We start from the raw sequence: 57,671 nt of genomic DNA on the forward strand, positions 1-57,671 counted from the left end.
AGATGCTACTGTAAAAATGCGTGAATACTTCGGAGAAATTCCTCCATCTTCACCATCTATGGCATTACTAAAAGGAAAAGAAGTTGTGCACTTCATTCACCGTCATGAAATTGAAGGCGCAACAATGGACGAAATTATTACAAACTTAGAACAAGCTTTCGAAAAGAATTGCTAAAGTAGGGGGAGAGTGAATCTCCCTCTTTTCTTTATATAGAGGTGAAAAAATGATAGTAACAACAGCAGGAAGAACAGATAAAGAAATGAAAGATTATGCAAATAAGGTAGCAGCAGAATTAAATCTTTCTTTCGTTAAACGTAATGACATACCAGTACATAAACTGCATGAGCAGTATGAACAAGATGTACTTGTTGTAGGGAAAAATCGATTAGCCATTTATCCAAAAGGTACGGAAGAGTCGTTTTTCTTTCATCCAAACTCAGCGATGTTTCGTGTGAAAAGGTTAATGCGCGGAGAGCACGATCCGTTTGTACAAGCTGCTAAATTAGAGAGCGGAATGACAGTATTAGATTGTACGCTCGGTATGGCATCAGATAGTATTGTAGCTAGTTATATCGTTGGTGAGAACGGAAAAGTAACAGGGCTTGAAGGAAACGAATATATGGCTTATATCATGAAAAAAGGCTTGCAAACATGGTCTTCATTCGTTTCTGAAATTGATGAAGCAATGCAACAAATCGATGTGAAGCAAACGGAGCATTACGCATTTTTAACACAATGTGAAGATAATAGTTATGATGTCGTTTACCTTGATCCGATGTTTGAAGAAACTGTCATAGAATCAGATGGAATTAAAGGATTAAAACACTTCGCTTTGTATCATGATATTACTGACGAAACAATTGCGGAAGCGAAGCGTGTGGCGAGAAAGCGTGTCGTTCTGAAAGATCATTTCCGTAGTTCTAGATTTGAAAAACATAATTTTCACGTATACAAAAGAAAAAGTGCTAAGTTTCACTTTGGTGTAATTGACCCTTGCTAATTGTTTGAAAAGATGTATAATAAGCAATAATTAATTAAATATACTGTCTGTGATGAAGAGAGTAATCTTTTTCAGAAGGAAAGCGAGCTAGGGATGGTGTGAGCCTAGTGCAGAAGAAAAAGATGAAGCGCACTTCGGAGACGCTTCTTGAACGAATAGTAGAGTAAGCCGAGGCCCCCTGTCCTCGTTATAAACGGGAAAGTGGTTCGAAATGAACAACAAGGGTGGTACCACGGGTTAAAACTCGTCTCTTTTTTAGAGACGAGTTTTTTGTGTTTTAAAAAATAAGGAGGTTATAGTATGAATTATAAAACGCAGTTTGCGAAAAGTTTATCGAATATTTTTACGAATGAATTAACACAAAATCAAATTTTAGATTTAATCGAAACACCAAAACAAGATGAATTCGGAGATGCAGCGTTCCCATGCTTTTCACTAGCGAAGCAATATAAAAAATCACCAGCTATTATAGCGAAGGAATTGGCGGAGAAATTAAATGATCCGTTCTTTACGAAAGTAGAGGCTGTTGGTCCTTATGTAAATGTATTTTTAAATCGTGAAACAGTAAGTGATGAAGTATTAAAAACAATTTTAGCGGAGAAAGAAGAGTACGGTCAAAATCACTTTGGATGTGAAAAAACGGTAGTTATCGATTATTCCTCTCCTAATATCGCGAAACCTTTTTCAATGGGGCATTTACGTTCTACAATGATTGGTAATTCGCTGAAACATATCGCCGAAAAATGTGGCTATGAAGTTGTCGGAATCAATTATATTGGCGATTGGGGCACGCAGTTTGGGAAGTTAATTACTGCATATAAAAAATGGGGAAATGAAGAAGTTGTTAAAGAGGATCCAATTCGTGAGTTATTTAAGTTATATGTTCAGTTTCATGAAGAAGCAAAAGAGAACAAAGAACTAGAAGAAGAAGGACGCTCATGGTTTAAAAAACTAGAAGAAGGAAATGAAGAAGCAGTCGAACTTTGGAATTGGTTCCGTCATGAGTCTTTAAAAGAATTTTCTCGTATTTATGAACTTCTCGGTGTGGAATTTACAAACTTTCAAGGAGAAGCTTTCTATAACGATAAAATGGAAGACTTTATTGGGATTTTAGAAGAGCACGACTTACTGGAAGAATCAGAAGGAGCATTAGTCGTTAATTTAGAAGAAGAAGGTATGCCGCCTTGCTTAATTAGAAAATCAGATGGTGCAACTATTTACGCAACACGTGATTTAACAGCGGCATTGTATCGTCAAAACACATACGAATTTGATAAAGCTTTATATGTAGTAGGACCCGAACAAAGTTTACATTTTAATCAATTTTTCACTGTATTAAAAAAGCTTGGCTATAACTGGGTGGATGGTATGGAACATGTACCGTTCGGGTTCATATTAAAAGATGGTAAGAAAATGTCGACACGTAAGGGCAGAATTATTTTATTAGAAGAAGTGTTAGAAGAAGCTGTTGCACTTGCGGAACAAAATATTGAAGAGAAAAATCCTAATTTAAAACAAAAAGAAGACGTGGCAAAACAAGTCGGTGTTGGAGCGGTTATCTTCCACGATTTAAAAAATGAGCGTATGCATAATATCGAATTCTCATTAGAAAATATGTTGAAATTTGAAGGAGAAACAGGACCATATGTGCAGTACACACATGCGCGTGCCTGCTCTATTTTAAGAAAAGAAAGTGTAGAATTTGAAACGTGTACTTTTGAATTAAAAGACGATTACAGCTGGAGTGTAGTAAAATTACTCAATAAATTCCCGCAAGCAATTGAAGCGGCCTTCAACAAAAATGAGCCATCTATTATTTCAAAATACGTATTAGATGTAGCGCAAGCGTTCAATAAATATTATGGAAATGTTCGTATATTAGAAGAGAGCGAAGAGAAAGACAGTAGACTCGCATTAGTGTATGCTGTGACGGTTGTATTAAAAGAGGGATTACGTTTACTTGGGGTAGGGGCACCTGAGGAGATGTAAAATAAAAATTTTGTAACAAAGAGGCAAATCAGGCGGTCATTAACCTGATTTGTCTTTTTGTATTTTTTTGAATAAATTCTTATTTATAAAGTGTTATACGCTACGAAGTGTAAGAATTCTATAATTTTGTTACTAAATCAATTAAAATATTTGTAGAGAGGATGGTCAGTATTGATTCGAAGTTTCATTTTAAACATTCCTTGTCATAGACTACCGGAAAGGAGTTTTCTTACACTACAAAAATACATGCCTTTATGTGCGCGATGCACAGGTATGTTAATTGGTTTCTGTATGTTTCCAATTTACTTTTTAATAACACCTTCGTTTAGTCTCTCATTAATGCTATCCTTTTTTGCTCAAATGCCATTATTAATTGATGGATTCACCCAAAAGTGGAAATGGCGAAGCAGCACAAATTTGCTAAGAGTAACTACCGGCTTATTAAGCGGTAATGGTATGGGACTATTTATTGCATCTAGTATTATATGGATTACATCTTAAACCACATATCAACGGAGGTAGCTACTTACATGTTTTGGATTTACATAATTCTAATTTTTATATCAGGTGGAAGTGGAATTGGTTTTATCATTCATGAAAAATATATAGAAGCAACAATAGCTTTTGTTATTTGCCTATTATTTATGGTGCTACTATATTTTTATTTAAAAAGAAGCAAAAAAAAGAGAAATTTAGATTGTGACGTAATAGATTGTACCGATTGCTCAGATTGTGATTGTACTATCTAAACTTCTATGTATTTCTTTTTTATGAAAAGGATTATATATCGTTTCAGGTATGTAATCCTTTTTATTTTTTTAAAAAATTAGTTTGTCAAATAGGTGGAGAAGAAAGAACATGTACGATTTAACGCAATAATTAGAACTAAAAATCTCTAAAAATATTAGAAACATAGGAATACGTTTATTGAATGGAGAATTTTAGTTTTGTATATAAAAGGAGGTGTTGTACTTGGAAGAGTATGATTGGAATAGTAAGCTAGAGTATTTAAGAAATACGAGAGATTTATATTATAACGATGATTATTTAAGTTTTTTAGTAAATACAGTTTGGAAGATTTCTGAGCCAGTACATATTGTTGATTACGGTTGTGGGTATGGCTACTTAGGTTTAATTTTGTTGCCGTTACTTCCAAATGGATCAAAGTATACAGGTATTGATAGCGGGGAAGCATTAATAGCTGAAGCGAGAGAGTTGTTTCGTTCGCTTCCATATGAATCAGAATTTATTGAAGGCGATGCTACAGAAATTGAATTGGAAAATAAATATGATATAGCTGTCAGTCATGCTTTCTTATTACATATGAATTCGCCCAAAACGATGTTGCAAAAAATGATAAATTCAATTAAGGAGGGAGGAAAGATAATATGTTTTGAGCCGAATTGGATTTCTAATATGTCCTCATACACGCTAGACGGATTAATTCAATCGGAAATTATCCAGCTTGGTGTTTTGCAGAAGTTATTTGAAGAAGATGCACACAGAAGTGGTAAAGATGGCAATATTGGCATGAAAATACCAATGTATTTAAGTGAATTAGGTGTTAAAAATATTGAATGTAGAGTAAGTGATAAAGTGAATTTTTTAGATCCTAATTTAAATCAAAATGATAAGCAAGGATTATATAATTCTCTAAAAGAAGAGGGGATTGCTAGTAATCCAGGTGAAAAACAACACTTTATAGACCGTTTAATGAGTCGGGGCTTAACATTTGCTGAAGCGCTCGCTCAATATGAAGCAGAACTACGATTTTTTGAAGTGTTTCATATACATTCTGCTTTGGTATATGCCCCTAATATGAAAATTACATACGGTGAAATAAGGAGATAAATCTAATGTTAGAAAAGTAGGGATATAATGAGAATTGCTACCCTCAACATTTGGAATCATCAAACTTTGTGGTCAGAGAGATTAGAGGCTATTTGTGAGGAAGTTCAAAATGTTGCTCCTCATATTCTTGCTCTACAGGAAGTTAGAAGTTGTGTTACTTATGGACTAAAGAAAAATGTTGCGCAGTATATAGCAGATCAAACTGGATATCCGGTTTGTGTATTTAAAGAGTATCCAGATTCTCCAGATGAAGGCCTAGCTTTTTTAAGTAAAATTCCTATCTTAGCTGAAGAAGCTATTTGGGAAACAGGTATAGAGGAATCGAATTATTGTGCCATTCGAATTATGTTAAAATATAAAGAGTATAAGCTCGGGATAACGAATGTTCATTTAAATTGGAAATCTAGTAAGGTAAGAAAAGAGCAAATGAATACCGTGAATAATTGGATTAAAAACAGAGGTAGTGGCTACGAATTATTATGTGGTGATTTTAATGATGATCCACATTCAGGGGTGCATCAATACTTAATAAGTAATCAATGGATAGATGTGGCTCAGTTTAAAGAAAATCAATATAACATTCGTGCTCAGCCAACTTTAGATTATGGAAAGAATACAAACTTAATAGGGGATGAAAAGCAAGGAGGACGATATGATTGGGTTATGATACAAGAAAATGACGCGTTTGAATTTCAAAATATAGAAAATATATCAATATTTGCAGATTCAGTACTAACTTCATCATGCATATTCCCAAGTGATCATTACGGTGTTTTTGTGGATTTAAAATTTGATAAGTGAAACAACCTCGCTAATAGTATGAAATAGAAGATGGGATAATTGTCATTTTTGTCGGTAAATCGATATATCTTGTCGAATCGTTGATATAATTTCATCCACTGAACGAAGCCTCAAAAAAGAGGATAAAATCGATGTTCTAATAACACATGATATTTCATCAAATTAAACAAAATTCCCATAAAAATCAATGTTTTTAAGATATTTAGTTATAAACTTGAATAATATTAAATAATATCGTTCATTATATGAGGTTTTAGTTGAATGCATACTATATGATGTGTAAAATCTAAGCAAGTAGGTTAGAATACTGCTTGCAAATGGCAGTATAAATAATAATTTGAGGTGAATGCATGCTAGATTTTAAGCAATTAGAGATTTGTTTGAAAGAAAAGAGATTCCTAGATGGATTACATGAGATAAATAATGAAATTGCGCATATAAAAGAAACGAATAAGTTATCATACGTGAAGAAATGGCTTTCTAACGTCTCGTCAGCTAAGGAGTTTGATACATTAATTCGTCTTGCTGATGAAGGTTTGATGCATCAATATAGCTCCTTTTTAATTCGTTATACTTATAAAAAATTCCCAAATATGAGAACGCTCTCTTTATATTGTGATGAATTAATTGATGAGCGTAAAATCCTTGATGCTGAACAATTATTAAAAGATTCTTTGGAAAAGGTAAATGAAGAGGAAACTGATGCGGATGTTTTAACGAAAGCATACTTTACGTTAGTTAGATGTTTGCTAGATATGAAGCGAAATGAAGAGGCCTATGCCTATATGCAAAAGGCGGAAAAGCATAGTACGCGTGCAGTTTTTGATAAATGGGGTTACTTATATATACAGACTGGTGAGTGGGAGAAGGCAGAGGAACAACTTTTATCCGGTCAGCAGCATAAAGATTGTGAAGAGTTAGCTACGTACTTATTGGCGCAATTATATGCATATAAAGGTGAACAGCAGCGAGCGTTACAACTCATTAATGATGCGATTGCAAAGTTCCCTCAAGTACCATATTTCTATTTTGAAAAAGTAAAATATTTATTAGATTTAGAGCGCTATGAAGAAATGTTAGCGGTAATAGATAAAATCAATCATATGCTTCCGCATCATGCATATACAACTTATTTTATACATTTACGTGCAGAAGCATTTTATAAAATGAATAATATTCACGATTTGCAAGCACTATTGAAAAGTGAAAAGAGTTTGAAAAATTCTCTATATCATCATATAGAAAAAAATCCTGATGGAAAAAAGGTTCGTTTACCGATAGTTCCGGTTGTACAAAAGGATAACTATTGCGTTCCGACAAGTTTGGAAATGATGTTAGGGGTATGGGGAGAAAAACGTACGCAAGATGAAATTGCTCAACATATTTTTGATGTAACAGGTTCTAAGTTTTCAGATACAGTTACATATATAGAAGAGCAAGGTTACGAATATCGTTATTTTCAAGGGAATGAGGAAAATTATAAGAGATTACTCAATCAAGGTATTCCCGTTTTATTAAGTATAGATATTGAGCACGCTTCACATGTACAAGTGCTTTCTGGTTATGACGATGTACTGCAAGCTTTTTATATTCAAGATCCGAATTTCTTGGAACCGATTCTTGTGGAATATGATAAGTTGCAAGAAAAATATCGTTATACAGATTGTTTAGCTATTACGTTTATACCAAAAGATAGAATGGAACAACTTTCATTTTTAAATGAGGAAGAACACACTTATTATAAAACAATCTTTTCTCTTACAGATCATTTAGGTGAGCAAGATAAAGAGGGAATTGAAAAGTTAGTACTATTTTTAAAAGAAACAAGTGAAAATCCAAACACTTGGTTATATACGATTAAACATTTAGATGCTGAAGTAGATAAAGATTTTATTCAGTTTTGTATAGAAAAATTAATGAAAAAGTTTCCGAGCTCTGACTTTGTGAAATTGCATAGTGCACAGTGTTTTATTCGTCTGCAGGATATGGAAAAAGCAGGACAGATGCTTCAAAGTGTGGAGAAGAAAAGCAATCAAGCGTTGTATCATTTTATAAATGGACGTTATTCTTTTGAGCAAGATAATTATGCAGAATCGATTGCTAGTTTTCGTTCATCATTACAATTGGATGCAGATCAACCAGTTGCGTGGAGTTTCTTAGCATTATCATACATGTATATGGATCAATCCGAAAAGGGGCTAGAGTATTCTCTAACAGCTATAGAACGTAGTCCAGAAAGGTTTACACTTGTAAATCACGGTTTAATTTTAATAGATTTAGAACGATATGAAGAAGCATATGGATTCTTTAATGATTTATTAAAAGAATATAAATATGAAGCGCACATATGGTATGAACGTGCAAGATGTGCTCAGTATTTAGGGAAAGTGTATTTGGCGGTAAAAGGACTTAAAGTGGCGATTCAATTAGATAAAACAGCAGCCTATTTATATACGAAGCTTTCGGAAATCTATGAATCGGATTTGGATGATGAGAAAAATACGAAGGAAATTCTATTACAAGGAATTCAAAATTGTGAAGATCAGGCGTCTTTATATGTTCGTTTAGGAGATTTTCATTTTCAAAATGATGAACTTGAAGAAGCGGAAACTATATATAAGCGTTCTTTAGAAGAAAATAATGAAGATGTATATTCTCATTTCGGTTTAATTCAAGTTTATATGGCAAAGGAACAATATAAGGATGCAAAAAACTATATTGTCAGTATTAATAAGCAATTTGAAGACAATCAAGATTTCCTTATGAATGCTGGTATGGTGTTATGGGATGCTGAAATGGCATTAGGCGAGGATGAAAAAGAGTTAAAACTTGCACTTTCTAAATTAGAGAACGGTATACGAAGCGTATACGCTAATATAGCGAGCGTGTTGGAGGAGTATGTAAATCGAATAAAAGACACAGCTTTTGTGCAACGAGGCATAGCATTTTTAAGAACGTTAGAAAAAGAAAAAGAGGATGTAATTGAATACGGTTGTTACGCAGGTGTTTTATATGAATCTATTGGACAGTATGATCAGGCGATAAAACGGTATAATGATGCACTTAAGAAAAAACAAGATTCATTGCCGTATTTCCGTATCGGTGAAACATTCATGGCGTTAGGGCAATTTCAAGAAGCAAAGCATGCGTATGAAACATGTTTAGAAATGGATAAGAACTTCTTAGGTGTACATTTGCAGCTTGCTGAAATATACGAAAAAGAAGAGAATCGTTCCAAAGAACAAAAGCATATGGTCCAGGCGATGAAAGAAGAACCAATGCATATAAATATGGAATATTTAGCGCAGCTTTCAGTAGAAATGAATCTTCAGGAAGAATTGCTAGTTGAACTAGAGAAATTGGAGGAAGAAGTTCCTGAAACATGGCGTTTAGATGCGATTGCATACGTGTTTGGCGCGATGAATGACATAGATAAAGAAAAAGAATATATCGAATGCGCAATGAAAATAGATGAAGCGCATGTGGAAGTACTATATCATTATGCGAAATTGCTAGTTAAAAAGCAGAGTGCAGAGGCAATCGAAGTTGCGCTGAAAGTAATGCATAAAGATTTGGAAAGTGAACGTATTTTTGGTGTGTACGTAAAAGCAATGGAGCAACATAAAAAATTATCCCAAATACGAGACGTACTTCATACGTTAAAGGTGAAAAAAGCAGAAAGAAGTACAGCGTTTATGTATGCAGCTACTGCGGTTGCCGAAAGATTAGTAGAAAGACAGCAAAATGAGCAACCGAAAAAATCTATATTTACAAGAGCATTTTATCGCATGAAAAATCGTGCGAAGGAAATTTCAATGGTTACAGTTGTTATCGAGTTATTTGAAATCTCTTTAAAGTTAAATCCGAAAAATAGTATGGCAGCGCAGCGTTTCGCAATATTTTATGAGAATGCGGCGATGAATAAAGAAGCTATAGAGGTTTTACAAACATCGTTAGAAAATAAGTGGGATTATGATGTAGCGAAGCAACTTGTAAATCTTTTCATTGAGTGTGAAGAAGAAGATATGTTACGAGATGCTTTTGAATTAACGAAACAAATGGTTCGCGAGCTACCGGATGATTATGATACACTTCTTTTACAAGCGAATGTATTATGTAAGCTAGGCGAAGAAAGAAAAGCCGAAAAAATTCACTTGCAATTAATTGAGAAAACACCATTTGTAAGTAGAGGATTCCTTGCTTTAGCAGAAATATATCAAAGTCAAGAGAGAATTGAGGACTCGATTCAGTTATTAGAAGACGCTTCTGTACATCATCCAAATGAAACAGCAATTCTTCTTGCTTTAGCATCTTCGTATCATAGAGCTGGGCAAACGACAAAGGCAGAAAAAATAACAAGTGAAATATTAGCAATTGATGCTACTGACTTGCTAGCAAGATACGATCATGCTTGTTATTTAACATTATTAAACAGAAATGAAGAGGCAAGAGATGAACTTGAAATTGTGCTTCGTGAAGATGAAACAGGATTTTTCGCTGAACTTGCAGAGGAAGATGAAGATTTAGCAGGACTGCGAGAATTTGAAAAGTGATTGTATAAGAATAGAGAAAAAGGGTATAAATAAAAATATATTTCGAATTAGTTGACAATTAATTGTTTAATGGCATAGAATAACTTTTAATAAAGTATACAAATCTGAAGACGAGAAAGAGTAAAATAGTGAGCTGTTCTCCAGAGAGCCGGTGTATTGCTGAAAGCCGGTGTGCAGACGTTATTTGAAAATCATCTCCGAGGAGCCGTGGCTGAATAAAGTAAGCTCGGACGGATGTCTACCGTTACAAAGAACGCGTATATTAGTACGTTGCTAAGTGCTATTAGTGAAAAGCTAATAGAATTAGGGTGGTAACGCGGGTAAACCCGTCCCTACTTCATAGGGGCGGGTTTTTTGTGTGCTTTTAAAACATTCAAAGGAGTGATTGTACATGAAGAAAGTAGATGTAAAAGAGTCAGCTGTAGGGAGAGAAACACGTATTCGTAAGCAGTGGAACGAACAGGGCATTTTTGAACAATCAATTCAGAATAGAGAAGGCGCACAATCGTTTGTGTTTTATGAAGGACCACCAACGGCGAACGGTTTACCACACGTCGGCCATGCACTTGGTCGGGCAATTAAAGATTTAGTAGCGAGATATAAAACGATGGCTGGATATAAAGTGTTAAGAAAAGCTGGCTGGGATACACATGGATTACCTGTAGAATTAGGCGTTGAAAAACAACTTGGTATTTCAGGTAAGCATGAGATTGAAGAGTACGGCATTGAGCCATTTATTCAAAAGTGTAAAGAGAGTGTATTCACATATGAGAAGCAGTGGCGTGAATTTACGGAGAGCATTGGATATTGGGTAGATATGGATGATCCATACGTTACTCTAGAGAATCCATATATCGAAAGTGTATGGAATATTTTAGGGAAGATTCATGAAAAAGGCTTGTTATATAAAGGGCATAGAGTTTCACCGTACTGTCCAAGCTGTCAAACATCGCTTAGTTCACATGAAGTTGCACAAGGATATAAAACAGTGAAAGATTTAAGCGCAACGGTTAAGTTTAAAGTAAAAGATAGTGAAAATGAATATTTCCTTGGATGGACGACAACGCCGTGGACACTTCCAGCGAATGTTGCACTTGCCGTACATCCAAATATGGAATACGTTAAAGCGAAACAAGAAGGGTATGTATACATTGTTGCGAAAGAGCGTGTACAAGAAGTACTAAAAGAAAACTATGAAGTATTATCCGTTCATAAAGGCGAAGAATTAGTAAACACATCTTATACAGCACCGTTTCCGATGAAGGAAGTTACAAATGGGTACCACGTAATTGCAGCAGATTTTGTAACTGCAGATAGTGGTACAGGACTCGTTCATATCGCTCCAGCATATGGGGAGGACGATTATAAAGTCGTTCAAAGTGAAGGATTGTCGTTCTTACATGTTGTAGATGAGAAAGGTGAGTATACGGATGCAGTACCATTTCTTAAAGGTAAGTTTGTAAAAGAATGTGACGTTGATATCGTTCGTTATTTAGCTAAAGAAGGTTTGCTATATCATAAAGAAAAATATGAACATAGCTATCCGCATTGCTGGCGCTGTGATTCACCATTACTTTATTATGCAGGAGAAAGCTGGTTAATCCGAACAACTGAGATTAAAGAAACATTTTTACGAAATAATGATTCTGTTAAGTGGTATCCAGACCATATGAAGCATGGACGGTTTGGTAAGTTTTTAGAAAACATGGTGGACTGGAATATTAGCCGGAATAGATATTGGGGAACACCGTTAAACGTATGGGAATGTGAAAGCTGCGATCATCAATTCTCACCGAAAAGCATCGCCGAATTAAGAAAGCATAGTACGAAAGAAACACCTGAAGATTTAGAATTGCATAAGCCGTATGTAGATGAAGTGCAAGTTTGCTGCGAAAAATGCGGAAGTACAATGAATCGTACACCAGAAGTAATCGATGTTTGGTTTGATAGTGGTTCCATGCCGTTTGCACAATATCATTATCCATTTGAAAATAAAGAGTTATTTGAAGAACAGTTTCCAGCAGATGTAATTGCAGAGGGAATTGATCAAACACGCGGCTGGTTTTATAGTTTATTAGCAGTATCCGCACTATATACAGGAAAAGTACCTTATAAACGAGTGTTATCACTAGGGCATGTTCTAGACGAGGAAGGACAGAAAATGTCTAAAAGTAAAGGAAATGCACTAGATCCAGTTGATTTAGTAAATCAGTTTGGTGCAGATGCTTTAAGATGGGCTCTACTTGTTGACAGTGCTCCGTGGAATGCAAAGCGTTTTTCTGAAAGAACAGTACTGGAAGCAAAATCTAAATTTGTAGATACGTTAGTCAATGTATATAGCTTCTACGTTTTATATGCAAATTTAGATGAGTATAATCCGAAAGAAAAGTATGAAGTTAAACGTACGAAATTAGATGAATGGGTATTATCAAGATTGCATAGCACAACGAAAAAAGTGAGAACAGCACTTGATGATTATCAATTTACGAATGCAGCTCGTGAAATCGCGGCGCTTGTAGATGAAGTCAGTAACTGGTACGTAAGACGATCACGTAATCGTTTCTGGGAATCTGGTATGAATCCTGAAAAAGCAGCTGCGTATGAAACGCTTCATGAAGTGCTTGTAACAATTAGTAAATTAATCGCACCATTTACACCGTTTGTAGCTGAGGATATTCATCTGAATTTAGAAGGAAGAAGCGTTCATTTAGCAGATTATCCGGTTGTAAACGAATCACTTATCCAGCCTGAGTTAGAAGCAGAAATGGATGCTGTTTTACAAGTTGTTGAACTTGGAAGAAGTAATCGTAATCAACATTCATTAAAAGTAAAACAGCCGTTAGCAGAACTTGTATTACTAGCGCATAATGAAAATGATATGGATTGGGAATCTTATCGTGATATCATCATGGATGAGCTAAATGTAAAAGCGTTCCATGTTGAACTCGATGAAACGAAATACACGTCCTATCAATTAAAGCTGAATTTTAAAACGGCTGGGCCGAAGTTTGGTAAAAGTGTGAATGCAGTAAATGGCTGGCTAAAACAATTATCAAAAGAAGAAATACAACACTTTGTATCTACAGAAAGAGCAGTTTACGAAGTAGCACCAGGAGAAGAAGTAGTTGTAACAGCTGAAGATGTATTAGTAGAGAAAGTTGCGAAATCAGGATTTTCAAATACGACTAACGGTCAATATACGGTAATGTTAGATACGAATGTAACGGAAGAATTGTTACAAGAAGGAGTAGCACGTGAATTTATTCGTGCAGTCCAAGAATATCGTAAGCAGTTGAATTTACCAGTTAATTTACGAGTGGATGTAATTCTTGATACAGAAGAAGAACTACAGCAAACGTTAACGAATCATAAAGATTTATTGGAAGAAAACTTACTCGTCAAGCAATTTACATTTGGTCACTTAACGAATGAGGACGATGAACTTTCTTTAGGTGAGACAAAGATCCGAATTAAATTAAACGCGGCTAATTAAAGAAAAAAGGAAGTTGGAATCATTCCAACTTCCTTTTTTGTATGAAGATAAATTAATCAGTTATTTTCCGCATAATCCATTCGATAGGTCCTCTAGAAAAGTTCCTTCGCCATAATACGCTAAATAAAATACTGAAAATGAAAAATGCAGTAGCAAATAATAAAACGAAAAGTAGTGTTTGATGTTCCATACGATTTAATACAATCAATGCGCCAATACCGATAAATACATGACTTACATAATGCGTTAATGTTAATTGTCCTGTTTGTATAATGGAAGTAACAAACCAATTATTTTCATATTTTTCAGCAATGTAGAGGCAAATTATTAATATAGCAATAGCAGATCCTGTAGCGGATGCGAAGTATAATATATTGGGTAAAATGGGTCCTGTGTTAAACAAAAATGTAGCTGCCTCTTTGCCGATGTATGGAATAAAGAAGTGTGTAAGTCCTTTTGATAAAAGTTCTGTCAGTATTGTGATTGTAATACTGAGTAAGAGTAATCTTTCTCTAATATTTTTATTATGAAGATCTAATCTGCCAATTATCATACCGATTAAGAAGAAAGAAAACCATGGGAAAATAGGGTGATAGCCATTAAAAAATAAGTTGCGAAGAAAACCTGTTAAGGTCCAAAAGTCTATATAGTTTATAAATGGGATTGTGCCTCCCCATCCTTCGAAGGCGTTGAAAGTAAGTTGGAGATATTGTGCAGCAAGTAAAATAATGATAGAAAGCCATATTAGTATAGTTCTTCGTACAGTAATTAGTAATGCAGCGATGAAAAGGTAAACGCCGTAGTAGTGTAAAATATCACCCGTCCATTCCATTACATACAATAATAATCCTAAAATAAATAAGAATAGTGATCGTTTCCAAATCAATATGCGGCTGGTATTGATTTTTATTTTCTCTTGGCTAGCAACAGATGATTTAGTCATTAAAGTTATGCCAATCCCAGCAAGTATAACAAACAAGGCAGAAGCTCTACCTTCAAAAAGTGTCATAAAGGTTTTTAACAGAGGAGGTCCATTTCCTTCCGCCCCTGTTATCACCATGAAATTAACTAGTAACATTCCAAACATTGCCCACGCTCTAGCAAAATCTAAGCCGATAATGCGCTTTTTTGTATTCACTTCAATCCCTGCTTTCAAAAATGCTATTTACAGCTTCAATCCATATTTGTTTATAATCCATATCTAAATGTAACATCATAAAATTCCCAATATTATCAAGAACTAATGCTAACATATGAGCTTTTGAAACTAGATTTTTATTTTGAATGAGTTGAAGTTCATTTGCTTTTGTTAGGAGTGATTCAAATCCGTTTAAATATTCTGTTTGTACAGTTAGTAATCGATCTTTGTACATATCGTTTCTTGAAGATAGTAATACATATTCTTGTAATACACGATTAAAATAAGGATCTTTCTGTTGTTCGTCTATCATTTTAAAGCCAATTTCAACACAGTTCTCAATGAAATTCTCTTTCGTAAATTCTTCTGTATGAAAGAATGAGGAGAACTGCATCGCTGCACATAATTCATTAAAAATACTTTCAATTAATGCATCTTTAGATTTAAAGTAATAATAAATAGATGGCTTGGCAATACCAACTTCTTCAGCAATCATTGTATAGGTCGTTTTGGCAATGCCGTGACCGGCAAATAGTCGATAACTTGCTTCGACTATGGAAGAGAGTGTTTCTTCACTTTTGCTCATGATAAGTCCTCCTAATAAAAAAGGTTACATAAATCGTATCATTCATTAATATTATTTTCAACCTATCGTTAGGTAAAAAATAACTTATTTTTTTACACATTACTTTAAAAAGCATAAGGTAAAGAAATTTACAAAAGAAATATATTTCTACAGTATTTTTCTCGTTTTACACATAAATATTGAGAAAATTTCACTTACCCAAAATGTAAAGGTAATAGAATTGTTTGTATAGAATTACTCGTAGATTCACTTTATTTCGTTACTTGTGGACAGGAATAGCCTTATAGGAATGGGGTAAAGTTTTCAATTTATTAGGGGGAGTGGTTTTATGTTAAACAAAAAAATGGTGGCAATGGCAATGACTGTGCCATTAGTAATGGGGACAATTTCTACTGTTTCAGCACTGGAAAAACAACAGCAAGTAAAGCTAGAAGCTTATTCACCACAGAAAAAAGCAATTGAATATTTAAAAGGACATGCTACGGAATATGGATTGAAGGCAGACCTTTCAGACTTGCAATATATTTCTACAACAGAAACATCAGTAGCTTCATATGTTAGATTCCAACAAGTGGTCAATGGTGCGCCTGTATTTTCAAAACAAATTACAGTTACTCTTAACGGAGAGGGAAAAGGCTTACTTGCGGTTTCTGATTATCAGCCTGTTACAGGTGTGAAGGAAGTTACGAAAAAAATTAGTGAAAAAGATGCAGAACAAAAATCGATGGCGTATGTTGGAGGAGAAAGTGAGCAAAACTTATGGGCTCCTACAGAAAAAGAATTCGGATATATTGTTGAAGAGGGAGTCGCTATTCCTGTATATAAAGTGGTAGTCCATTCTAATAATCCATTCGGTGCATGGGAAACATTCATTGATGCGGAAAATGGAAAGTTAATTAAAAAAGTTGATATAAACCGAAAAGCAGAAGGAACAGGAAAAGTATTTTTACCTAACCCTGTCGTATCTAGTGGAAGTTTAGCAGGGTTAAAAGATAATAATGATGCAGATTCAACAGCATTAACGAATCAATTGAAAACTGTTACGTTAAAAGGTTTAGATGGTACAGGATTTTTAATTGGTGAGTATGTTACGATTTCTTCAAAAGCGAAGACGAAATCTACAAGCTTACAATTTAACTATACACGTGCAAATGATAGTTTTGAAGATGTTATGTCATATTATCATATTGATACATTACAGCGTTACATTCAAGGATTAGGCTTTCAAAATATTAATAAACGTTCGATTAAAGTGAATGTAAATGGTACAACTGACGATAATTCATTCTATTCTCCATCAACGAAAGCTTTAACTTTCGGTACTGGCGGAGTAGATGATGCAGAAGATGCTGGCATTATTGCGCATGAATATGGTCATTCTATTCAAGATAATCAAGTGCCAGGCTTCGGAAGTTCACCAGAAGGTGGAGCGATGGGAGAAGGATTTGGAGACTTCTTAGGTGCTACTTATGAAGATGCAGTATCGACAACAGGATACGGGAAAGCATGTATTGGAGAATGGGATGCGGCTGCTTATTCTAGTTCAGATCCGACGTGCTTACGCCGATTAGATACGAATAAAGTATACCCGAAAGATATAACGAATGAAGTGCATAATGATGGGGAAATTTGGGCTCAAGGTCAATACGAAATGGCGCAATCTTTTGGACGTGATGTAGCAACAAAAATTATTTTACAATCACATTGGTCATTAACGCCAAATGCGAAATTCCGTGATGGAGCGAAAGCGATTAAGCAAGCAGATGCTCTTTTATACGGCGGACAACATGCCGCGGAAATCGATCGAATTTGGACAGCGAGAGGAATTAGTACGAATTAATATAAAAAGTCGTGGCGTTTAAAAGCCACGACTTTTTTATTTGCTTAAGAACTGGTACTGGAAAATTTATTGGTAGCGGTAATAATATACATATACCGATAAGTTCACTTTACTGCTTCTTTAAAAACAAAATGCTCTTTAAATTTTCTAGATTCAACTTTTTGACCGTTTCTCATGGAGCGGAAAGGATGTTCTTGCCACGTAATGATCACGTCAACCTTATCAGATTTTGTAGAAACTGGAAAATTAGCGTGTTCAAATCCAGTTTTTCCGCCCGCTAAACGACTTTCTTTTAGGGAAAAGAGTTCATATTTTGTTTTCATATTTGGTTCATTCCGAAAAACTTCAACTTGTACATTATACACTTCACTTTTTCCAAGATTTTTTACAGAGAAATGATATGTTTGAAATGCACCTTTTTTTGGTTGTAACAATTTTTCACTCGTTCTTTTTACTTCATCAATATTTACTTGCCATTGATCAGAATTTTGAGAGATTGGTAAAGATTTTGGTGAATAGGCATATGCTTCATTAACTACAACTAAGCATAATAGTAGGAGAAAGAAACTAATTGTTTTTTTCATATGTACACCTCCGATAAAACTTTAATAATAATATGCGTGGGAAACGTGTGATTTATGTAATAAAATGGAAAAAAGTTCGATTGAAAGAATTTGAGAAGGATAAAACATTTCTAAGCTGTCAAATGATAATTGTATAGAGTTCAATGTTCATGTTACATATCTTTAGAAGGGGTCTGGTTAGTGAGAAATCGCAATATTTTTCTAAAAGGGCTTGCGTTTTATAAAATGAAGAGATAGAATACTCTGTAAATATAAAAAGTGATGATTAGGAAAAGTACATGATGCAGGGGTCTACAGAGAGCAATCGGTTGCTGGGAAGATTGCGATACCGCATGATGGAAAGACACCTGTGAGTGTTGCTTTGAACGTGATAATTAGTAAAAGCAAACGGTACCTACCGTTATCAGGGCTAAGATGGTCATTATGACAATTTGGGTGGTACCGCGGAAAAATCCGTCCCTATTTATAGGGGCGGATTTTTGTATTCTTTGAAAGGAGGTGAGTGACCGTGGATGATGACGACGACGACAACAACAATAACGTAAATAAAAATAAAATTAATGGAGGGAAATATAATGGATCAAATAATGAAGCGTTCACTCACACGAGAATGTACGGAACATGGCGGGAAGGTTGTATTACTACAAGGATGGGTAAAAAAGATTCGTCATCTAGGGAATGTTAGTTTTTTATTATTAAGGGACCGAACGGGAGTTATTCAATGTGTATTAGAAAACGAGTTAGCCGGATACAAAGTTGATGTTGAAAGTGTGGTCCAAATAATTGGAGAAATAGTAGAGACACCGAAAACAGAATTAGGTGTTGAAGTACTTGCATATGAAGTGGAAGTACTAAATGGAGCAGAATCACTCCCATTTGAAATAAATAAAAAAAAGTTACAAGTTGGCCTAGATCAACTGTTGAATGAGCGAGTATTATCGTTAAGGCATGAGCGAATCGCGGCGATATTTAAAGTGAAATCTATACTCGTTCAGAGCTTTAGTGAATTTCTGATAGAGAACGATTTCACACGTATATTTACTCCGAAAATTGTTTCGCAGGGGGCAGAAGGAGGTGCGAATGTTTTTAAACTTCCATATTTCCAAAAAGAAGCGTATTTAGCTCAATCACCACAGTTTTATAAACAAATGATGGTAGCCGGAGGACTCGAACGTGTTTTTGAAATTGCTCCTGTGTACCGGGCTGAACATCATAACTCTTCAAGACATTTAAATGAATATATATCATTAGATGTAGAACTTGGATTTATTCATGATTTTCATGAAGTAATGCAATTAGAAACAGATATTTTACGATATATGTTTCAACAATTAGCAAAAAACTGTGAAAAAGAATTACGGCTACTACAAATAGAAGTACCTGTCATTACAGAAATTCCTAAAATCACATTGGCAGAAGCGCAAGAAATTTTGAAAATGAAGTATCGGAAAGAATCTCCTGAAGGGGATTTAGATACAGAAGGTGAAAAGTTATTAGGGAAATATGTGAAGGAAACATATAATAGTGAATTTGTATTCATTACACATTATCCGAAAGAAGCGCGACCGATGTATACGATACCGAATAAAGAAAATCCAACTATTACTGATTCATTCGACCTATTATATAAAGGATTAGAAATTACATCAGGTGCACAGCGAATTCATAACTATGACATGTTACTTGCTTCTTTTAAAGAAAAAGGATTACATCCAGAGAAATTTCAATCTTATTTAAATACATTCCGATACGGTTGTCCACCACATGGTGGTTTTGGGATAGGATTAGAAAGGGTTGTATATAAACTTTTAGAGTTAACAAACGTCCGAGAGGCGAGTGCTTTTCCGAGAGATTGTACACGTCTTATACCATAAAAAAGCATCTTCGCGATTATCGCGAAGATGCTTTTTTACTGTTCTTTCATTTTTACATTGAAAGTTTATAAAAATCCTTTTCGACAAAAAAATAATATATCCCTTGACAGTTATAAATATAACCGATATACTTCATATTAATTTCAAAAGAAAATATATTCTAAATATTAAAATGTGTTGAATAGGAGTAGTAAGGTCATGTATTTGTACAGAGAGCTATGGGTTGGTGCGACATAGTCAAATGACATCCTGAACTCGCCTAGGAGCAGTAAGGTGGAACGGAATCACATTCTTAGTAAATCTTAACGGTTAACCTTCGATATTAGGTTTGTAATCAAACGATTACTACTAAGGTGGATTCATAATGGAATCAATAAGGGTGGTACCGCGTTAAGTAAATGGCTTAGCGTCTCTTTATATAAAGAGATGCTGGGCCATTTTTTATTTTATAGAAAAAGAAATGGAGGGTTTATTTGGATTGATTAATAATATTTATTTATTAATATAAAATGATTTTAATGGGAGGAAAATAGGATGAAACAGACGGAGCAATGGACTTCGAAATTAGGTTTTATAATGGCAGCAGCAGGATCAGCAATTGGACTTGGCGCAATATGGAAATTTCCTTATATCGCTGGGAAGAGCGGGGGAGGAGCATTCTTTTTAATTTTTATATTATTTACTGTATTAATTGGACTACCGCTACTTATAGCTGAATTTATGATTGGACGCAGTACACAGAAACAAGCAGTTGGAGCATTTAAAAGTATCGCACCAAATACAGGATGGCACTGGATTGGACGTCTTGGCGTTGGAACTTGTTTTATATTACTTTCATTTTATAGTGTTGTAGGTGGATGGGTACTAATTTATTTATTCAGAGGAGTAACTGGACAACTTATTACTCCGGGACAAAATTACGGTTCGTTATTTACTGAAACAATTGGAAATCCGCTTTGGGCTATTACTGGACATTTCGCTTTTATGTTCATTACGATATGGGTTGTATCAAAAGGTGTACAGAATGGAATTGAAAAAGCAAGTAAATATATGCTACCAGCATTGTTCGTTTTATTTGTCGCTCTTATTATTCGTTCATTAACACTGGATAATGCGATGCAAGGCGTGAAGTTTTTCTTACAACCAGATTTCTCGAAGATTACTTCAGAAAGTATTTTATTCGCAATGGGCCAATCATTCTTTGCGATTAGTATAGGGATTTCGATTATGGTCACGTATAGCTCGTATTTAAATAAAAAAGAAAGTTTACCAAAATCAGCAATAACAATTGTTGGATTGAATTTATTCGTCTCTTTATTTGCAGGTCTTGCCATTTTTCCAGCAGTATTTTCGTTAGGCATGGAGCCGACAGAAGGGCCAGGCTTACTATTTATCGTATTACCATCTGTATTTAGTCAAATTCCATTAGGAGGATTGTTCTTAACGGTATTTCTTGCGCTATTTACATTTGCGACATTAACATCGGCATTTTCTCTACTAGAGACGGTAGTTTCAGCATTAGCAAATGGTGAACAAGAAAGAAGAGCTAAACTATCATGGATCATCGGGTTCTGCATTTTCCTAGCAGGTATACCATCTGCCTTATCATTTGGAGTATGGAGTGATATTACGATTTTTGGGAAGAATATTTTTGATGCAGTAGACTTCTTATCTAGTAATATATTAATGCCGCTGGGAGCATTATTTATTAGTATTTTCGTATCATTCAAGATGGAAAAGAAAGTGTTAGAAGCTGAATTTTTTGTAGGTGGAAATTACGGAAAGATAATATTTACTATCTGGGCATTTTTACTTCGATTTGTAGCACCACTTGCAATAATTATTGTCTTTTTAAATGTAATAGGGATTATTTAATATTAAATGTTATAATATTCGGTAAAAAAGAAGGTGATGATCATAAAAACGAATTTGATTGAAGTTGGGAAATATATGAACATTAGAGGGAAAAAGCTATACGTTGAAACACATGGAAGTCCTAAAAATAAACCAGTATTATTTTTACACGGTGGTCCAGGTGAAAGCTGTTATGATTTTTCATTTCATCAAGCGGAACGATTAAAAGATTCCTTATATGTAATTATGATAGATCAAAGAGGGGTTTGTCGGTCAGAAGTAATTACCGAAGAAGAAACTTTTGGACTATGTGATTTAATTGAAGACTGTGAAGAACTAAGAAAAGTATTACAAATTGAGAAATGGTCTGTAATCGGGCACTCTTTCGGTGGATATGTAGCATTGTTATATGCAAGGGCGTATCCAAATTCAATAGAGAAAATAATATTTGAAGGTCCGACTTTCGATTTTGCATTAACAAGTAGGGCTCTATTACAAAAGACAGGAACGTTATTAAAAAAGTATGGAAAAGAAGCGGCAGCAGAAGACTGCTTTGCTTATTTATCTAATAATGCTAGTTCAGAAGAGTTGTTAGAAGCTTATATAAGATTAAGTGCTGAATTAGAAGAAAAAAGAATGGAGATTTACAATTATAAAAAAGATGAGACAGACGATAGTTTATATAGTGATGAAGAGTGGGAAGTATTTTCAAATCGCTCCAAAATCCATTTTGATAGATTAAAATCAGAGGGAGCATGTCATACGTCATTATTATCTAAAATAAAAGATATACAAAATCCAATGTTATTAATTGTAGGAAAACATGATGTAGTAACGTGTGAAAAACAAATTGAAATATTTAATAAAGATGCTCAAAATGGGGAGCATATCATATTCGAAGAGAGTGGCCATACACCACATTATGAGGAAGCTGATCGATTTGCTGAAACAGTCATTCATTTTTTGAACTAAAAAAGAAAGAGCGCTTCGTATAATGCGAAGCGCTCTATTTTAAATTTCTGGATAAGTAATTGTAATATTAGGCCATTTACTTTGCCATTTCTTTTGATTAACTCTTTTGTTGTACATATGTATTCGTTCTTTCGTTTCAAGAAAATGAGGTGTAGGTTTCACTTGTAATGAAAGTACATCTTCTATTCCGCATGGGGATGTTAATATGACTTTGTTTTGTTCGTCCAAAGAAACACCAAGAGCGGTTGCTGTTTCAGGAAATTTAGAAATAGCATCAACAGAAGAAGAGTATGGCGGCATTCCATTCACTACATGCATGCGAGTTTGATTTTTTACTGACCAAGGGATAGAGGCATCCATATTCGTCAGCTTCTGTTCTAATGATTGTTCGTATACCTCATCTTTATTTAATGGATCATAATAAATGACATCGACATCTGGCGTAGCCGTTCTTACTTCGTAGTTATGTAAGGTATCCCAAATTTTAGAACGGACAAACCCGGCACAAATCCACCAATCAGGTAGCTCTAGTGATTTTGCCATTTGTAATACATTCATCATCCACGGATCATTTTGGATCAATTGAATAATATCTTGTTCGGTTTTAATAGTCATTTGATAGTACACCTACTTTTTTTAGAGAGTGAATTAATTCATAAGCTTAATAATCCATGTAATCCAGTAAGCACCTGGTATGAATAATAGTTGCGCTAATAATGTACCGAGAAGTCTAGAAATCATGAGCCAACCATACATCTTACTCATTGCTTCAGCACCTTCTTCTGATTGAAGAGCCCGTTCTGTTAAAAGAGCGATACGTGGATCTAGTAAAACTGTTAATGAAATAGTAGCAAAACCATTAACAAGACCAGAAGCTGTAGTAGCCTTTGTTGCATAAGTCGGATTTAAAAAAGAAGCATATAGTGCGGAAAGAACACCAGCTGTATAAATGGCAGTGGCAAACATATTAATAAGCATAATTCGCTTCGGAATTCCGCCAATACGCATTCGATGAATCATCTCAAACTTTGGAAAGCGTACATATTTTTGTGTGTACTTTAATTTTTGAATGTTATTCGTCTTCATCATTCGAATGAATGAACCATCTGTTTCAAAGTTTTGAATGACGTATCCAAATAGCTTTGTCAAAGTTGGATAGAGTATAATCGCGAGCAATGTACCGACAGAAGCAGATAATAGAACGAGCCGTATAATATGCTCTAAATCAATAGAAGAATCTAGCTTTGCTTCATCGACAATACCACCAATTAAAAAAGCTTGTAGTAAGTTAGATGTTCTTGAAATAAGTAGTACCATTCCTACGATGGATAAGGCAACGACAATCTTTTTTAAACGGACACCAGCTAATCGAATACTATAATTAGACAATTTTAGCATGAAAAATTTGTAATAAAGTAAAACTTTAATTAGTGAAAGTTTTGTCCATCCGGCACTGATTATCAGCCCTCACCAATCGGGCTGTTACGAGCAGTTGATATCCCGCCTAGCTTCTGCACATTTGCTGAATTTTAAGGTGGGAGTCTTACTGCCCGCAAATAGCGGGATAAAAAGAGGAGGAATGTCATGAAATAAAAGGGTTCGAAATACGAGTAAAAGTTCGACGTTAAAAGATTGAATTTTCAGTTTAAAAGGAGGGTTATAATTGGAGCTAGTTATTATTTTATTAGCACTTAGTTTACTCATGTTTGTAGCATATAAAGGATTTTCTGTAATATTATTCGCACCGATTTTTGCATTATTTGCGGTATTTTTGACAGAGCCTAGTTTTGTATTACCTTTCTTTTCAAATATTTTTATGGAGAAAATGGTAGGATTTATTAAATTATATTTCCCTGTGTTTTTACTTGGAGCAATATTTGGGAGAGTAGTAGAAATGTCAGGAATCGCTGATTCCATCGCAAAGACGATTGTAGAGTTAGTTGGAGAAAAACGTACAATTTTAGCCATCGTTTTAATGGGAGCTATTTTAACGTATAGCGGTGTTAGTGTGTATGTAGTGGTGTTCGCTATATTTCCTTTTGCGGCTAAGTTGTTTCGACAAGCGGATATTCCAAAACGTTTAATCCCTGGCACAATCGTTCTTGGAGCAGCGACATTTACAATGGATGCGCTTCCTGGATCACCACAAATTCAAAATGTAATACCTACAACTTTTTTTAAAACTGATATTTATGCAGCACCGATACTTGGTATTTTAGGAGCAATTTTTGTTTTAACGTTAGGTTTACTTTATTTAGAGAGTAAGCGTAAGAAGGCAAAAGCAGCAGGAGAAGGATATTTTGGTTTTAACGATGGAAATTCTGAAATGGCAGCATCTTTGCAATTAGAACAAAAAGATATGCCGATATTAAGCAGTATTGAAATTACAAGAGTACAGCAAGTAATTGCGTTTGTACCACTTATTTTAGTAGGTGTAATGAATAAAGTTTTCACAATCATGATACCAAAGTGGTATCCAGATGGTTTTGATTTCTCAGCTATTGGTATGAAAGCATTTGGAAAAGTTGAATTAAGTGCGGTAGTTGGGATTTGGTCTGTAGAATTGGCACTTATTATAGGGATTTTATCAACGCTTTTATTATATTGGAAACGAGTAGTAACTGGATTTCAAGCTGGATTGAATACAAGTATTGGTGGAGCGCTACTTGCAACAATGAATACAGGCGCGGAGTTTGGATTTGGTGGTGTTATTGCAGCACTTCCAGGCTTTGCAATTATGAGAGATAGCATCTCTGCAACTTTCACGAATCCATTAGTAAATGGGGCAGTAACGACGAATATTTTAGCTGGAATTACAGGTTCAGCATCAGGCGGAATGGGAATTGTGTTAAGTGCGATGGGGGATAAATTTATTGCAGCGGCCAATCAATATGATATTCCATTAGAAGTTATGCACCGCATTGTATCAATGGCATCAGGCGGAATGGATACATTACCACATAATGGTGCAATTATTACTATTCTAACGGTAACAGGATTAACACATAAACAGTCATATAAAGATATATTTGCTATTACAATTTTGAAAACGATTGCTGTATTTGCAGTCATCGCATTCTATACTTTAACAGGGATCTATTAATACTAGTTAATATACGAAAAGAAAATATTTATTAGATTGATATTTTACATAATAAAATATTTATTGTAACTACTCAGTTACTCTATGAAAAACCGGCAGAAAAGTTTTTTAGTTGGTCGAGAGAGGAACTGGCTATGTATAGGAGCGGTCAGGGTCTTTCCAAGCGCAAAGTTTTAAAACAAAGAAGGTAGCAAGGGGTAGGTCCATTTATATATTCATGGCAGTAATCTATATGCTGAAAAATGAAAAAACTTTCTATAGTTAATAAGGAGCTTATTTTAGCTGGAATAATACTCTTTATCAAACTTCTGAATGAAATGCATGGCTGAGTAGTTGCAAATATTTATTATAGATAGAAGGGGTGGAGTACTTGCAAGAAGTTGCTGAGTTTCGTATGCCGAAGTCTGTATTATATGGAAGAAATTCGTTTGAAAAACTAGGGGATCAATCAAGAAAGTTAGGGAAAAGGGCTTTTATTGTCAGTGATACAATTATGGAGAGTTTCGGTTATGTTGAAAGATGTGTGGATCACTTAAATGCGAAAGGGATTACTGTTATTACGTACAATGAAGTAAACACTGAGCCTACAAATTTACACGTATTGGAAGCGTTATCTATTTGTAAAGAAGGAAAATGCGATTTTATCATAGGTATTGGAGGAGGAAGCTGTATTGATGCTGCGAAAGCAGTAGCAGTGTTATATACAAATGGTGGAGAAATTGAAGATTACGTCCAAAAGGATATAGAAATAGAATACAATCCACTACCGCTAATCGCAATCCCGACGACTTCTGGTACTGGATCGGAAGTAACAAGTGTAGCAGTAATTACAAATAAAAAAACAGATGTGAAAATGATGATAAAACATCCAAGCTTTATCCCTCATGTTGCTATAATAGACCCGATTTTTACAAGTTCGGTACCACCTCATATTACTGCAGCAACGGGAGTAGATGCATTATGCCATGCAATTGAAGCTTATATTTCTAAAGTTTCACAACCTCTTACAGATGTTCTTGCTCTTTCAGCTATTGAAAGCATTATGAAATATTTACGTATCGCATATGAAGATGGAGATAATATGGAAGCAAGGGAAGCAATGATGATTGCTTCATTACAAGCTGGGATTGCTTTTTCAAATGCATCTGTTACATTAGTGCATGGTATGTCCCGTCCAGTGGGAGCATTATTCCATGTACCACATGGAATATCGAATGCAATACTATTACCTACAGTTTTAGAGTTTACAAAAATGAGTGCAATAAAAAGGTTAGCAGAAGTAGGACGTAGTTTAAACCAAGATTTGTATTCTCATTCTGATGAAGAAGTAGCGAACTACACGATTGCTGAAATTAAGAAACTTTGTTTTGATCTTCGTATTCCTAATTTAAGAGAATACGGAATTGACGAAGTTGAATTTGAAAATGCTATTTCTAAAATGGCGAAAGATGCAATTGCAAGTGGTAGCCCAGGAAATAATCCACGAGTTCCTTCTTATGATGAAATCAAACAGGTGTATCGAGAGTGTTTTAATTATCAATATGAAGATTCTATAAAAACATCAGAGTTTTAATTTCAGAATATTATAATAAAATTTCCTTGGAAATAGTTAAAACAAGACTTTATATTATAAATTTAAAGTCTTGTTTTATTGTGTATAATATACATAATAAAATATTGTTATTAGTTTTATAAAAATAGTTTAGGTAGGTGTTTACTATGAAAACGATAGGTCTTATAGGTGGTATGAGTTGGGAATCAACTTCAGAATATTATCGAATTTTAAATGAAGAAATAAAAAGTAGATTAGGTGGATTACATTCAGCAAAATGTCTGATTAATAGTGTGAATTTTGAAGAGATTGAACGATTCCAGTCTAGCGGAGATTGGGATAGAGCAGGAGAAGTATTAGGGAATACGGCGTATTCATTGCAGAAAGGAGGAGCAGACTTTATAATCATTTGCACAAATACAATGCATAAAGTAGTTGAGAAAATAAAGGAGAATATTAACATTCCAGTATTACATATTGCGGATGCAACTGCAAAAGAAATAAATAGAAAAGGTATTCAATCGGTTGGTCTGCTTGGAACAAAATATACGATGGAGCAAGATTTCTATAAATCACGTATAGAAGAGAATGATATAAAAGTAATAGTACCATTAGGAAAAGATAGAGAAAAAATAAATGAAGTAATATACAAAGAATTATGTTTAGGAAAGATAACATCTCAATCTAGAGAGTATTATAAAAGAGTTATAGAAGAGTTAGTGCAAAAAGGGGCGCAAGGAATAATATTAGGGTGTACAGAAATAGGGTTATTAATAAAGCAGGAAGACATATCAGTTCCGATATTTGATACAACGCATATACATGCGATTGAAGCAGTCAATTTCGCTTTAGATAATAGATTGTAATTATATTATGTAAACTTAGCTCATTTGTCTGGAAAACATTCAGAAAATATTTTATAATGTAAGTGGTTACATTTAAGGGGGAATGCGGATGTTTTCAGTTCAGCCAATCGCATTTGTACATAATGAAAGAAAGGAAATAAAAGATGATGAGTGGGGAGAAGTAAGATCTTATATTACTTTAACTGATATGTATACAGAGGAAAGTATACAAGGGATTGAAGATTTTTCTCATATTGAAGTTTTCTTTTATTTTCATAAAGTAACTGATGAACAAATTCAATATTTTGCTAGACATCCTAGAAATAATAATGATTATCCTAAAGTAGGCATTTTTGCACAGCGCGGGAAAAATCGTCCGAATCGTATAGGAGCTACAATTGTAAAGGTGATCAAAAGAGAAGGTAAATCAATTATTGTTGAGGGGTTAGATGCTATTGATGGCACCCCTATATTGGATATAAAGCCGATAATGAAAGAGTTTATGCCGAAAGAAGAAATTCTACAGCCTAAATGGGTAACAGATATTATGAAACAATATTGGAAGGGGAATAAAACAAAATGAGAATATATGAGGCAACAATTGCAGATTTAGATGGACTAGCATCTGTTTTTAATAACTATCGCGTATTTTATCGACAAGATTCCGATATTGAAGGAGCAAAAGTATTTTTACGAAATCGAATCGAGAGAAAAGAATCCATTATTTTCGTGGCAGTTGAAGATGGAGAATATATCGGATTCACGCAACTATATCCATCATTTTCTTCTATTTCGATGAAAGAGTTATGGATTTTAAATGACCTGTTTGTACAAAAGGCGAAGCGCGGAGCCGGAACAGGTAAAAAATTGTTAGAAGCTGCTAAAGAATTCGCCTTAGAAAATGGCGCAAAAGGTGTGAAATTACAAACAGAGATTGATAATTTATCAGCTCAGCGATTATACGCTGAAAATGGATATTTAAGAGATAATCGTTATTTCCATTATGAATTAACTTTTTGAAATATATATAGTTAAATGAGACGTTTTCAAAGTGAAGACGTCTCATTTAATTTTTTATTGATGATTTAAAATCCAATTTGTAGCATCTTCAAAGTTTTTTGCGATGTAATTTGGTTCAATATGTGCCCATTTATCTCGGAACGTATGTAAAGCATCATATCCAGCACCAGTTTGAACTAATATAGTCGTCGCATTTACTTTTGCCCCAGCAACAATATCTGTCCAGCGATCACCGATTACAGCGCATTTTGTTAAATCAAGCCCATGTTTTTCCGCTGCTTGCAGGAGCATACCTGTGCTCGGTTTGCGGCATTCACATCCGCCACCATGTTTATGAGGACATAGATAAATATCATCAAAACCAAACCTTTTTAATTCTTGCACAAAGTCATTCGCAGTTGCTTTTCCATCCGCGATACCTGGTTGATTCGTAAAAGAGAATAGTTTAATATTTTGAGCTTTTAACTTTTGTAAAGATTCCTTTGTAAAAGGAAATAAAGTGAAAGAACCTGGATAATGTATTGTAGTATCACCGCCAATTGTTCCGTCACGATCAATAAATATTGCTTCAATGTTTGTCATAGTTATAGTCCTTTCTTCGTACCAGTAGTTTAAAAATATTTTACAAATCGATACCCATTTACTTCATAGCCCAATTTTTCATAGAAGGGGTGTGCTTCTTTGCGGTTCATTCCACTAACAAGCCAAGTACCAATACAGTCATGTTCTTTTGCTAATTGTTCTGCATAATCCATTAACACTTGTCCAATACCTTTTCGACGTATTGTAGAATCAACACTAATAATTGAAATCTCTCCATAACGAGTTACATCTTCTAAATTTTCACGTATACGAAATCCTAGTAATCCAAAAATAGTATTATCTTCCTCATATACATATAAAAAATCAAAAGGGCTCATTTGTACGAATTGCAATCGGTTGTTCATATCTTCATAGGAAATAGAGGAACCTTTTAATTCTTTTGTTAAAGAACAAAGTGCATCTATATCGTCTATCGTAGCTTCACGAATTTGAAAAGACATATTATCCACTCCAATAAAATGTAATCAAACATTAAGTATTCTGTTAAAAAGTATTTATTCCTGCTACGAAAATAAATATTTTATAATGATATATAGATAGTTATATGTTATTCTTTTCCTTGATTGTATTGGAAATGGAAAGAAGGGGAATGTATGTTAGAAGTGAATATCCGCTCTGCTGGATATGATATAGGGGAAAAGACAATTCATGATATTGCTTTTTCGATTGAACAAGGGGAATTAGTTGCTCTTATTGGCGCAAATGGTGCAGGAAAGAGTACGACAATTAAGTCGATACTCGGTCTACTTGTCAATATGGATGGTGAAATCTCGTTTGGTGAAAAGAAAAATCCATATGCTTATGTACCGGAGCACCCCACTTATTATGATTACTTAACTTTGTGGGAGCATATTGAATTGCTAATGGCTGCCCGTGGAAATGAAGTGGGAAATTGGGAGGACAAAGCAAGGGAATTATTACATACGTTTCGAATGGAAAAACATATACACGAATACATATCAAAATTTTCAAAAGGTATGAAACAAAAATCGATGCTAATATTAGCATTTTTAACAGAGCCAGATTTTTATATTATTGATGAGCCTTTTATCGGTTTAGATCCAGTAGCCACGAAAGACTTTTTGAATTATTTATATAAGGAAAAAGAGCGAGGAGCAGGTATATTACTTTGTACGCACGTGCTGGATACAGCTGAAAGAATTTGTGAAAGATTTTTACTCATTTCGCAAGGTACATTAGTAGCAGATGGGCATTTAGAGGCGATCCAATCGTTAGCAGAAATGCCAGGAAGTACACTGTTAGATTGTTTCGATGCAATTGTAAGGCGGGAACAAAATGATTAAACAACAGTTTAATAAAAGGTTACGTCATGAATTGCAAAGAAAATGGAAAGCGATTCGTTCTGTAACAGATTGGACAGTAGCATTATATATTATTATTCCAGCACTTATATTTGCGGGGATCTATTATCGTTCACTATGGATGAAAGAATTATCGATGGAAGAGACCATTTATTTTGGGTTAGGTTTACTTGCGTTTTATTTTGTCACATTTTCAAGAGGAGTTCGCTCATTTTTTGAACAAGCAGATAGTTTATTTTTAATTTCGTACCCAAATCATATGCGAAAATTAATGAAGCTTGGCATGATATATACGTTAATTCGGATTGCAATAACGAACGCAATTGTAGTGTTCATTATGCTGCCTATATTGATGAAAAGTACGGGAGCGACAATTATACAAATCGTACTGTTCTGGATGTTCTTTACTGTTTTTCGATTTATGCTATCGTTGTTGACGAGATTCATAAATGTACGTGTGGGGAAACGATGGGTTTTATTGATTATAAAAGATGTTATATTTTCTTTAAGTTTAGTCTATTTTGGAATCAGTGTATTTTTTATTTTTAAAAATCCATTGTATTTCATATTATTTACCGGCCTAGTAGCTGTACTTACTGTAGCCTTAGTAAAAGAAAAGATGAATTATAAAAAGTTCTTTTTTAAAGAAGTTGAGAAAGAAAAAGAAGAAAGTATGCGCTGGACTGTAGGGATTATGCAAGTTGGTGGTCATGCAGCTAAGCCAAGTAGTTCGAATAAAAAACCGTGGATGTTCCCTCGGTCTAAAAAGATATTAGGAAAAAATTTTGATTCGCGTATTGTAGAAGCTTTTTTAAAAGAATTTTTGCGTACAAGTAGTGCTTTAATGTTTTATGTTCAAATTGTATGTATAAGTACTGTAGGTATTATCGTGACTCCGCAGTGGATAACAGCTATTATTCTTGTATTTGCTATAGTTGCTATTTCTCGCTATGCGCGTGATTATTGGAATGAATTTACGAAGAAAATGTTTCTACATTTATATTGTGATGAAGGAGAATTACTATTATTAAGGTGGAAGGCGGATTGTTATTTGCTCCTTCCAGTCGTATTCATATACGGGACGGTCATCCTTTCTCAGTTTTATTTATTACCAGCAGTAATTATTGGGGTTATTTTTATAGTATTCATTGGTTGGATTGTATTTTTACCATAGAAAAAGAGCCGGAAATGGCTCTTTTTCTAGTCTGTAACACACTGATAAATAAAATATAATAAAAGAAGTATGCTTGCGGCGGAGTACACGACATCTAAAGTCATCTGATTGCCCCCTCATTGTTGTTGTATTTATAGTGTATGAAATCTTACAATTTCATATTCAAGTGAAAAATATGTGAACGTTAACAAAATTGTAAAGTGCAAAAATTACAATCATTTTGTATAATAGAAGAAACAACCGTTATATAAAATATAATGAGTGAAAGGGGAGGGAACATAAATGCCAAATTGGTTTAGAAAAACCTTAGTCGCATTAATTACCGTATTTACGTTTGGTTTAGTGACGCCTCCTTCCATATTACTTGATAATGCCAAAGCTGCGGACAAGCCTACGAGCACAGCTGGGCAACAAAATTTGGAGAGTACGTCCTATACATATGAAGAAACAAATGATAGGTTAACCACCGATACTTTTGTTAACTATGCGATGCAAGAAGCAGAGAAGCAATCTATGCAAAAATTCGGCTCTAAAATTGGGCCTGTAATTGAAGATGAATTTAAAGATGTTGTATTACCTAAAATTGAAGAGGCAATTGCGGAACTCGCAAATGATGTGCCAGAAGAATCTTTGCAATCATTAGCGATTTCTCAAAGACCGGCTGGCGGAAATAATGAAAAGATTTTTCATGTTTATGACACGAAATCAGGAAATGACTTACTGCGATTTCATGTGAGGAGAGATCATCCACCGCAAGATGGATATTATTTTAATTTCCACTATCATCGTTTTGATGATGGATATTCAGGACACCATGAGTTAGGAAATATTTATTGGAATACGAATGTACCGCCGAAATGGTTGTCTTAAAAAGAACGAGAGAAAATCTTGTTCTTTTTTTATGTTGATAAAAGGGTAAACTATGTTGTTGAATAATATAGGTTTAGGAAAAAAAGAAAAGGGAGTAGGGGAATGCAAAAATACATTGTTTTTGACTTTGATGGCACATTAGTAGATTCACAAAATATATTTGTACCGATTTATAATCAACTTGCTGAAAAGCATGGATATAAGACAGTGAGTGAGGAAGAAATTGAGCCTTTACGAAAATTGACTATTTCTGAAAGGTGTAAAAAACTCGATGTACCACTTTATAAACTTCCTATATTGGCGTTAGAGTTTTATAAATTATATCAACCTACCATAAAAGATCTCGTTTTATTCGATGGGATGAAAGATGTATTAGATGAACTACATAAAAAAGGCTACGGGATTGCGATTATATCTTCGAACTCAGAAGAGCATATTAGGGCATTTTTACATAGTAATGGCATAGAAAATATTCAAGAAGTGTATTGTTCTAAAAATTTGTTTGGTAAAGATAAAATGATTAAAAGATTTTTAAAGTCGAAAAAGCTAACAGAACAAGATATGTTGTATGTCGGTGATGAACAACGTGATATTGCAGCTTGTAAAAAAGCTGGTGTGAATGTCATTTGGGTTTCTTGGGGGTATGACGTAATTGAGACAGTAAAAGGAGACGCGCCAGATTATATGGTTAATACGCCAGGGGAAATTGTGCAAGTAGTACAGGCGGCACATTCTTAATATAAATAAACTTTGAGCAGGTATTCATCATATTGAATTTTAGGTAGCAAAGTTTCTTACTGGCAATAAGGTGAAGGTTATACGTGGTCCAATTGAAATGAATCATTATTCGGATGTTACTATACAATAGACTTTTATGACCCGAAGGGCTTTATTGTAGAGGTTGCGAATACAGAAATGTAAGGAGAATAGACATGAAGATAATTACAACGTGGAAAAACAATATACAAATAGTAAAAGATGCTGCAAATATTGAAGAAATCTCTAAAGGTTTCTCTCCTGATAAAAAATATATTATTACGACTACTGATGATGAAAAATATTTATTACGGACAGGTGATATAAAAGAGTATGATAGGAAAAAAATAGAGTTTCAAATTTTAAATGAAATGGTAAAACGTAACGTGCAGGCTCAAAGACCAATTGAACTCGGTATATTGGAGGAAGAAGATTTATGTTATAGTATTTTTTCATATTTAGAAGGAGAAGATGCTAAGAAGCTATTGCCTACATATACGCCAAGAGAACAATATGATATTGGTATAGCAGCAGGAAAAGACTTAGCAAAAATGCATACACATGAAGCTCCTAAGGATATACTCCCATGGTATGAAAGAGCAATGAAAAAACATCGAAAATATGTAGAGGCGTATAAAACATGCGGAATACAAATTAAAAATGATGATAAAATCATAAAGTTTATAGATGAAAATGAAATGTATGTAAAGAACCGCCCAAATCGATTTCAACACGATGATTTTCATTTAGAAAATATAATTGTACGTGATGCGAAATATGTAGGTGTTGTTGATTTTAATGGCTACGACTGGGGCGACCCACTTCATGATTTCGTAAAAATAGCACTATTTGCAAGAGACATTAGTATCCCGTATTCAATCGGACAAATAGAAGGATACTTTAATGGGAGAATACCAGAGGAGTTTTGGAAATTATATGCGGTTTACGTTGGCATGACGTTTTTTTCTTCAGTTGTCTGGAGTTTACGAGCAGCACCGCATATGTTAGATGATACGTTAGAACGTCTTACTATAGTTTTAGAGGATCATAAAAACTTTGAATTATCAAAGCCAATCTGGTTTGATAGTGAAATGATGAATAAAAAATAAGGATAGCAGGTGGGAAATCTCACACCTGCTATTTGTAAATAACTCATGAGACGGTCTCTTTACATACTATGTATGTAGTTTTTTTATGAAGGAATGAAAACCTTGACGTCTACTTTATCCCGCTATTTGCCGGGCAGTAAAACTCCCACCTCAAAATTCGGCTTGAGCAAAGAAGTTAGGTGGGAGTCGGGCTGCCCGTAAACGCTCGATTGGTGAAGGCTAATAATCAGTGGGGATGAACAAAACCCCCACTGATTAAAGTTTCACTTTATAATATAAAAAGGGGGTGGACTATTGAAAATCAGGCAAGGTAAATATGAAGAAATAAAAGTACGCGATAGAATTCCAGGAATGGTTGAATATATAGAGGGTACGATGTTACCTACTGGTTTTCACTATTATATTCCTCCTCACTGGCATAGAAGTATTGAAATTAGCCTAGTCGTATATGGAGAGGTTTTCTTGTATGTGAATGGGCAAAAAAAGAAAGTATCCGCTGGCGAATTTATTTTTGTGAATAGTGGCGATGTTCATGAATTCGAAAAAGTTAAAAATACAAGTTGTGCAGTAATGATGTTAATTATTTCTTATGAATTTCTTAAAGAGGTAAATGGAGATTTTGATAAATATAGATTTAATATAAAAGAATCAGTTGTTCAGAAAACTAACCTCCAGCAAATATTTTATGAATTAAAGGAGTTAGTCACAAATTCTGATGATTTAAGTTACATAACAATTAATAGTTTAATTTATGAAATTGTTTATATTCTATTGCGATATTGCAAAGATGGAGAGAGTATAGACAATAATTATCAACTTGGAAATAAACAGAAAGAAATGATTACGTATATTTATAAACATTATGATGAAGAACTTAAACTGAAAGATGTAGCTAAACATTTTTTTGTAAGTGAAGAACATTTTTCCCGTATGTTCAAAAAATTGTTCGGATCAAATTTCACCACTTTTTTAACGAGATACAGGCTCTATAAAGCGTATGAAGATATTATTAATAGTACAAATTCTATACAAGATATAGCAGTGAAACACGGATTTCCAAATGTAAAATCATTTATTTCACAGTTTAAAGAAAAATACGGATATACACCATTACAGTATAGGAAAAATATCATATCAAAAAATGACAATAATCGAATCAAATAGGAACAACAATAAAAAAACGTTTCATGTTACATTTTGTACATGGAACGTTTTTTATTTAGTAATAGTAAATGAAGTGAGATTCAATAGAGATTTATCTAATCTGAAGAAATGAAAGCGTTTAAAATAAGGGAGGATGAATACTAGATGACTAGAAAATATGACTTAAACCTATTAGAAAAAATTCAAGAAAAACAAGAAATCATTAATGTACACGGGGCGAAAGTTTTAGTAAAAAACATACCAGATTGTGATGAAAAAGGAGCGATGGATCCACGTCTTTATAAGGACACGAAGGTTCAAATGAATGTAATGAGGTTTATGCCTAAAAATATGATGAAAATGGACGCTTCTGAAAAATCGGTAAGGAATATGCGAAAACAATTTAATGGAATTAAGAGTGTTCCAATTGTCACTAAAGACGTTAATATTACGCATAAAACAGTGAAAGCGGAAGATGGATATGATATTCCGATAAGAATTTATAACAGTGTTTCTAAACAAGAGAATGCGCCAGTTTTATACTTTATTCATGGTGGTGGATTTATGGCAGGATCACCAGATGTAGTAGAAGAACTTGTGAAATTGATAGTAGAAAAAACAGATATACTAGCCGTTTCTGTGGATTATCGATTAGCTCCGGAAAATCCTTTTCCAACTGGGCATACAGATTGCTACACTACTTTAAAGTGGATTTATGAAAATGCTGAAATACTAGGCGGTGATAAGAATAATATCTTTGTTGCTGGTGATAGTGCAGGAGGGAACTTAACACAGTATTGTACAACTAAAGATATGGAAGATGGTAGGAAGTACGTGAAGGGACAGTTGCTTCTGTATCCTACACTTAATATGTGTGACTATGAAGATGAATTTTATTCTTGGAGTATAGATAAATATGAAATTGCTCCTAAGTATAAAAAAGGATTAGAAAAAATGCTTAATATAATGCATTCAATGGTTGGAGGTATGTCAGAAGTACTTCGTACGAAAGAAATTCATTCGAAGTATTTAAGTCCATATGTTGATGTATCCCCAGACTATCCAAGTACATTTATTACGGTAGGAGAGCATGATTTTTTAATGATAGAATGTTTAGCGTATGCAGCTAAATTGACTAAAAAAGGAGTGGATACTGAAACAGTCCTTTATCGTGGTTTAGGGCACGCTTATGGAGATAATGTAGGTGTTTATCCCCAAAGTGAAGATTTAGCAATTGAGATGGGGAATTTTATATTAAAGCATAGTGGAAAGTAGGAGAAATGATGGGAAATAGAAAAGTGATATTAATTTCCAGCTTCGCTATTTTACTATGTATCTTTGCATTTACAGACTTACAAAAATCCAATAGTTTATATGAACCAACTAATAAGATAATAGTACCAATGAGTCGTATTGTGGTAGGAGCCCATTTTGCTTCAGATGTTACAGTTGGAGTCGCTATTTCAGTTACTGTTTTTATGTGTTTGAAAAAATTTATATGGAGAGATAAGAAAAATATACGCACCAATAATAATGATGTTCTTCCACATTCATTGAATCGGTAATAAGAAAGTCTTTTCCTTTGAGGGAATATAATAATTAATGCATGGCTTGTTCATTAAGCTGTTTTGATAAATAAGTTAGCATTTGGGTTATCCTCATTTTATTTGTTAAATTCAATAATAGGATTATAGGCTGCAAGGTAAATTTCTGATTGCAAAATAATAGAGGGAAGAGTAATCTTCCCTCTATTTAATTTTCGTAAATGTAAGAGGCTGAGTACTTAAAGTTGCAGGTAAGTGTAATTGAAGAGTCGGGAATTCACCATTTACATTCATATCATAAGCGAATAAAAGCCCCATTTTCATTTGGAACAAACTAATTGATGCTGAGAAGATGTCGTAATGATGATGTTTTAGCTGAAATTCCATATCCATAAATTGTACATGTAGGAAATCATCTTGTTTGTATACTTTCAGTGTTCCATAAGCGGGATGCTCAAAAGTTCCAGTGTAGTCATCTAATGCATGAGAAGGGGTAGTCCCTTTTATTGGTTCGGGAAGTGATGTAGTTGCCTCTTTCATCATTTCTTTCATTTTTTCACTATCTTCTACAGCGCGTTCATGCCAGTCAATATATTCTAGTCCGAGAAGTTCGTCGTAAATATGTTTTGTAATATAAGTAGGGAGTACAGTTTGCCCTGAATTTGTTAATACGATAATACCGATATTTTCGTTGGGCATAAATGACGCAAGTGCAGAAAATCCATCAATATTACCACCATGATGAATAAGTTTATAACCGCGGTAAGCACTAATAAACCAACCTAGTCCATAGCTATTTAATGGTGATTCACTTGTTGATAACATTGGCTGATCCGGGATTGGAGTGTGTGGTGTATACATTTCTTGGAGTAGTTCAGTAGAAATCAAATCATGATTTTCTGTTTTTCCTTCGTTTAAATGAAGCAAAACCCATTTTGCCATATCTTCAATGGTAGAGTTAATACATCCAGCCGCTCCAACTGTATCAATATTTCGGAATGGAATTTCTTTCATTTCACCATTATCTTCAGTGTAAGGTAATGCATAATTATCTGTATTTTGTGAGTCTTTAACAGAGAAGTTTGTATGCTTCATATTTAAAGGTTCTAAAATATGTTCTGTAACGTATTGCTCCCACGTTTGATTCGTAATGTTTTCTACAATATAACTAATTGTCGCATACATTAAGTTGTTATAAAGAAATGCTGTGCGGAACGGTGCATCAAGTGATAAATATTTTATTTTTTCAACAAGATCTTTTCGAGTTAAGGAAGAACTGTACCAAAGAGCATCGTGACGACTTACCCCAGTACGATGAGAAGCTAAATCTCGTCCTGTAACTTGCGAGTTAGCGAGCATATCGGATAGAGAGAAGTTAGGTACGTAAGTTTGGACAGGAGTATCCCAATTAAACTTTTTTTGCTGTGCTAATAAGCTTAATGAAAGCGTACCGAATGCTTTCGTCGCAGAACCGATTGCGAATCGTGTCTGCGGAGTAACAGCCTCTTTTTTCTCTATGTTACGATAGCCGAAACCTTCTGAAATAATTACCTCACCATCTTTTATAACAGCTACAGCCGCTCCAGGAACATGTAAATCCTTCATCATCTTCTCAACCTTATGTTGTAACGTACTTAAAACAGGAGTTTTGATTTTAGACATGCTTCCAACCTCCAAATATAATTTTTATGTTCCGCACTATACTTTCTGTAATAGAAAAGTGAAAACCTTTTTTAATATTGAAAGTTAATAATTTTGTAAGAAATATTGAAAGAATTTTTATTAATTTGGATTATTAAATTCGATGTTTTTCATGTTATGATAAATCTCATATACGATTGAAAGAAGGTTTTTCTACATATGAAACATGCTGAATATGAATACTTAAATTTATGCCGTCATGTAATGGAGCACGGTACGAAGAAAGAAGATCGTACAGGGACAGGTACTGTATCTGTATTTGGATATCAAATGCGTTTCGATCTAAGTAAAGGATTTCCTTTATTAACGACAAAGAGAGTGCCATTTCGCCTAGTAGCAAGTGAACTGCTTTGGTTTATGAAAGGTGATACAAATATTCGTTATTTATTGCAACATAATAATAATATTTGGAATGAATGGGCGTTTAAGAGCTGGGTAGAAAGCGATGAGTATACTGGCCCTGATATGACAGATTTCGGTCTTCGCTCACAACAAGATGAGGAATTTAAGAAGCAATACAATGAGCAAATGGAATTGTTTAAAAAGAACGTTTTAGAAGACGATGAATTCTCAATGAAATTTGGATATTTAGGAGACGTATACGGAAAGCAGTGGCGTGCTTGGAAAACGACAGCTGGTGAGACACTTGATCAATTAAAAGATGTAATTGAAATGATTAAGAAAACGCCAGATTCACGCCGTCTAATTGTTTCTGCTTGGAATCCTGAAGATGTACCAAGTATGGCTTTACCGCCTTGTCATACGCTATTCCAGTTTTATGTAGCAGATGGAAAGCTTTCTTGTCAGTTATATCAGAGAAGCGGTGACATATTCCTTGGCATTCCATTTAACATTGCAAGCTATTCACTTTTAACACATTTAATTGCACATGAATGTGGTCTTGAAGTAGGAGAATTTGTTCATACAATTGGAGATGCACACATTTATACAAATCATTTTGAACAAGTAGAAAAGCAATTGGCACGTGAACCACGTCCATTCCCGAAACTTACATTAAATCCAGATGTGAAATCTGTGTTTGATTTTGAGATGGAAGATTTAACGATTGAAGGATATGATCCACACCCAGCGATTAAAGCACCGGTTGCAGTGTAATTGTAGAGGAGATGACAAAATGATTGTTTCATTTATGGTCGCAATGGACGAAAATAGAGTAATTGGTAAAGATAATAAATTACCTTGGCATATACCGAGTGAACTACAGTACGTGAAGAAAACGACGATGGGTCACCCACTTATAATGGGAAGAAAGAACTATGAAGCAATTGGTAGACCATTGCCTGGAAGACGTAATATTATTGTAACGCGTAACGGTGATTATCATGTTGAAGGTTGTGAAGTTGCTCATTCTGTGGAAGAAGTATTTGAGCTATGCAAAGATGAAGAAGAAATCTTTATTTTTGGAGGAGCGCAAATTTATGATTTATTCTTACCGTATGTAGAGAAGTTGTATATAACAAAGATTCATCATGCATTTGATGGAGATACATTCTTCCCGGAAATGGATATGACTGATTGGAAAGAAGTTTTTGTGGAGAAGGGCTTAACGGATGAAAAAAATCCGTACACGTACTATTATCATATTTATGAAAAGCAACAATAAAAAAGATTGATGTGAGCATTCACATCAATCTTTTTATTTATATTATCAGATGTATCTTTATAGATGGGATTCGATAGTGCTATAATGAGAGTTAGCATGTATAGAATGCTATAAATCGTTAGAAGTACGCCATGTAATAAAAGGAGGAGAATCAGTTGAGAAAAATATGGGGGATTCTTTTTCTTTGCTTAACATTCATGTTAGTTGGATGTGGTAAAGAAGAAAAACCACAAGAAGCGTTTGATACATATGTAAAAGCATGGAATAAACAAAAATTTGCAGATATGTACGATCAATTATCAGAAAATGCAAAAAAAGATATTTCAAAGAAAGAGTTTACTGAGAAATATGAAAAAATTTATTCTGGTATTGAAGTGAAAGACTTAAAGGTAGAAACAGGGGAAGTAAAAGAAGATAAAAAAGATGAAGGCCCTGTTCCTTTTAAAGTAAGCATGGATACAGTTGGTGGTAAAATCACTTTTGGTCATGAAGCAAAAATGGTGAAAGAAAAAGATGGAGATAAAGAATCTTGGAAAATAGATTGGACACCTGATTTCATTTTCCCTGGCATGACAAAAGATAGTAAAGTGCGTATGCAAACAACACAACCAAAACGTGGTGAAATATATGATCGTAATGGAAAAGGTCTTGCGACGAATGGGAAAGCTTCTGAGATTGGAATTGTTCCAGAAAAATTAGATGAAACTGCTCCGCAAACGAAAGAAGCAGTAGCGAAGTTGTTAAATATGTCTGTAGAAGAAATTGATCAAAAACTAGCTGCTAAATGGGTAAAACCAGGGTATCTTGTACCAATTGGAATTTTACCTGAAGGGACAACGCAAAATATGTATATTGATTTACCTGGTGTTGCAGCAAAACCTGTAAATGTTCGTACATATCCGTTAGGGGAAGCAGCAGCGCATCTTACTGGTTATATCGGAAAAGTAAATGCTGAAGATTTAAAAACGCTTCAAAAGAAAGGCTATCAAGCCGATGAACCAGTTGGTAAGGCTGGATTAGAGCAAGTATTGGAAGAACAGCTACGCGGGAAAAAAGGTGGCCGTGTCTTCATGGAAGATACACAAGGAAAAGAAATTAAAAATTTAGCAAAAACAGATGCTGTTGATGGAGAAAATGTAACTTTAACTATCGATAGTGTTGTTCAAGAAAAAACGTATAATGAAATGAAAGGAGAAGCTGGTTCAAGTGCGGCAATTAATCCGAAAAGTGGAGAAACAATTGCTCTTGTAAGTAGTCCAGCTTATAATCCTAATTTAATTGCACGAGGAACATCAAAAGCACAGCGCGAGGCTTGGAATAATGACCCGAAAAAACCGATGACGAATCGATTTACACAATTATCGGTACCAGGTTCTGTATTTAAGCCAATTACAGGTGCAATTGGTCTTGAAACAAAAACAATCGATCCAAAAGAAGAATTGAAAATTGAAGGACTGGAATGGACGAAAGATTCTTCTTGGGGCAATTATTACGTAACACGTGTAAAAGATGCAAATCCGATTGATTTTGATAAGGCAATGAAATACTCGGATAATATTTATTTCGCACAAGAAGCTTTGAAAATTGGAAAAGATAAATTTATGGCTGAGGCGAAAAAATTCGGATTTGATGAGAAATTACCAATTGAATACGGATTCCCAGCTTCTAAAATCGCAAATGATGGCATAAAAAATGATATTCAAATGGCAGATACAGGATATGGACAAGGACAAGTCTTAATGACTCCTCTTCATTTAGCTTTAACGTATGCACCGATTGTAAATGATGGAAAGATTCCGTCACCGTATCTTATTAAAACAGATAAACAACCAAAAACTTGGAAAGAGAACGTGATTTCTAAAGAAAATCAAGATATATTGAAAACGGCTTTAACGAAAGTAATTAACGATCCAGATGGTACGGGGAAAATTGCGAAAATTGATGGTATGACCCTTGCTGGTAAAACAGGAACAGCAGAATTAAAAGTATCAAAAGAGGCAGAAGGAAAAGAACTAGGTTGGTTCGCTGCGTTTGATTTAAATTCACCTGATATGGTCATTACAATGATGATTGAAGATGTAAAAGGTAGAGGTGGAAGTAATATTCCGGCTGAAAAAGTGAAACATGTTTTTCAAAAGTAGTAATTGAAGAAGACTATCTCCATGAAATATGGAGATAGTTTTTTATTTGATTAAAACCTTAATATTTATATACAAAAACTAACTGAAATAATATAACTTATTAACTTACGAAAAAAAGTAGCTATTTTTATTGACATCCATTAAAACTTTTTGTATCATACTTACATAAGGTAAGTTATTTACTATAAAATAATAAATCTCAAATTAAAGATAAATTAGAAAAAGGGAGATAATATAATGACAAAATTACTATTTATTACAGCAAATCCAAATTCAGCAGAAGGTTCTTTCGGTATGGCAGTAGGGGAAGCTTTTATCGAAGCATATAAAAACGAACATCCACAAGACGAAGTTGTAACAATTGATTTATTCAATACAACTGTACCAGCAATCGATGCAGACGTATTCGCTGCTTGGGGTAAATTTGCAGCAGGCGAAGGATTCGAAGCTTTAAGTGAAAATCAGCAACAAAAAGTTGCAGCAATGAACAATAACTTAGAAACATTTATGCATGCAGATCGTTATGTATTCGTGACTCCAATGTGGAACTTCAGCTACCCAGCAGTAGTGAAAGCATACTTAGATAACTTATCAATCGCAGGTAAAACATTTAAATATACTGAAAATGGTCCAGTTGGCTTACTAGAAGGAAAAAAAGCACTTCATATTCAAGCTACAGGCGGCGTTTACTCTGAAGGAGCATACGCATCTATGGACTTCGGTCGCAATCATTTAAATGCAGTATTAGGATTCATGGGTGTATCAGACACTGAATATATTGCAGTTGAAGGAATGAATGCAAATCCTGAAAAAGCACAAGACATTAAAGAAGCAGCAATTGCAAGTGCACGCGAATTAGCAAAACGTTTCTAATATAGAAAACTTCAAAATGTCCAAACACTTGTTGTTTGGACATTTTTTCTTCTTTTTCCTTCGTTTGTCTAGTATAATGAAGGTCGGAATGATAATAGGTGGGGGTTCTGTATGATTCAAACGTTTTTTAAAATCTTTTATTTAATTTTAATCGTAATTGCGATTACACCAAGGTTGTGGCGTATAAAAAGAAAAGCAAATGCGATGTCACCGCAAGAAAAAGATAGTGTTGTGTATAAAACAACCAACTGGTTTGGTAAGAAAATGGTGCGTGTAACTGGATCGACTGTAGAAGTAAAGGGACTTGAAAATGTTCCGAAAGACAAGCCAGTGCTAGTTGTAAGTAATCATCAAAGTAATATGGATATTCCTGTGTTACTAGGTTACTTAAATAAGCCAATTGGATTCGTTTCAAAAGCGGAAATTAAAAAGTTTCCGGTTGTGCCAACATGGATGGAACTAATGAATTGTGTGTTTATGGACCGCAGCGATCGTCGTCAATCTCTTAAGGCAATTAAAGATGGAATTGAACTGTTAAAGAGCGGGCATTCTATCGTGATTTTTCCAGAGGGAACGAGAAGTAAGGGTGGCGAAATCGGTGAGTTTAAAGCAGGGAGTTTTCACCTTGCTGTAAAATCTGGCGTATCTATATTACCAGTAACTTTGGATGGTACATATAAGATGTTTGAGGCTAATGGAAATCGTATGAAACCAGCTCATGCAACATTAACAATTTCTAAGCCAATTACACCTGAAGAATATGCAAGTATGGATGCTAAAGAGTTAACCCAGCATACAAAAGATATTATTGCATCTCAATTACATAAGTAATAAAAAAAGTTTCAGCTTAAACAAGCTGAAACTTTTTTTATGCTGCGGGTAAGACATAAAACAGTACGCAGAAAAACATCATTGTACTACCGCCTAGTACGAAGAGATGCCAAATGGCATGATTGAACGGAAGCTTTTCCCAAAGGAAGAATATAGCTCCGACAGAATACAAAATGCCGCCTATTAATAGTAGTGAGAAGCCGTGACCGGTTAAATTTTCATAAAGGGGTTTAATGGCAACGATGATGAGCCAACCCATAATGATATAACATAATGTTGATGTTTTAATAAAGCGACGAACAAAGAAGATTTTGAAAATAATGCCACCAATCGCAAGGGTCCAAATAATTGCGAGTAAAGTCCAACCGAGCGGGCCACGCAGTGTAATGAGTAGAAATGGTGTATACGTGCCGGCAATTAATAAATATATGGCGGAGTGATCTAAAATGGTAAATAACTTTTCTACTTTTGGATGATGGATGCTATGTAGCAGTGTAGAAAATAAGTATAGCAAGAACATGCTTACGCCATAAACGGTAAAGCCAACAACAGCAGATGCTGTGCCATGTTTGGAAGCGTGAATAATTAATATGATTAAGGCAGGGATGCTTAAAATGGCACCGATACCATGGGTAATTGCATTCGCAATTTCTTCTTTTACAAATTGGGTCATTCTTTTAATTTTTTGCGTCATAATGTTAATCCCTTTCACTGTATTGAGATAAGTTATATTTTCCTTAACCATATCATATACAAAAGGAATAGAAAATGATATTTAATTAATTATATTTTTGAATTTTTTTGACAAAAGACAACGGATACATTGACGTTTACGAAATTTTTTGACAAAATGAACTTATGGAATAGTAGGACAAGGAATCTACTTATGAAGGGGATGGGGAAATGTTTTCAAATATCGGCTTTCCAGGGTTAATTTTAATTTTAGTAGCAGTGTTAATTTTATTTGGCCCAAAAAAGTTACCGGAAATTGGGAAAGCTTTAGGGGAAACGTTAAAAGAATTTAAAAAATCAACAAAAGAATTGACTGATGAGGCATTTCAAGAGAAAGAAAAAAATAAATAAAAGAATATGCTGAAGTTTTTCTCGGAATGGATAAATAAAGTGTGGTGAACGAGATGGAAGATCGGGAAATGAGCGTAGTAGAACATATTGTTGAGCTTCGCAAACGAGTAATATATACAGTATTATCCTTTGTATTATTTTTAATTATTGGATTTACTTTTACGAAGGATATTTATTTTTGGCTTGTAAAAGATTTACCAATGAAATTAACTGTTCTCGGTCCAAGTGATGTGTTGTGGATTTTTTTCTCGATTGCTACAGTATTTGCTATCGTTTGTACAATTCCTTTTGCTGCGATACAAATTTGGTTATTTGTAAAACCAGGTTTACATCCCAATGAACAAAAAATGACATTAATGTATATACCGGTATTGTCTATATTATTTATAGCAGGCCTATCTTTCGGTTATTTTATCGTCATGCCATTTTTATTTCATTTCCTAACTACAATTGGTAATGAGATGTTTAATACGATGTTTACAACGGAAAAATATTTTCATTTCGTATTAAATTTAACAGTTCCGTTTGCTGTTATATTTGAATTACCTGTAGTTGTTATGTTTTTAACGAGTATAGGTCTTCTAACGGCAGAATTTCTTCAGAAAATAAGAAGATATGCTTATGTCGTGTTGATTATAATTGCATCATGTATATCGCCGCCAGATTTTTTATCACATAGTTTAGTAGCGGTACCGCTTATTTGTATTTATGAAATTAGTATCGCTTTATCAAAGATAGTTAGTAAACGAAAACAGAAAAGAGAAGAAGAAATACAGTCGAAAAGTGCCTCGTTATAAAGGCACTTTTTAATTTATTTGTTATACTCTAGCTATAATTGTATACAATATATAGAAGGAAAAAATTATAGAATCTCCAAAATTTAGACAAACTTTTCATTTTTATAAGTTTATACTGAAGTTATCAAGCTATATATGGGTAATAAGACTCCCGTCTCAAAGGATATATAGGACAGGGTTCGAATTAGGTGGATATAAATGAAGTATTAACTTCTAAATGGGGCAGCTTAAGGATATTTTAGTATTCATAGGAAACCTACACTAAAAAACGTGTTAAAGAATAAAGTGGAGGAAGTTCAAAAATCCAACGAAAAAGAGGATTGATATTGTGATTACGAAAAGTTTTTATTTCACTCATGCAACAGGGAATTGTATTAAAATATTTGAAATCCCTGTCCTACAAACACAGCATCCATTAGCGTTTCTAATTCAGTCTCGTCTTCAATTGTTTATTGCAAAAATTCAAAAACATAAAAACCCAAGATTCTCGTACTCTTTCCGTGAATATTTACAAAGTTGTTTGAAGTGGAATGATTATTCAAATGTATATAAGACAAATACTCTTGAAAAGAATGCATAATACACAGCAGGGACAGAGTTAGGTAGGCTCTGTCTTTTTCATTTTAGGTATAAAAATATAATTAATTTGGTGAAATTTATTCGAAATTGTTGAAAGCCTCGGGAATACTAGTATAATAACAGGGAGAGCGTATTGGAAAGGGAAGAATATAATATGCAAAAAATTAAAATTGTAACAGATTCAACGGCAGATTTATCTCAAGAAGTGATTGAGAAGTATGATGTTCATATTCTACCATTATCTATTTCTGTAAATGGACAAACATACTTAGATCGTGTAGATTTGCAACCGGATGAATTTATTGAAGAAATGATTAAATCAGAAGAATTACCAAAAACATCACAACCGGCTATGGGTACATTTGTAGAAATGTATGACAAGCTAGGCGAAGACGGAAGCCAAGTGCTTTCTATTCATATGACAGGTGGAATGAGCGGTACTGTCGCAACAGCGAATAGTGCTGCATCAATGACAGATACGAAAGTAACAGTTGTTGATTCTCAATTTATTACACATGCTTTAGCATATCAAGTAATTGAAGCTGCAAAAATGGCAAAAGAAGAATGCTCACTAGAAGATATTTTAAAACGTATTGATGAAGTAAGAAAGAATACTCGTTTATATGTTGTCGTAGATACATTAGAGAACTTAGTGAAGGGTGGACGTATCGGTAAAGGGAAAGCTTTTATCGGTTCATTACTTAATATTAAACCTATTGCAAGTTTAGAAGGCGGCGTATATAATCCGGTAACGAAAGTACGTAGCCAAGGGCAGATTGTAAAAACGTTGGCTAAACTATTCGAGGAAGATACTGCTGGAAAAGTGGTGAAAGCTGTTGCGATTCCACATGCTAAAGCAATTCCTTTAGCAGAAAGTGTAAAAGCTGCTGTTGAAAAAGTGAATGGATTCACTCAATCAGAGATTTTCTTTACAACACCAGTTATCAGTACTCATACAGGACCAGGAGCAATTGGTTTTATGTATTTAGCAGAGTAATAAAAAAGCTACTTGAAATGAATTTTCAAGTAGCTTTTTTATTATTTCAGGACAGAAAATAAGAAATGAGAAGGGCAATACAGGCGCTACCGCTAATTATATAGCGAGTCTGTAAATAATCTTTCATGAAAAACACCCTTTTCAATTTTTTAAAGTATATGATAAATTACTCGCAAAAATTAGTACTATTATACATGAGAAGTTTCTGTGATTTTTACTGGTTCTTTATCTGGGACAATAGGGCTATACGTGAAAGTTTGACCTAAAAAGAGAACATGTAGTTGTTCCCACGGTAGCATTCGTAAATTCCAGTTATTTCGTAGTCGTGTTACTGCTTCCCTTGGTGTTTCATCTGCTAAAGCAAAAGTACCGTAGTGCATGGGAATGAAATGTGTAGCTTTTATATCTAGATACGCTTGCACAGCTTCTTCTGGTGAAACGTGAGACACTTTCATAAACCATTCTGGTTCATAGGCACCAATTGGCATAAGTGCAATATCGATTGAAAAACGTTTGCCGATCTCTTTAAATCCTTGGAAATAACCACTATCACCACAAAAATAAATGGTTTCTGAAGAAGTCATATTATCAATGATCCATCCTCCCCAGTGAGAGGTGTTCATATCAAATAATGTTCTTCTCGTCCAGTGCTGGGCAGGTACGAAGTGAAAAGAGACTTCATCAATTGTTGTACTTTCCCACCAATTGTATTCTTCTACATTGGTGAATTTTTTACGAGTAAATAATTTTTTTAGCCCAATAGGAACAAGGTATAAGGTATCATCATTTAGTTGACGAAGAGATGAAAAGTCTAAATGATCGTAATGACCGTGTGAAATAAGAACGATATCGATTTTAGGTAGTTCTTTTATAGTGAGCCCTGGCTCAGTAAGTCGTGGAACTAACTTTAATTTATTTGCCCATACTGGATCTGTTAAAATATTTAAGCCGTTCGTTTGAATGAGAAAAGTTGAATGACCAATCCATGTGACAGTCGTTTTTTCAAAGTTATTTAGTAGAAATTTACTTTGTTTAACAGGTGATTGTTCTACTAGAAAAGAAAAGTCTTTTTTGTTTTGCTTTCTCTCTTTACGCCAACGTAAGAAGGCGCGAATTGATTTTTTTGTACTTGCATTATCCATATTTTCATAGCGCTTTGCCATGAACATCACCTCATTTAAAATCGTTGTAGTTGTATTGTACCGAAATGTTGTTAAGGAATACAGTGTTTAACATGGATTAATGTTTAAGTAATTGTAAAAAAATAGGGGGATTTATTTACAAATTTAACAATGAACTTCGTTTCGCAAATAATGGTTAGAGAAATAATAGTAGTAAAATATATTTTGTCTAGTAATTCGCTTGAAATAAAGAAGTAACATACGTAAATTCGTACGATTTCGTGAACAAATGATGTAAACAATTTTCTCATAGTGTTTACTTTTGTTATGATATACATAACTTACATAAATTAAGGATAGAGAAAAGAGGTTTAATAATGAAGCGTTATCAAAAGTTAATTGGTCTTATGGTTGTATTTTGTCTCTTTGTACTTGCAGGTTGTAGCAGTTCAGGGGCAAAACTCCGTAAACCGTTAAACTGGGATTTGGAAACTTTCCAATTTACAAATCAAGAAGGAAAGCCGTTTGGTACAAAAGATTTAAAAGGGAAAGTTTGGGTAGCTGATTTCATGTTTACAAACTGTCAAACAGTTTGTCCGCCAATGACTGCTAATATGGCGAAATTACAGAAAATGGCTAAGGAAGAGAAATTAGACGTTCAGTTTGTTTCGTTTAGTGTAGACCCTGAACTTGATAAACCAGAAAATTTGAAAGCATTCATTCAAAAGTTTACAGAGGATACAAGTAACTGGAACTTGTTAACTGGTTATTCACTGGAGGATATTACAAAGTTTTCAAAAGATAACTTCCAGTCGCTTGTAGATAAACCAGAGAATGGGCAAGTAATACACGGTACATCATTTTTCTTAGTCGATCAAAATGGAAAAGTAATGAAAAAATATAGCGGCATTAGCAATACGCCATACGAAGATATTATACGTGATATGAAGCGATTAGCTTCTTAAAAAGAAGGGTGCTAAGCACCCTTCTTTTATTAGTATTCAGTCTATGGATAATATGTCATGCTGTTGTGGTAATTTCGGTGCGCGAATTTCTAATACACCGTTTTGATAAGAAGCTTTCGTTGCTTTTTTATTAATTAAATATGGTAACTTAATAATTCTTGACGCTTCTGAAATGGAACGTTCTCGGCGATAATAGTTATGAGATGTTTGTTCTTCTTCCGTCTCTTCAAGTATATCTTCTTTTACAGAGACTTTTAAGTATTCGCTTTGTATTTCAATTTGAATTTGTTCTTTTTGTATACCTGGTAGTTCGGCTGTAACGACGAGTTCGTCACCAACTTCGTATAAATCTACTGGGAATGTTAATAAACGGTTTCCTTTTTGGAAAAAATGATTTAAATCAGCAATTACGCCACGAAGAGGCGTTTGTTCGAAAAAATCATCAATTTGTTTTAAATAATTACGAACTGGTGGGCGAGAAGAATCTTTTTTTTCTTCACTCATGGTATTACCTCCTAGAAATCAATTTGCAATATCATATGACAAAAGCGGAGAAAGGTGAGTGCCTAGTTTTCATGTTTTCATAAAAAAATGTTAAAAATGTGAAATGGAGTGAGTTTTTTATAGTTTTTGGTCGCCATATTCAGTTGATTATGCTAGTATAAATAGGGTTGATATAGTAGTATTGAGACAGAATGAAAACTGAAAGAGGGTAAGAAGTATGTGTGGTTTTGTAGGATGTTTATGTGAAAACCCTAGAGAGTTTTCAGAAACAGAAAAACATCAATTTGAAAATATGAACACGATGATTTTCCACCGCGGTCCAGATGACGAAGGATATTTTCGTGATGAACATGTACAATTTGGCTTCCGCCGTTTAAGTATCATTGACTTAGAGGCAGGACATCAGCCGTTAACTTATGAAAATGATCGATATGTAATTATTTTTAATGGTGAAATTTACAATTATGTAGAACTACGTGAAATGTTACTTGAAAAAGGTGCAACTTTTGCTACACAATCTGATACAGAAGTTATCATTGCATTGTATGCACATATGAAAGAAAAATGTGTAGACTACCTTCGTGGTATGTTCGCATTTATGATTTGGGATCGTGAAGAAAAGACACTTTTCGGTGCACGTGACCACTTCGGTATTAAGCCTTTATACATCGCACAACAAGGTGATACTACATTCTTCGCATCTGAGAAGAAAAGTATTATGCATGTAATGGAAGACAAAGGGGTAAACCCAAAGTCACTACAACACTACTTTACGTACCAATATGGTCCAGAGCCAGAAACATTAACAATTGATGTTAACAAAATTGAGCCTGGTCATTACTTCGTAAAAGAAATCGGTAAAGAGATGGAAATCCATCGCTACTGGAATCCTTATTTCAACGCTTCAAGCGCAACGAAAGAGGAGCATATCCAAGCAATTCGTGATGTATTATACGATTCTGTAAAAGTACATATGCGTAGTGATGTACCAGTAGGTTCTTTCTTATCTGGTGGTATCGATTCATCTATTATTGCTTCTATCGCAAGAGAAATGAATCCAAATCTATTAACATTCTCTATTGGTTTCGAACAACGCGGTTTCAGTGAAGTTGATGTTGCGAAAGAAACTGCTGAGAAATTAGGAGTTAAAAACCATAACGTATTCATTACAGCGCAAGAATTTATGGATGAGTTCCCAAAAATCATTTGGCATATGGATGATCCTTTAGCGGATCCAGCAGCTGTACCATTGTATTTCGTTGCGAAAGAAGCGCGTAAACATGTAACGGTTGTTCTTTCTGGTGAAGGTGCAGACGAGCTATTTGGTGGATATAACATTTATCGTGAGCCAAACTCGTTAAAAATGTTCTCTTACATTCCTAGCCCAGGAAAGAGTGTTCTAAAGGCATTAAGTGGTGCTCTTAAAGAAGGGTTTAAAGGAAAAAGCTTCTTAGAGCGTGGATGTACGCCAATCGAAGAGCGTTACTATGGAAATGCGAAAATCTTCCGTGAAGAAGAGAAAGCTGAATTAATGAAGTATTACGATGAAAGTGTTAACTATATGGATATCACGAAACCATTGTATAACGAAATTAAAGATTATGATGATGTAAGTAAAATGCAGTACATTGATATGTTCACATGGTTACGCGGCGATATTTTATTAAAAGCTGATAAAATGACGATGGCAAATTCATTAGAACTTCGTGTACCGTTCTTAGATAAAGAAGTATTTGACGTTGCATCTAAAATTCCGACAGAATTTAAAATTGCAAATGGAACAACGAAAGCTATATTACGTGAAGCTGCTCGTGGAATTGTTCCGGATCACGTGTTAGATCGTAAAAAGCTTGGATTCCCAGTACCAATTCGTCACTGGTTAAAAGATGAAATGCACGATTGGGCTGTAAATATTATTAAAGAAAGCAAAACTGAGCATTTAATCGAAAAACAGTATGTATTAAACTTACTGGAAGCACATTGTGCAGATAAAGGCGATTATAGCCGTAAAATTTGGACTGTACTTGCGTTTATGGTATGGCATCAAATTTATGTTGAGCATAAATACGATACGAATAAGTTCCACGAAGAAACAAAGCGTGCGTATAGCTTAGTTTAATAAAAAACCTTAAGGTCGCATTCGATCTTAAGGTTTTTTTCATAAATTGCATTTATTATTGATACAATAATAGTAAAAGGATGGACAACATATGATTACGTTTGAGAAAGTAAATACAGAAAATGAAAGCGCTGTAAAAGAAATGTTTCATTCACACAGCTTAGATGAGAAAAAGGTTCAGTATTGTGTAAAAGTTGATGATACATATATTGGCGTAATAGATTATAGCGTTCAAGAAGAGAGTGCTATTTTGTCACAGTTAATTATTCATTTTGATTATCAAGGTTATGGATACGGGACAAATACGTATTTTACATTTGAAGAAATGATGAAACAGAGAAATGTGAAAGAAATAAAAGTATTGCAAGAGATGTTTACGGAACAAGCTAAATCTTTCATAGAGGGATCTGGTTTTATTGAGGGAAATGGAATATATGTAAAGAAAATATAGTGAATATTGATTAGGTGATGATATGAATATAAGGTAGGTGGACGTATGACGATAACTTCTGGTCTTGTATTAGTTGGAGGTTGTTTTATAGTAGCAGAACTATGCCAGACTTTTATTCGGAAAAGAATGTATAAGAAGAGAAGACCATATGAATTACAATATATTCCCGTATTTTTAATTTTGTTTTGTATGCTATTTGTATTGCAAAACATGACGTATTTCCCACCTCTTTTGAACATTTTTTTGAAGTTTGGGTTGCTATATAGCGGCGGTGGGATATTTCTTTTATTTCTTTTATTTTGCATACGTTACATCCATTATCAATCGTATATATTCATTTTAAATTGGCTAAAGCAAAGCGATAGAAACCGCCTTACATAAGGGGGTTTTTTTATTTGTACTTGTAACGGAACTTGTACAATTAACATAAAATAGGACGAGTAGAAATGAAAGCTTATTACAATAAAGAAAGGAACGAAAAAGATATATGAAACTTGTTATAGACGCAGGGCATGGTGGATATGATTCTGGTGCTGTTGGTAATGGGTTAGTGGAAAAAGAGTTAACACTTCAAATTGCTAGACGTGTGCGAGATATTTTATCTGCAAATTATCCAATCAATATTAAAATGACACGTGATAGTGATGTGTTTATCTCTTTATCAGAACGTGCTAATATTGCTAATTCATTTGGTGCAGATTATTTTATCTCATTTCACATTAATAGTGGCGGTGGAACTGGATTTGAAAGTTATATTTACAACGCGCTATCTAATAGTAGTTCCGCATATGAAAAGCAACAAAAAATGCATGCAGCAGTCAATCCTGTATTAACAAAATACGGTCTTCGTGACCGAGGAGCCAAAAAAGCAAATTATGCGGTACTAAGAGAGACTGCAATGGATGCAATTTTAACAGAGACTGCCTTTATTGATACAACGTTTGATGCTAATTTATTGAAAAATCCACAATTTATCGAAGATCTAAGCCAAGCGTATGCAAACGGAATAGCAGCTATTTTTGGAGTAGCTCCAAATCCGAACCCTCCAAATCCACAACCTCCAAACCCACAGCCAACACCACAAACGAAGGGGATTGCCTATATACTTGGGAAAAATGTGAATTTAAGAAGTGGCCCATCAACGTCTTCTTCAGTTATTCGTCAACTAAACGCCCCAGAATCGTATGTCGTATATCAGGAAAGTAACGGATGGTTAGACTTAGGAAATGGACAATGGGTGTATAATGACCCTTCGTACATTAATTTTGTAAAGACGAGCAATAGTGATGGAAGTCCAATTGGTGTCGCTTATATAAAAGGAACGAATGTGAACTTAAGAAGTGGTCCATCAACATCTTCTTCAGTTATTCGTAAATTAAATAATCCTGAATCGTATTTAGTGTATATTAATCAAAACGGTTGGTTGAACCTTGGTGGAAATCAATGGGTGTATAATGATCCATCATATATTAAATATAATCAATATTAGGAAATGAGTTTATAATGTAATATGAATGCGTATTTATGTATAACGTAGATACGCATTTTAAGAACGTTTATTATTTTCATACTTATACACTTTATTTTAAAAATAAACATTTGAATAGCGGATAGAATCTAAAATGTATATTACATACATTGACAATGTATGTAATATACATTAATCTTTAATTATTAATGATAATCGATTTCATCTAGGGAGGACATATGGTACATAGTAAAAAAATATTTATGTTCTGCATTATGATACTTATGGTAATAATCGCAGGGTGTAGCAAAGAAGAGAAAAAAGAAAATGATACATCGGCTAAAGCAAAAGATTCGTATACTGTAAAGCATGCAATGGGTGAAACAACAGTAAATGGTACACCTAAAAAAGTAGTTGTTTTAACAAATGAGGGTGCGGAGGCGCTTTTAGCTGTCGGAGTAACACCAGTTGGAACTACAAAACCACGTGCTGGTGATGAATGGTATCCTCATTTAGCGAAAGATTTAAAAGATACGAAAGTTGTAGGTACTGAGCGTGATATTAATTTAGAGGCAGTTATGAAGCTTAAGCCAGATTTAATTATCGGGAATAAAATGCGTCATGAAAAAATATATGAGCAATTGAATGAAATAGCACCAACTGTGTACGCTGAAACATTGCGCGGGGATTGGAAAGAAAACTTTACACTCTATACAAAAGCTGTAAATAAAGAAAAAGAAGGGCAAAAGGCTCTTGAAGATTATAAAAAGCGTATTGAAGGAATGAAAGAGAAGTTAGGAGATAAATTGAATTCTAAAGTTTCTATTATTCGCTTCGTACCAGGTGACGTTCGTATTTATCAGAAAAACTCATTCTCAGGTGCTGTTTTAAATGATATTGGATTTAAGCGACCACCACTACAAGATAAAGATGAGTTTGCGATAAAAGGAATTACAAAAGAGCAAATTCCGAATATGGATGGGGACTACATATTCTACTTCACATCTGATAAAGATGCAGATAAGAATAACGAAGGAACCACGTTAGCAAAAGAATGGACAGAAGACCCACTCTTTAAGCAGCTGCAGGCTTCTAAAGACAATAAAGTATTCCAAGTGGATGAAGTAATTTGGAATACAGCAGGCGGTATTAAAGCTGCAAACTTAATGCTAGATGATATTGAAAAATATTTTTTGAAATAAATGAATGGTTGAGTGCATCACTTTAAATAGGTGATGTACTTTTTTTGTTTATTTAAATACAGAAAATTCCTTCTTTTAAGTGTGGATAAGTTGTACAATAAAACCAATCATGGAATAAAGGAGTGGAAAGGAATGAAAGCTACTCATAAAGATTGGATTTTGTTTAACGGAAGAATTGTGAATACGAAGGAAGAACAGCCGATGGTTGCGTTGGAAGAGCGAGGACTCCAATTTGGTGATGGCATATATGAAGTATTTAGGCTATACGATGGGAAGCCTCATTTATTAGACTTACATTTGGAACGCTTTTTTAAATCTATGAGGGAAATAAATATTGTTCCGCCGTTTACAAAGGAAGAGTTAGTTGAAGAACTTCATCAAATGATTGAAAGAAATCAATTTCAAGAGGATGGGAATGTGTATCTTCAAATATCACGTGGAGCTCAAGCTCGAAATCATGTGTATGAAAAAGATTTACAGCCAACATATTTTGCGAATATTGTTTTGTTTCCAAGACCTACCGCTACTATGGAACAAGGAATAAAGGTTACTGTAGAAGAGGATATACGCTGGAAGTTCTGTCATATAAAATCTTTAAACCTTCTACCTAATATCATGATTAAAAATAAAATAAACGAGCAAGGGTATCAAGAAGCGATATTAGTACGAGATGGAGTTGTAACAGAAGGGTGTCATTCGAATTTCTTTATGGTGAAAAATGATAAATTAATTACACATCCGGCCGATAATTTCATTCTACACGGCATTACTCGTCACTACGTTATTACATTAGCGAAAGCTTTACATATTGAAGTAGAAGAGCGTGAATTCTCATTGCAAGAAGTATACGAGGCTGACGAATGTTTCTTTACAGCGACACCACTTGAAATATTCCCTGTTGTTCAAATTGGTGATGAGAAGTTTGGAAGCGGCGAAAGAGGACCAATTACGAAAAAACTACAAGCTGCATATGAAGAAAGTATTAGTTTGTTTAAAGTGACAAATTAATAATGAGGGAAAAAGCTGGTATTCCCCCAGCTTTTTTTCATGATATAATTCAACCATAGGACAAGTTTTGAAAACGCTGTAAAAAGGGGATTTAATATATGAATTATGAAGATTTTAAAGAAGTAATTCACGGTAGACGAAGTGTTAGAAAGTTTACAGAACAAGAAGTATCCACTAGTGATATAAAAGAAATTATTGATTGTGCTCGTTATGCACCGAGTGATACGAACTCACAAACGTGGGAGTTCTTGGTCATTATGAACCGAGAGAAAATTAAAGAAATTGAACAAATGACATGGGATGCATTACATAAACTTGCAGCAAAAGCAGCAGAAAATGGAGAAGAGAAAGCAGGGAAATTACTTACACGTTCTTTCGGTCCATATGCGACAGCTTTCTCTGAGGCGCCAGTATTAATCGTATGTTTGGCAACACCATATGAATCAAAGTTTCGTGAAAAGATATTTGATCCAATTGCCTTCGTTCCTGATTCAGTATGGGAAGAGGAAGGAATTAAGAGTAGCTGTTTAGCAGCACAAAACTTAATGTTGGCTGCACATGCGAGAGGACTGGGTACTTGTCCAATGACAGGACCTGTATTATTAGCTCAAGATGAACTGCGACAATATT

54 protein-coding genes, 1 pseudogene and 4 other annotated features (2 of these 59 running past the window's edge) are annotated in these 57,671 nt (G+C 34.3%); of the genes and pseudogenes, 44 read left to right on the plus strand and 11 right to left on the minus strand.

Translation table 11 applies throughout. From position 1 onward, the window contains the following. The 9 genes from NSS97_RS11255 to ileS form a co-directional block, all read left to right on the plus strand. Positions 1 to 175 carry the 3' end of a BrxA/BrxB family bacilliredoxin gene (locus NSS97_RS11255; RefSeq protein ID WP_002012568.1) on the plus strand. The gene continues 260 nt to the left of window position 1, outside the view, so the window shows 175 of its 435 coding nt (coding positions 261-435); the start codon falls outside the window, past its left edge; its stop codon occupies positions 173 to 175. 49 nt (positions 176 to 224) lie between these two features. Next, positions 225 to 1,001 carry a class I SAM-dependent methyltransferase gene (locus tag NSS97_RS11260; RefSeq protein ID WP_060750271.1) on the plus strand — a complete coding sequence of 259 codons (777 nt, stop codon included), beginning with the start codon at positions 225 to 227 and terminating at the stop codon, positions 999 to 1,001. Positions 1,002 to 1,041: 40 nt separating this feature from the next. Then, positions 1,042 to 1,256 (plus strand) — a binding site (T-box leader). A 45-nt stretch (positions 1,257 to 1,301) separates the two neighbouring features. Beyond that, positions 1,302 to 2,990, plus strand: coding sequence for an arginine--tRNA ligase (gene argS, locus NSS97_RS11265; protein WP_044441976.1), 1,689 nt, complete (start codon positions 1,302 to 1,304; stop codon positions 2,988 to 2,990). A gap of 171 nt (positions 2,991 to 3,161) precedes the next feature. Then, complete coding sequence (locus tag NSS97_RS11270) at positions 3,162 to 3,491, plus strand: DUF2085 domain-containing protein (RefSeq protein WP_107887442.1); 330 nt, start codon at positions 3,162 to 3,164, stop codon at positions 3,489 to 3,491. A 29-nt stretch (positions 3,492 to 3,520) separates the two neighbouring features. Further along, positions 3,521 to 3,739, plus strand: a complete 219-nt coding sequence (locus tag NSS97_RS11275) for a hypothetical protein (RefSeq protein ID WP_016102108.1) — start codon at positions 3,521 to 3,523, stop codon at positions 3,737 to 3,739. Between the two features lie 223 nt (positions 3,740 to 3,962). After that, complete coding sequence (locus NSS97_RS11280) at positions 3,963 to 4,841, plus strand: class I SAM-dependent methyltransferase (RefSeq protein WP_044441973.1); 879 nt, start codon at positions 3,963 to 3,965, stop codon at positions 4,839 to 4,841. A gap of 27 nt (positions 4,842 to 4,868) precedes the next feature. Further along, entirely contained in the window at positions 4,869 to 5,642 is a 774-nt protein-coding gene (locus NSS97_RS11285; RefSeq protein WP_341112533.1) for an endonuclease/exonuclease/phosphatase family protein, read from the plus strand. A 350-nt stretch (positions 5,643 to 5,992) separates the two neighbouring features. Beyond that, entirely contained in the window at positions 5,993 to 10,195 is a 4,203-nt protein-coding gene (locus NSS97_RS11290; protein WP_107887444.1) for a tetratricopeptide repeat protein, read from the plus strand. Between the two features lie 98 nt (positions 10,196 to 10,293). Continuing rightward, positions 10,294 to 10,532, plus strand: a binding site (T-box leader). 54 nt (positions 10,533 to 10,586) lie between these two features. Continuing rightward, positions 10,587 to 13,688 carry an isoleucine--tRNA ligase gene (ileS, locus tag NSS97_RS11295; RefSeq protein ID WP_341112537.1) on the plus strand — a complete coding sequence of 1,034 codons (3,102 nt, stop codon included), beginning with the start codon at positions 10,587 to 10,589 and terminating at the stop codon, positions 13,686 to 13,688. Between the two features lie 52 nt (positions 13,689 to 13,740). Here ileS and NSS97_RS11300 read toward each other — a convergent pair whose 3' ends face one another. Together NSS97_RS11300 and NSS97_RS11305 are read right to left on the minus strand one after the other, a co-directional pair. After that, positions 13,741 to 14,826, minus strand: a complete 1,086-nt coding sequence (locus tag NSS97_RS11300; RefSeq protein WP_131929260.1) for a heparan-alpha-glucosaminide N-acetyltransferase domain-containing protein — start codon at positions 14,824 to 14,826, stop codon at positions 13,741 to 13,743. 1 nt (position 14,827) lies between these two features. Continuing rightward, positions 14,828 to 15,412, minus strand: a complete 585-nt coding sequence (locus tag NSS97_RS11305; RefSeq protein ID WP_107887447.1) for a TetR family transcriptional regulator — start codon at positions 15,410 to 15,412, stop codon at positions 14,828 to 14,830. 328 nt (positions 15,413 to 15,740) lie between these two features. Between NSS97_RS11305 and NSS97_RS11310 the strand changes: the two genes are divergently transcribed. Further along, positions 15,741 to 17,252, plus strand: coding sequence for a M36 family metallopeptidase (locus NSS97_RS11310; RefSeq protein ID WP_044441963.1), 1,512 nt, complete (start codon positions 15,741 to 15,743; stop codon positions 17,250 to 17,252). 104 nt (positions 17,253 to 17,356) lie between these two features. Here NSS97_RS11310 and NSS97_RS11315 read toward each other — a convergent pair whose 3' ends face one another. After that, positions 17,357 to 17,836 (minus strand): hypothetical protein, encoded by a 480-nt coding sequence (locus NSS97_RS11315; protein WP_107887449.1) that lies wholly within the window; start codon positions 17,834 to 17,836, stop codon positions 17,357 to 17,359. A 252-nt stretch (positions 17,837 to 18,088) separates the two neighbouring features. After that, positions 18,089 to 18,300, plus strand: a binding site (T-box leader). Positions 18,301 to 18,411: 111 nt separating this feature from the next. On the opposite strand from NSS97_RS11315, the gene aspS reads away from it, so the two are divergent. The 3 genes from aspS to NSS97_RS11330 all read left to right on the plus strand — a co-directional run bounded on the left by aspS (position 18,412) and on the right by NSS97_RS11330 (position 22,536). Next, a complete protein-coding gene (gene aspS / locus NSS97_RS11320) occupies positions 18,412 to 19,710 on the plus strand; it encodes an aspartate--tRNA(Asn) ligase (RefSeq protein WP_107887450.1) in 1,299 nt (432 codons plus the stop codon). Positions 19,711 to 19,878: 168 nt separating this feature from the next. Further along, positions 19,879 to 20,127: a binding site (T-box leader), on the plus strand. A 117-nt stretch (positions 20,128 to 20,244) separates the two neighbouring features. Further along, a complete protein-coding gene (locus NSS97_RS11325) occupies positions 20,245 to 21,585 on the plus strand; it encodes a sodium-dependent transporter (RefSeq protein WP_107887451.1) in 1,341 nt (446 codons plus the stop codon). Between the two features lie 36 nt (positions 21,586 to 21,621). Then, a complete protein-coding gene (locus NSS97_RS11330) occupies positions 21,622 to 22,536 on the plus strand; it encodes an alpha/beta fold hydrolase (RefSeq protein WP_107887452.1) in 915 nt (304 codons plus the stop codon). 39 nt (positions 22,537 to 22,575) lie between these two features. Here the strand turns inward: NSS97_RS11330 and NSS97_RS11335 are convergent, their stop codons facing one another. Both NSS97_RS11335 and NSS97_RS11340 read right to left on the minus strand, forming a co-directional pair. Further along, complete coding sequence (locus NSS97_RS11335; RefSeq protein ID WP_107887453.1) at positions 22,576 to 23,151, minus strand: nucleotidyltransferase family protein; 576 nt, start codon at positions 23,149 to 23,151, stop codon at positions 22,576 to 22,578. A 33-nt stretch (positions 23,152 to 23,184) separates the two neighbouring features. Next, positions 23,185 to 23,934, minus strand: a complete 750-nt coding sequence (locus NSS97_RS11340; RefSeq protein WP_341112544.1) for a lipid II flippase family protein — start codon at positions 23,932 to 23,934, stop codon at positions 23,185 to 23,187. 265 nt (positions 23,935 to 24,199) lie between these two features. Here NSS97_RS11340 and NSS97_RS11345 point away from each other — a divergent pair, with 265 nt between their 5' ends. The 5 genes from NSS97_RS11345 (at position 24,200) to NSS97_RS11365 (ending at position 29,056) form a co-directional block, all read left to right on the plus strand. Then, positions 24,200 to 25,639: a GntT/GntP/DsdX family permease gene (locus tag NSS97_RS11345; RefSeq protein ID WP_107887456.1), complete on the plus strand. Its 1,440-nt coding sequence runs from the start codon at positions 24,200 to 24,202 to the stop codon at positions 25,637 to 25,639. Between the two features lie 370 nt (positions 25,640 to 26,009). Then, a complete protein-coding gene (locus NSS97_RS11350) occupies positions 26,010 to 27,212 on the plus strand; it encodes an iron-containing alcohol dehydrogenase (RefSeq protein ID WP_107887457.1) in 1,203 nt (400 codons plus the stop codon). A 146-nt stretch (positions 27,213 to 27,358) separates the two neighbouring features. After that, the gene (locus NSS97_RS11355) at positions 27,359 to 28,057 is read left to right on the plus strand and encodes an aspartate/glutamate racemase family protein (RefSeq protein WP_341112550.1); all 699 of its coding nucleotides are present in this window, start codon (positions 27,359 to 27,361) and stop codon (positions 28,055 to 28,057) included. A gap of 88 nt (positions 28,058 to 28,145) precedes the next feature. Next, on the plus strand, positions 28,146 to 28,619 hold the full coding sequence (locus tag NSS97_RS11360) for an SAM-dependent methyltransferase (protein WP_107887458.1): 474 nt from the start codon (positions 28,146 to 28,148) through the stop codon (positions 28,617 to 28,619). Next, a complete protein-coding gene (locus tag NSS97_RS11365; protein ID WP_002085894.1) occupies positions 28,616 to 29,056 on the plus strand; it encodes a GNAT family N-acetyltransferase in 441 nt (146 codons plus the stop codon). The genes NSS97_RS11360 and NSS97_RS11365 overlap by 4 nt, the downstream gene beginning before the upstream one ends. Positions 29,057 to 29,110: 54 nt before the next feature. Here NSS97_RS11365 and NSS97_RS11370 read toward each other — a convergent pair whose 3' ends face one another. Together NSS97_RS11370 and NSS97_RS11375 are read right to left on the minus strand one after the other, a co-directional pair. After that, positions 29,111 to 29,638, minus strand: a complete 528-nt coding sequence (locus tag NSS97_RS11370) for an HAD-IIIA family hydrolase (protein ID WP_002065170.1) — start codon at positions 29,636 to 29,638, stop codon at positions 29,111 to 29,113. Positions 29,639 to 29,667: 29 nt separating this feature from the next. Beyond that, positions 29,668 to 30,099 carry a GNAT family N-acetyltransferase gene (locus tag NSS97_RS11375; RefSeq protein WP_107887459.1) on the minus strand — a complete coding sequence of 144 codons (432 nt, stop codon included), beginning with the start codon at positions 30,097 to 30,099 and terminating at the stop codon, positions 29,668 to 29,670. Between the two features lie 153 nt (positions 30,100 to 30,252). On the opposite strand from NSS97_RS11375, the gene NSS97_RS11380 reads away from it, so the two are divergent. From NSS97_RS11380 to NSS97_RS11415, 9 genes and pseudogenes are all read left to right on the plus strand, one after another. Beyond that, a complete protein-coding gene (locus NSS97_RS11380; RefSeq protein ID WP_044441941.1) occupies positions 30,253 to 30,963 on the plus strand; it encodes an ABC transporter ATP-binding protein in 711 nt (236 codons plus the stop codon). Continuing rightward, positions 30,956 to 32,155 (plus strand): ABC transporter permease, encoded by a 1,200-nt coding sequence (locus NSS97_RS11385; RefSeq protein WP_341112554.1) that lies wholly within the window; start codon positions 30,956 to 30,958, stop codon positions 32,153 to 32,155. Before NSS97_RS11380 ends, NSS97_RS11385 begins: the two co-directional genes overlap by 8 nt. A gap of 282 nt (positions 32,156 to 32,437) precedes the next feature. Further along, positions 32,438 to 33,025, plus strand: a complete 588-nt coding sequence (locus tag NSS97_RS11390) for a YpjP family protein (protein ID WP_002031682.1) — start codon at positions 32,438 to 32,440, stop codon at positions 33,023 to 33,025. A 102-nt stretch (positions 33,026 to 33,127) separates the two neighbouring features. Further along, positions 33,128 to 33,763 carry an HAD family hydrolase gene (locus NSS97_RS11395; protein ID WP_044441935.1) on the plus strand — a complete coding sequence of 212 codons (636 nt, stop codon included), beginning with the start codon at positions 33,128 to 33,130 and terminating at the stop codon, positions 33,761 to 33,763. 43 nt (positions 33,764 to 33,806) lie between these two features. Continuing rightward, positions 33,807 to 33,946: pseudogene (locus NSS97_RS30465) on the plus strand (VOC family protein); the annotation flags it as partial. Between the two features lie 11 nt (positions 33,947 to 33,957). Continuing rightward, positions 33,958 to 34,890 (plus strand): aminoglycoside phosphotransferase family protein, encoded by a 933-nt coding sequence (locus NSS97_RS11400; RefSeq protein WP_341112556.1) that lies wholly within the window; start codon positions 33,958 to 33,960, stop codon positions 34,888 to 34,890. Positions 34,891 to 35,184: 294 nt separating this feature from the next. After that, a complete protein-coding gene (locus NSS97_RS11405) occupies positions 35,185 to 36,054 on the plus strand; it encodes an AraC family transcriptional regulator (RefSeq protein WP_341112558.1) in 870 nt (289 codons plus the stop codon). A 144-nt stretch (positions 36,055 to 36,198) separates the two neighbouring features. Then, positions 36,199 to 37,308, plus strand: coding sequence for an alpha/beta hydrolase fold domain-containing protein (locus NSS97_RS11410; RefSeq protein WP_107887463.1), 1,110 nt, complete (start codon positions 36,199 to 36,201; stop codon positions 37,306 to 37,308). A gap of 8 nt (positions 37,309 to 37,316) precedes the next feature. Further along, a complete protein-coding gene (locus NSS97_RS11415) occupies positions 37,317 to 37,598 on the plus strand; it encodes a hypothetical protein (RefSeq protein WP_341112562.1) in 282 nt (93 codons plus the stop codon). 183 nt (positions 37,599 to 37,781) lie between these two features. On the opposite strand, the gene NSS97_RS11420 is transcribed toward NSS97_RS11415, so the two are convergent. Further along, the gene (locus NSS97_RS11420; RefSeq protein WP_341112565.1) at positions 37,782 to 39,239 is read right to left on the minus strand and encodes a serine hydrolase; all 1,458 of its coding nucleotides are present in this window, start codon (positions 39,237 to 39,239) and stop codon (positions 37,782 to 37,784) included. Positions 39,240 to 39,437: 198 nt separating this feature from the next. Between NSS97_RS11420 and NSS97_RS11425 the strand changes: the two genes are divergently transcribed. From NSS97_RS11425 to NSS97_RS11445, 5 genes are all read left to right on the plus strand, one after another. Continuing rightward, the gene (locus tag NSS97_RS11425; RefSeq protein ID WP_107887466.1) at positions 39,438 to 40,394 is read left to right on the plus strand and encodes a thymidylate synthase; all 957 of its coding nucleotides are present in this window, start codon (positions 39,438 to 39,440) and stop codon (positions 40,392 to 40,394) included. 19 nt (positions 40,395 to 40,413) lie between these two features. Next, on the plus strand, positions 40,414 to 40,902 hold the full coding sequence (locus tag NSS97_RS11430) for a dihydrofolate reductase (RefSeq protein WP_044441921.1): 489 nt from the start codon (positions 40,414 to 40,416) through the stop codon (positions 40,900 to 40,902). Positions 40,903 to 41,057: 155 nt separating this feature from the next. Further along, on the plus strand, positions 41,058 to 43,043 hold the full coding sequence (pbpC, locus tag NSS97_RS11435; protein WP_341112570.1) for a penicillin-binding protein 3: 1,986 nt from the start codon (positions 41,058 to 41,060) through the stop codon (positions 43,041 to 43,043). A 237-nt stretch (positions 43,044 to 43,280) separates the two neighbouring features. Continuing rightward, positions 43,281 to 43,916: an FMN-dependent NADH-azoreductase gene (locus tag NSS97_RS11440; RefSeq protein WP_044441917.1), complete on the plus strand. Its 636-nt coding sequence runs from the start codon at positions 43,281 to 43,283 to the stop codon at positions 43,914 to 43,916. 111 nt (positions 43,917 to 44,027) lie between these two features. Next, positions 44,028 to 44,747: a lysophospholipid acyltransferase family protein gene (locus NSS97_RS11445; RefSeq protein WP_002141628.1), complete on the plus strand. Its 720-nt coding sequence runs from the start codon at positions 44,028 to 44,030 to the stop codon at positions 44,745 to 44,747. Positions 44,748 to 44,784: 37 nt separating this feature from the next. On the opposite strand, the gene trhA is transcribed toward NSS97_RS11445, so the two are convergent. Next, a complete protein-coding gene (gene trhA / locus NSS97_RS11450; protein ID WP_002085872.1) occupies positions 44,785 to 45,441 on the minus strand; it encodes a PAQR family membrane homeostasis protein TrhA in 657 nt (218 codons plus the stop codon). A 209-nt stretch (positions 45,442 to 45,650) separates the two neighbouring features. On the opposite strand from trhA, the gene NSS97_RS11455 reads away from it, so the two are divergent. From NSS97_RS11455 to NSS97_RS11470, 4 genes are all read left to right on the plus strand, one after another. Further along, entirely contained in the window at positions 45,651 to 45,830 is a 180-nt protein-coding gene (locus NSS97_RS11455; RefSeq protein WP_002012719.1) for a twin-arginine translocase TatA/TatE family subunit, read from the plus strand. Positions 45,831 to 45,883: 53 nt separating this feature from the next. Then, complete coding sequence (gene tatC / locus NSS97_RS11460) at positions 45,884 to 46,627, plus strand: twin-arginine translocase subunit TatC (RefSeq protein WP_012260868.1); 744 nt, start codon at positions 45,884 to 45,886, stop codon at positions 46,625 to 46,627. A 328-nt stretch (positions 46,628 to 46,955) separates the two neighbouring features. Then, a complete protein-coding gene (locus NSS97_RS11465) occupies positions 46,956 to 47,207 on the plus strand; it encodes a DUF2535 family protein (RefSeq protein ID WP_002012715.1) in 252 nt (83 codons plus the stop codon). A gap of 153 nt (positions 47,208 to 47,360) precedes the next feature. After that, positions 47,361 to 48,203 (plus strand): DegV family protein, encoded by an 843-nt coding sequence (locus tag NSS97_RS11470; protein WP_107887552.1) that lies wholly within the window; start codon positions 47,361 to 47,363, stop codon positions 48,201 to 48,203. A 188-nt stretch (positions 48,204 to 48,391) separates the two neighbouring features. Here the strand turns inward: NSS97_RS11470 and NSS97_RS11475 are convergent, their stop codons facing one another. Beyond that, positions 48,392 to 49,366 (minus strand): MBL fold metallo-hydrolase, encoded by a 975-nt coding sequence (locus NSS97_RS11475; RefSeq protein ID WP_107887468.1) that lies wholly within the window; start codon positions 49,364 to 49,366, stop codon positions 48,392 to 48,394. 335 nt (positions 49,367 to 49,701) lie between these two features. Between NSS97_RS11475 and NSS97_RS11480 the strand changes: the two genes are divergently transcribed. Beyond that, a complete protein-coding gene (locus NSS97_RS11480) occupies positions 49,702 to 50,289 on the plus strand; it encodes an SCO family protein (protein WP_002031708.1) in 588 nt (195 codons plus the stop codon). Positions 50,290 to 50,325: 36 nt separating this feature from the next. Here NSS97_RS11480 and NSS97_RS11485 read toward each other — a convergent pair whose 3' ends face one another. After that, positions 50,326 to 50,793, minus strand: a complete 468-nt coding sequence (locus tag NSS97_RS11485; RefSeq protein ID WP_002012708.1) for an Hsp20/alpha crystallin family protein — start codon at positions 50,791 to 50,793, stop codon at positions 50,326 to 50,328. Between the two features lie 217 nt (positions 50,794 to 51,010). On the opposite strand from NSS97_RS11485, the gene asnB reads away from it, so the two are divergent. The 7 genes from asnB to NSS97_RS11520 form a co-directional block, all read left to right on the plus strand. Next, positions 51,011 to 52,912: an asparagine synthase (glutamine-hydrolyzing) gene (gene asnB, locus NSS97_RS11490; protein ID WP_002012706.1), complete on the plus strand. Its 1,902-nt coding sequence runs from the start codon at positions 51,011 to 51,013 to the stop codon at positions 52,910 to 52,912. 91 nt (positions 52,913 to 53,003) lie between these two features. Then, a complete protein-coding gene (locus NSS97_RS11495) occupies positions 53,004 to 53,363 on the plus strand; it encodes a GNAT family N-acetyltransferase (protein ID WP_002085863.1) in 360 nt (119 codons plus the stop codon). A 45-nt stretch (positions 53,364 to 53,408) separates the two neighbouring features. Further along, on the plus strand, positions 53,409 to 53,744 hold the full coding sequence (locus NSS97_RS11500; protein WP_081085969.1) for a hypothetical protein: 336 nt from the start codon (positions 53,409 to 53,411) through the stop codon (positions 53,742 to 53,744). Between the two features lie 106 nt (positions 53,745 to 53,850). Then, positions 53,851 to 54,852: an N-acetylmuramoyl-L-alanine amidase gene (locus NSS97_RS11505; protein WP_088039317.1), complete on the plus strand. Its 1,002-nt coding sequence runs from the start codon at positions 53,851 to 53,853 to the stop codon at positions 54,850 to 54,852. Between the two features lie 218 nt (positions 54,853 to 55,070). Further along, positions 55,071 to 56,033: an ABC transporter substrate-binding protein gene (locus NSS97_RS11510; protein ID WP_002127211.1), complete on the plus strand. Its 963-nt coding sequence runs from the start codon at positions 55,071 to 55,073 to the stop codon at positions 56,031 to 56,033. A gap of 132 nt (positions 56,034 to 56,165) precedes the next feature. Further along, positions 56,166 to 57,041 carry a D-amino-acid transaminase gene (gene dat, locus NSS97_RS11515; RefSeq protein WP_107887469.1) on the plus strand — a complete coding sequence of 292 codons (876 nt, stop codon included), beginning with the start codon at positions 56,166 to 56,168 and terminating at the stop codon, positions 57,039 to 57,041. Positions 57,042 to 57,139: 98 nt separating this feature from the next. Beyond that, positions 57,140 to 57,671 carry the 5' portion of a nitroreductase family protein gene (locus NSS97_RS11520; RefSeq protein WP_002012699.1) on the plus strand. It continues 116 nt past the right edge of the window, so the window shows 532 of its 648 coding nt (coding positions 1-532); the start codon lies at positions 57,140 to 57,142; its stop codon lies beyond the right edge, outside the window.

Source organism: Bacillus sp. FSL R12-0074, from assembly GCF_038005725.1.
GTDB lineage: Bacteria > Bacillota > Bacilli > Bacillales > Bacillaceae_G > Bacillus_A > Bacillus_A mycoides.

Excerpts from the sequence above, each read along its gene's own strand:
- NSS97_RS11275 (WP_016102108.1), top strand. The coding sequence starts at position 3,521 with ATGTTTTGGATTTACATAATTCTAATTTTTATATCAGGTGGAAGTGGA.
- NSS97_RS11420 (WP_341112565.1), bottom strand. The coding sequence starts at position 39,239 with ATGTCTAAAATCAAAACTCCTGTTTTAAGTACGTTACAACATAAGGTT.
- NSS97_RS11495 (WP_002085863.1), top strand. The coding sequence starts at position 53,004 with ATGATTACGTTTGAGAAAGTAAATACAGAAAATGAAAGCGCTGTAAAA.
- NSS97_RS11285 (WP_341112533.1), top strand. The coding sequence starts at position 4,869 with ATGAGAATTGCTACCCTCAACATTTGGAATCATCAAACTTTGTGGTCA.
- NSS97_RS11375 (WP_107887459.1), bottom strand. The coding sequence starts at position 30,099 with ATGTCTTTTCAAATTCGTGAAGCTACGATAGACGATATAGATGCACTT.
- NSS97_RS11445 (WP_002141628.1), top strand. The coding sequence starts at position 44,028 with ATGATTCAAACGTTTTTTAAAATCTTTTATTTAATTTTAATCGTAATT.
- dat (WP_107887469.1), top strand. The coding sequence starts at position 56,166 with ATGAAAGCTACTCATAAAGATTGGATTTTGTTTAACGGAAGAATTGTG.
- NSS97_RS11290 (WP_107887444.1), top strand. The coding sequence starts at position 5,993 with ATGCTAGATTTTAAGCAATTAGAGATTTGTTTGAAAGAAAAGAGATTC.
- NSS97_RS11305 (WP_107887447.1), bottom strand. The coding sequence starts at position 15,412 with ATGAGCAAAAGTGAAGAAACACTCTCTTCCATAGTCGAAGCAAGTTAT.
- NSS97_RS11425 (WP_107887466.1), top strand. The coding sequence starts at position 39,438 with ATGAAACATGCTGAATATGAATACTTAAATTTATGCCGTCATGTAATG.
- NSS97_RS11470 (WP_107887552.1), top strand. The coding sequence starts at position 47,361 with ATGCAAAAAATTAAAATTGTAACAGATTCAACGGCAGATTTATCTCAA.
- NSS97_RS11370 (WP_002065170.1), bottom strand. The coding sequence starts at position 29,638 with ATGACAAACATTGAAGCAATATTTATTGATCGTGACGGAACAATTGGC.
- NSS97_RS11510 (WP_002127211.1), top strand. The coding sequence starts at position 55,071 with ATGGTACATAGTAAAAAAATATTTATGTTCTGCATTATGATACTTATG.
- ileS (WP_341112537.1), top strand. The coding sequence starts at position 10,587 with ATGAAGAAAGTAGATGTAAAAGAGTCAGCTGTAGGGAGAGAAACACGT.
- NSS97_RS11395 (WP_044441935.1), top strand. The coding sequence starts at position 33,128 with ATGCAAAAATACATTGTTTTTGACTTTGATGGCACATTAGTAGATTCA.
- NSS97_RS11390 (WP_002031682.1), top strand. The coding sequence starts at position 32,438 with ATGCCAAATTGGTTTAGAAAAACCTTAGTCGCATTAATTACCGTATTT.
- trhA (WP_002085872.1), bottom strand. The coding sequence starts at position 45,441 with ATGACGCAAAAAATTAAAAGAATGACCCAATTTGTAAAAGAAGAAATT.
- aspS (WP_107887450.1), top strand. The coding sequence starts at position 18,412 with ATGGATCAAATAATGAAGCGTTCACTCACACGAGAATGTACGGAACAT.
- tatC (WP_012260868.1), top strand. The coding sequence starts at position 45,884 with ATGGAAGATCGGGAAATGAGCGTAGTAGAACATATTGTTGAGCTTCGC.
- NSS97_RS11330 (WP_107887452.1), top strand. The coding sequence starts at position 21,622 with ATGATCATAAAAACGAATTTGATTGAAGTTGGGAAATATATGAACATT.
- NSS97_RS11360 (WP_107887458.1), top strand. The coding sequence starts at position 28,146 with ATGTTTTCAGTTCAGCCAATCGCATTTGTACATAATGAAAGAAAGGAA.
- asnB (WP_002012706.1), top strand. The coding sequence starts at position 51,011 with ATGTGTGGTTTTGTAGGATGTTTATGTGAAAACCCTAGAGAGTTTTCA.
- NSS97_RS11385 (WP_341112554.1), top strand. The coding sequence starts at position 30,956 with ATGATTAAACAACAGTTTAATAAAAGGTTACGTCATGAATTGCAAAGA.
- NSS97_RS11475 (WP_107887468.1), bottom strand. The coding sequence starts at position 49,366 with ATGGCAAAGCGCTATGAAAATATGGATAATGCAAGTACAAAAAAATCA.
- NSS97_RS11335 (WP_107887453.1), bottom strand. The coding sequence starts at position 23,151 with ATGACTATTAAAACCGAACAAGATATTATTCAATTGATCCAAAATGAT.
- NSS97_RS11430 (WP_044441921.1), top strand. The coding sequence starts at position 40,414 with ATGATTGTTTCATTTATGGTCGCAATGGACGAAAATAGAGTAATTGGT.
- NSS97_RS11455 (WP_002012719.1), top strand. The coding sequence starts at position 45,651 with ATGTTTTCAAATATCGGCTTTCCAGGGTTAATTTTAATTTTAGTAGCA.
- NSS97_RS11505 (WP_088039317.1), top strand. The coding sequence starts at position 53,851 with ATGAAACTTGTTATAGACGCAGGGCATGGTGGATATGATTCTGGTGCT.
- NSS97_RS11315 (WP_107887449.1), bottom strand. The coding sequence starts at position 17,836 with ATGAAAAAAACAATTAGTTTCTTTCTCCTACTATTATGCTTAGTTGTA.
- NSS97_RS11500 (WP_081085969.1), top strand. The coding sequence starts at position 53,409 with ATGACGATAACTTCTGGTCTTGTATTAGTTGGAGGTTGTTTTATAGTA.
- NSS97_RS11480 (WP_002031708.1), top strand. The coding sequence starts at position 49,702 with ATGAAGCGTTATCAAAAGTTAATTGGTCTTATGGTTGTATTTTGTCTC.
- NSS97_RS11410 (WP_107887463.1), top strand. The coding sequence starts at position 36,199 with ATGACTAGAAAATATGACTTAAACCTATTAGAAAAAATTCAAGAAAAA.
- NSS97_RS11485 (WP_002012708.1), bottom strand. The coding sequence starts at position 50,793 with ATGAGTGAAGAAAAAAAAGATTCTTCTCGCCCACCAGTTCGTAATTAT.
- NSS97_RS11310 (WP_044441963.1), top strand. The coding sequence starts at position 15,741 with ATGTTAAACAAAAAAATGGTGGCAATGGCAATGACTGTGCCATTAGTA.
- argS (WP_044441976.1), top strand. The coding sequence starts at position 1,302 with ATGAATTATAAAACGCAGTTTGCGAAAAGTTTATCGAATATTTTTACG.
- NSS97_RS11340 (WP_341112544.1), bottom strand. The coding sequence starts at position 23,934 with ATGCTAAAATTGTCTAATTATAGTATTCGATTAGCTGGTGTCCGTTTA.
- NSS97_RS11355 (WP_341112550.1), top strand. The coding sequence starts at position 27,359 with ATGAAAACGATAGGTCTTATAGGTGGTATGAGTTGGGAATCAACTTCA.
- NSS97_RS11365 (WP_002085894.1), top strand. The coding sequence starts at position 28,616 with ATGAGAATATATGAGGCAACAATTGCAGATTTAGATGGACTAGCATCT.
- NSS97_RS11415 (WP_341112562.1), top strand. The coding sequence starts at position 37,317 with ATGGGAAATAGAAAAGTGATATTAATTTCCAGCTTCGCTATTTTACTA.
- NSS97_RS11260 (WP_060750271.1), top strand. The coding sequence starts at position 225 with ATGATAGTAACAACAGCAGGAAGAACAGATAAAGAAATGAAAGATTAT.
- NSS97_RS11325 (WP_107887451.1), top strand. The coding sequence starts at position 20,245 with ATGAAACAGACGGAGCAATGGACTTCGAAATTAGGTTTTATAATGGCA.
- NSS97_RS11440 (WP_044441917.1), top strand. The coding sequence starts at position 43,281 with ATGACAAAATTACTATTTATTACAGCAAATCCAAATTCAGCAGAAGGT.
- NSS97_RS11400 (WP_341112556.1), top strand. The coding sequence starts at position 33,958 with ATGAAGATAATTACAACGTGGAAAAACAATATACAAATAGTAAAAGAT.
- NSS97_RS11380 (WP_044441941.1), top strand. The coding sequence starts at position 30,253 with ATGTTAGAAGTGAATATCCGCTCTGCTGGATATGATATAGGGGAAAAG.